The sequence below is a fragment of the Nocardia sp. NPDC003979 genome (assembly GCF_053605015.1).
This window is the reverse complement of record NZ_JBSGIJ010000012.1, coordinates 112,867-169,899: the sequence shown is the minus strand read 5'-3', so window position 1 is coordinate 169,899 and position 57,033 is coordinate 112,867. Positions and strand designations below refer to the sequence as shown.

The 57,033-nt window shown below is 68.5% G+C and carries 51 protein-coding genes, 1 tRNA gene and 1 pseudogene (2 of these 53 cut by a window edge); 32 read left to right on the top strand and 21 right to left on the bottom strand.

The features are described 5' to 3' along the window. Positions 1-243, top strand: the end of a protein-coding gene (locus tag ACWEVR_RS24030) for an SDR family NAD(P)-dependent oxidoreductase (protein ID WP_452468811.1). Its footprint begins 606 nt before the window's first position; the window shows 243 of its 849 coding nt (coding positions 607-849); the start codon falls outside the window, past its left edge; the stop codon is at positions 241-243. 9 nt (positions 244-252) lie between these two features. Here the strand turns inward: ACWEVR_RS24030 and ACWEVR_RS24025 are convergent, their stop codons facing one another. Further along, the gene (locus ACWEVR_RS24025; protein ID WP_452468810.1) at positions 253-729 is read right to left on the bottom strand and encodes a GtrA family protein; all 477 of its coding nucleotides are present in this window, start codon (positions 727-729) and stop codon (positions 253-255) included. Positions 730-859: 130 nt separating this feature from the next. On the opposite strand from ACWEVR_RS24025, the gene ACWEVR_RS24020 reads away from it, so the two are divergent. After that, complete coding sequence (locus tag ACWEVR_RS24020; protein WP_452468809.1) at positions 860-1,816, top strand: ATP-binding cassette domain-containing protein; 957 nt, start codon at positions 860-862, stop codon at positions 1,814-1,816. Continuing rightward, on the top strand, positions 1,813-2,589 hold the full coding sequence (locus tag ACWEVR_RS24015; RefSeq protein ID WP_452468808.1) for an ABC transporter permease: 777 nt from the start codon (positions 1,813-1,815) through the stop codon (positions 2,587-2,589). The genes ACWEVR_RS24020 and ACWEVR_RS24015 overlap by 4 nt, the downstream gene beginning before the upstream one ends. Here the strand turns inward: ACWEVR_RS24015 and ACWEVR_RS24010 are convergent. Beyond that, positions 2,573-5,716 (bottom strand): BTAD domain-containing putative transcriptional regulator, encoded by a 3,144-nt coding sequence (locus ACWEVR_RS24010; RefSeq protein WP_452468807.1) that lies wholly within the window; start codon positions 5,714-5,716, stop codon positions 2,573-2,575. The genes ACWEVR_RS24015 and ACWEVR_RS24010 overlap by 17 nt on opposite strands. A 150-nt stretch (positions 5,717-5,866) precedes the next feature. Between ACWEVR_RS24010 and ACWEVR_RS24005 the strand changes: the two genes are divergently transcribed. Then, positions 5,867-6,496 (top strand): hypothetical protein, encoded by a 630-nt coding sequence (locus tag ACWEVR_RS24005; protein WP_439266808.1) that lies wholly within the window; start codon positions 5,867-5,869, stop codon positions 6,494-6,496. 60 nt (positions 6,497-6,556) lie between these two features. Here ACWEVR_RS24005 and ACWEVR_RS24000 read toward each other — a convergent pair whose 3' ends face one another. Further along, entirely contained in the window at positions 6,557-8,047 is a 1,491-nt protein-coding gene (locus ACWEVR_RS24000) for an MDR family MFS transporter (RefSeq protein ID WP_452468806.1), read from the bottom strand. Between the two features lie 291 nt (positions 8,048-8,338). Between ACWEVR_RS24000 and ACWEVR_RS23995 the strand changes: the two genes are divergently transcribed. Next, entirely contained in the window at positions 8,339-9,265 is a 927-nt protein-coding gene (locus ACWEVR_RS23995) for an alpha/beta hydrolase (RefSeq protein WP_452468805.1), read from the top strand. Here the strand turns inward: ACWEVR_RS23995 and ACWEVR_RS23990 are convergent. After that, positions 9,258-11,435 (bottom strand): hypothetical protein, encoded by a 2,178-nt coding sequence (locus ACWEVR_RS23990; protein ID WP_452468804.1) that lies wholly within the window; start codon positions 11,433-11,435, stop codon positions 9,258-9,260. The two genes, ACWEVR_RS23995 and ACWEVR_RS23990, sit on opposite strands and share 8 nt — an antisense overlap. Positions 11,436-11,617: 182 nt before the next feature. Between ACWEVR_RS23990 and ACWEVR_RS23985 the strand changes: the two genes are divergently transcribed. From ACWEVR_RS23985 to ACWEVR_RS23960, 6 genes are all read left to right on the top strand, one after another. Then, on the top strand, positions 11,618-12,061 hold the full coding sequence (locus ACWEVR_RS23985) for a GyrI-like domain-containing protein (RefSeq protein ID WP_067485472.1): 444 nt from the start codon (positions 11,618-11,620) through the stop codon (positions 12,059-12,061). Further along, positions 12,058-12,498, top strand: a complete 441-nt coding sequence (locus ACWEVR_RS23980; RefSeq protein WP_067485474.1) for an AraC family transcriptional regulator — start codon at positions 12,058-12,060, stop codon at positions 12,496-12,498. The genes ACWEVR_RS23985 and ACWEVR_RS23980 overlap by 4 nt, the downstream gene beginning before the upstream one ends. Positions 12,499-12,807: 309 nt before the next feature. Beyond that, entirely contained in the window at positions 12,808-14,955 is a 2,148-nt protein-coding gene (locus ACWEVR_RS23975) for an Rv1355c family protein (protein ID WP_452468803.1), read from the top strand. A 68-nt stretch (positions 14,956-15,023) separates the two neighbouring features. After that, entirely contained in the window at positions 15,024-16,841 is a 1,818-nt protein-coding gene (locus ACWEVR_RS23970) for a putative bifunctional diguanylate cyclase/phosphodiesterase (RefSeq protein ID WP_067485939.1), read from the top strand. Continuing rightward, a complete protein-coding gene (locus ACWEVR_RS23965; RefSeq protein WP_452468802.1) occupies positions 16,842-17,810 on the top strand; it encodes a GAF domain-containing protein in 969 nt (322 codons plus the stop codon). A gap of 78 nt (positions 17,811-17,888) precedes the next feature. Continuing rightward, on the top strand, positions 17,889-19,016 hold the full coding sequence (locus ACWEVR_RS23960; protein ID WP_452468801.1) for a glycosyltransferase: 1,128 nt from the start codon (positions 17,889-17,891) through the stop codon (positions 19,014-19,016). Positions 19,017-19,031: 15 nt separating this feature from the next. On the opposite strand, the gene ACWEVR_RS23955 is transcribed toward ACWEVR_RS23960, so the two are convergent. Next, complete coding sequence (locus ACWEVR_RS23955) at positions 19,032-19,784, bottom strand: isocitrate lyase/PEP mutase family protein (RefSeq protein ID WP_452468800.1); 753 nt, start codon at positions 19,782-19,784, stop codon at positions 19,032-19,034. 32 nt (positions 19,785-19,816) lie between these two features. Beyond that, positions 19,817-20,302 (bottom strand): redox-sensitive transcriptional activator SoxR, encoded by a 486-nt coding sequence (gene soxR, locus ACWEVR_RS23950; RefSeq protein WP_067485487.1) that lies wholly within the window; start codon positions 20,300-20,302, stop codon positions 19,817-19,819. Positions 20,303-20,423: 121 nt separating this feature from the next. On the opposite strand from soxR, the gene arcA reads away from it, so the two are divergent. After that, positions 20,424-21,659, top strand: coding sequence for an arginine deiminase (gene arcA / locus ACWEVR_RS23945; protein ID WP_452468799.1), 1,236 nt, complete (start codon positions 20,424-20,426; stop codon positions 21,657-21,659). After that, entirely contained in the window at positions 21,659-22,015 is a 357-nt protein-coding gene (locus ACWEVR_RS23940; RefSeq protein WP_452468798.1) for a GntR family transcriptional regulator, read from the top strand. Before arcA ends, ACWEVR_RS23940 begins: the two co-directional genes overlap by 1 nt. A gap of 4 nt (positions 22,016-22,019) precedes the next feature. Here ACWEVR_RS23940 and ACWEVR_RS23935 read toward each other — a convergent pair whose 3' ends face one another. Continuing rightward, positions 22,020-23,570 carry a dolichyl-phosphate-mannose--protein mannosyltransferase gene (locus ACWEVR_RS23935; RefSeq protein WP_452468823.1) on the bottom strand — a complete coding sequence of 517 codons (1,551 nt, stop codon included), beginning with the start codon at positions 23,568-23,570 and terminating at the stop codon, positions 22,020-22,022. Between the two features lie 195 nt (positions 23,571-23,765). On the opposite strand from ACWEVR_RS23935, the gene rsmI reads away from it, so the two are divergent. Then, complete coding sequence (rsmI, locus tag ACWEVR_RS23930; protein ID WP_452468797.1) at positions 23,766-24,593, top strand: 16S rRNA (cytidine(1402)-2'-O)-methyltransferase; 828 nt, start codon at positions 23,766-23,768, stop codon at positions 24,591-24,593. Positions 24,594-24,644: 51 nt separating this feature from the next. Here the strand turns inward: rsmI and metG are convergent, their stop codons facing one another. Next, a complete protein-coding gene (gene metG, locus ACWEVR_RS23925) occupies positions 24,645-26,210 on the bottom strand; it encodes a methionine--tRNA ligase (protein WP_452468796.1) in 1,566 nt (521 codons plus the stop codon). Between the two features lie 22 nt (positions 26,211-26,232). On the opposite strand from metG, the gene ACWEVR_RS23920 reads away from it, so the two are divergent. The 5 genes from ACWEVR_RS23920 to rsmA all read left to right on the top strand — a co-directional run bounded on the left by ACWEVR_RS23920 (position 26,233) and on the right by rsmA (position 31,726). Then, positions 26,233-27,066 (top strand): TatD family hydrolase, encoded by an 834-nt coding sequence (locus ACWEVR_RS23920; RefSeq protein WP_452468795.1) that lies wholly within the window; start codon positions 26,233-26,235, stop codon positions 27,064-27,066. 164 nt (positions 27,067-27,230) lie between these two features. Further along, a complete protein-coding gene (locus ACWEVR_RS23915; protein WP_067485499.1) occupies positions 27,231-28,358 on the top strand; it encodes a resuscitation-promoting factor in 1,128 nt (375 codons plus the stop codon). Positions 28,359-28,474: 116 nt separating this feature from the next. Beyond that, a complete protein-coding gene (locus ACWEVR_RS23910) occupies positions 28,475-29,605 on the top strand; it encodes a lipase family protein (protein ID WP_452468822.1) in 1,131 nt (376 codons plus the stop codon). 62 nt (positions 29,606-29,667) lie between these two features. Next, complete coding sequence (locus ACWEVR_RS23905) at positions 29,668-30,810, top strand: lipase family protein (protein WP_067637941.1); 1,143 nt, start codon at positions 29,668-29,670, stop codon at positions 30,808-30,810. Between the two features lie 34 nt (positions 30,811-30,844). After that, positions 30,845-31,726 carry a 16S rRNA (adenine(1518)-N(6)/adenine(1519)-N(6))-dimethyltransferase RsmA gene (gene rsmA / locus ACWEVR_RS23900; RefSeq protein WP_452468794.1) on the top strand — a complete coding sequence of 294 codons (882 nt, stop codon included), beginning with the start codon at positions 30,845-30,847 and terminating at the stop codon, positions 31,724-31,726. Positions 31,727-31,768: 42 nt separating this feature from the next. On the opposite strand, the gene ACWEVR_RS23895 is transcribed toward rsmA, so the two are convergent. After that, positions 31,769-31,975, bottom strand: coding sequence for a cation transporter (locus ACWEVR_RS23895; RefSeq protein WP_067485507.1), 207 nt, complete (start codon positions 31,973-31,975; stop codon positions 31,769-31,771). A 173-nt stretch (positions 31,976-32,148) separates the two neighbouring features. Between ACWEVR_RS23895 and ACWEVR_RS23890 the strand changes: the two genes are divergently transcribed. Together ACWEVR_RS23890 and ACWEVR_RS23885 are read left to right on the top strand one after the other, a co-directional pair. Beyond that, positions 32,149-33,075, top strand: a complete 927-nt coding sequence (locus ACWEVR_RS23890; protein WP_452468793.1) for a 4-(cytidine 5'-diphospho)-2-C-methyl-D-erythritol kinase — start codon at positions 32,149-32,151, stop codon at positions 33,073-33,075. Between the two features lie 75 nt (positions 33,076-33,150). Next, a complete protein-coding gene (locus tag ACWEVR_RS23885) occupies positions 33,151-34,941 on the top strand; it encodes an ABC-F family ATP-binding cassette domain-containing protein (protein ID WP_452468792.1) in 1,791 nt (596 codons plus the stop codon). Here the strand turns inward: ACWEVR_RS23885 and ACWEVR_RS23880 are convergent. Continuing rightward, entirely contained in the window at positions 34,938-35,774 is an 837-nt protein-coding gene (locus tag ACWEVR_RS23880; RefSeq protein WP_452468791.1) for an Abi-alpha family protein, read from the bottom strand. The two genes, ACWEVR_RS23885 and ACWEVR_RS23880, sit on opposite strands and share 4 nt — an antisense overlap. Beyond that, entirely contained in the window at positions 35,765-37,087 is a 1,323-nt protein-coding gene (locus tag ACWEVR_RS23875; protein ID WP_084456789.1) for a hypothetical protein, read from the bottom strand. Before ACWEVR_RS23875 ends, ACWEVR_RS23880 begins: the two co-directional genes overlap by 10 nt. 340 nt (positions 37,088-37,427) lie before the next feature. On the opposite strand from ACWEVR_RS23875, the gene ACWEVR_RS23870 reads away from it, so the two are divergent. Both ACWEVR_RS23870 and ACWEVR_RS23865 read left to right on the top strand, forming a co-directional pair. After that, entirely contained in the window at positions 37,428-38,300 is an 873-nt protein-coding gene (locus ACWEVR_RS23870) for an Abi-alpha family protein (protein ID WP_452468790.1), read from the top strand. 308 nt (positions 38,301-38,608) lie between these two features. Next, positions 38,609-39,091, top strand: a pseudogene (locus ACWEVR_RS23865) (nuclear transport factor 2 family protein); the annotation flags it as partial. A 20-nt stretch (positions 39,092-39,111) separates the two neighbouring features. Here ACWEVR_RS23865 and ACWEVR_RS23860 read toward each other — a convergent pair. Further along, positions 39,112-40,752, bottom strand: a complete 1,641-nt coding sequence (locus ACWEVR_RS23860; RefSeq protein WP_452468789.1) for a peptide chain release factor 3 — start codon at positions 40,750-40,752, stop codon at positions 39,112-39,114. 321 nt (positions 40,753-41,073) lie between these two features. On the opposite strand from ACWEVR_RS23860, the gene ACWEVR_RS23855 reads away from it, so the two are divergent. Both ACWEVR_RS23855 and pth read left to right on the top strand, forming a co-directional pair. Next, positions 41,074-41,691, top strand: a complete 618-nt coding sequence (locus ACWEVR_RS23855) for a 50S ribosomal protein L25/general stress protein Ctc (protein WP_452468788.1) — start codon at positions 41,074-41,076, stop codon at positions 41,689-41,691. 20 nt (positions 41,692-41,711) lie between these two features. Beyond that, on the top strand, positions 41,712-42,290 hold the full coding sequence (gene pth, locus ACWEVR_RS23850; RefSeq protein WP_067485516.1) for an aminoacyl-tRNA hydrolase: 579 nt from the start codon (positions 41,712-41,714) through the stop codon (positions 42,288-42,290). Positions 42,291-42,340: 50 nt separating this feature from the next. Here pth and ACWEVR_RS23845 read toward each other — a convergent pair whose 3' ends face one another. Together ACWEVR_RS23845 and ACWEVR_RS23840 are read right to left on the bottom strand one after the other, a co-directional pair. Continuing rightward, the gene (locus tag ACWEVR_RS23845; protein WP_452468787.1) at positions 42,341-43,984 is read right to left on the bottom strand and encodes a fatty acyl-AMP ligase; all 1,644 of its coding nucleotides are present in this window, start codon (positions 43,982-43,984) and stop codon (positions 42,341-42,343) included. A gap of 192 nt (positions 43,985-44,176) precedes the next feature. Next, positions 44,177-45,358: an aminotransferase class V-fold PLP-dependent enzyme gene (locus ACWEVR_RS23840; RefSeq protein WP_452468786.1), complete on the bottom strand. Its 1,182-nt coding sequence runs from the start codon at positions 45,356-45,358 to the stop codon at positions 44,177-44,179. A 123-nt stretch (positions 45,359-45,481) separates the two neighbouring features. Here ACWEVR_RS23840 and egtA point away from each other — a divergent pair, with 123 nt between their 5' ends. From egtA to egtD, 4 genes are all read left to right on the top strand, one after another. After that, positions 45,482-46,759 carry an ergothioneine biosynthesis glutamate--cysteine ligase EgtA gene (egtA, locus tag ACWEVR_RS23835; protein WP_452468785.1) on the top strand — a complete coding sequence of 426 codons (1,278 nt, stop codon included), beginning with the start codon at positions 45,482-45,484 and terminating at the stop codon, positions 46,757-46,759. 82 nt (positions 46,760-46,841) lie between these two features. Continuing rightward, positions 46,842-48,176 carry an ergothioneine biosynthesis protein EgtB gene (gene egtB / locus ACWEVR_RS23830; protein ID WP_452468784.1) on the top strand — a complete coding sequence of 445 codons (1,335 nt, stop codon included), beginning with the start codon at positions 46,842-46,844 and terminating at the stop codon, positions 48,174-48,176. After that, complete coding sequence (gene egtC, locus ACWEVR_RS23825; RefSeq protein ID WP_452468783.1) at positions 48,176-49,009, top strand: ergothioneine biosynthesis protein EgtC; 834 nt, start codon at positions 48,176-48,178, stop codon at positions 49,007-49,009. Before egtB ends, egtC begins: the two co-directional genes overlap by 1 nt. Next, entirely contained in the window at positions 49,006-49,977 is a 972-nt protein-coding gene (gene egtD, locus ACWEVR_RS23820) for an L-histidine N(alpha)-methyltransferase (protein WP_452468782.1), read from the top strand. Before egtC ends, egtD begins: the two co-directional genes overlap by 4 nt. Before the next feature lie 69 nt (positions 49,978-50,046). Here the strand turns inward: egtD and ACWEVR_RS23815 are convergent, their stop codons facing one another. The 6 genes from ACWEVR_RS23815 to ACWEVR_RS23790 all read right to left on the bottom strand — a co-directional run bounded on the left by ACWEVR_RS23815 (position 50,047) and on the right by ACWEVR_RS23790 (position 54,281). After that, a complete protein-coding gene (locus tag ACWEVR_RS23815) occupies positions 50,047-50,376 on the bottom strand; it encodes a hypothetical protein (RefSeq protein WP_174552173.1) in 330 nt (109 codons plus the stop codon). 54 nt (positions 50,377-50,430) lie between these two features. Next, a complete protein-coding gene (locus tag ACWEVR_RS23810) occupies positions 50,431-51,072 on the bottom strand; it encodes a DUF2461 domain-containing protein (protein WP_452468781.1) in 642 nt (213 codons plus the stop codon). A gap of 14 nt (positions 51,073-51,086) precedes the next feature. Further along, positions 51,087-51,518, bottom strand: a complete 432-nt coding sequence (locus tag ACWEVR_RS23805; RefSeq protein ID WP_452468780.1) for a hypothetical protein — start codon at positions 51,516-51,518, stop codon at positions 51,087-51,089. A 126-nt stretch (positions 51,519-51,644) separates the two neighbouring features. Then, on the bottom strand, positions 51,645-52,625 hold the full coding sequence (locus ACWEVR_RS23800; protein ID WP_357148053.1) for a ribose-phosphate diphosphokinase: 981 nt from the start codon (positions 52,623-52,625) through the stop codon (positions 51,645-51,647). Beyond that, a complete protein-coding gene (glmU, locus tag ACWEVR_RS23795; protein ID WP_452468779.1) occupies positions 52,622-54,112 on the bottom strand; it encodes a bifunctional UDP-N-acetylglucosamine diphosphorylase/glucosamine-1-phosphate N-acetyltransferase GlmU in 1,491 nt (496 codons plus the stop codon). Before glmU ends, ACWEVR_RS23800 begins: the two co-directional genes overlap by 4 nt. A 98-nt stretch (positions 54,113-54,210) precedes the next feature. Beyond that, positions 54,211-54,281: transfer RNA gene (locus tag ACWEVR_RS23790), tRNA-Gln, on the bottom strand. A 342-nt stretch (positions 54,282-54,623) separates the two neighbouring features. Here ACWEVR_RS23790 and ACWEVR_RS23785 point away from each other — a divergent pair. Beyond that, positions 54,624-55,250, top strand: a complete 627-nt coding sequence (locus ACWEVR_RS23785; protein WP_067485532.1) for a TetR/AcrR family transcriptional regulator — start codon at positions 54,624-54,626, stop codon at positions 55,248-55,250. A 169-nt stretch (positions 55,251-55,419) separates the two neighbouring features. Then, a complete protein-coding gene (locus ACWEVR_RS23780; RefSeq protein WP_067485534.1) occupies positions 55,420-56,067 on the top strand; it encodes a TetR/AcrR family transcriptional regulator in 648 nt (215 codons plus the stop codon). On the opposite strand, the gene ACWEVR_RS23775 is transcribed toward ACWEVR_RS23780, so the two are convergent. Then, on the bottom strand, positions 56,064-56,687 hold the full coding sequence (locus tag ACWEVR_RS23775; RefSeq protein WP_452468778.1) for a TIGR03085 family metal-binding protein: 624 nt from the start codon (positions 56,685-56,687) through the stop codon (positions 56,064-56,066). The genes ACWEVR_RS23780 and ACWEVR_RS23775 overlap by 4 nt on opposite strands. 117 nt (positions 56,688-56,804) lie before the next feature. On the opposite strand from ACWEVR_RS23775, the gene mfd reads away from it, so the two are divergent. Next, a protein-coding gene (gene mfd / locus ACWEVR_RS23770) for a transcription-repair coupling factor (RefSeq protein ID WP_452468777.1) crosses the window boundary here: on the top strand, positions 56,805-57,033 show its beginning. 3,380 nt of this gene lie beyond the right edge of the window; 229 of the gene's 3,609 nt are visible here — the first part of the coding sequence; the start codon lies at positions 56,805-56,807; its stop codon lies off the right edge, out of view.

Sequence of the window (57,033 nt, the reverse complement as noted above, 5' to 3'; positions counted from 1 at the left end):
CACGGCACCGGTATCAAGGTGACCACCATCGGATTCCCGCTCGTGCGCACTCCGATGATCAGTCCCACCGCCGAGTACGACAGCCAAGCGGCCCTCACCCCCGACCAGGCCGCGCAGTGGGTGCTCACCGCCGTCCGGGACCAGCCGGTCGAGCTGTATCCCGTCTACGCCGGAGTGCTGCGACTGATGTCGGCCCTTTCCCCGCGCCTCACCGATGCTGTCGTCCGAGCCGCCGGTATCTGAGCCGGGGGATCAGAAGACCAGGTAGCGGAGGCTCAGGAAGCGGGCCAGGCCGACGGTGGCCATGATCGCCAGCATGGCGCCGGCCTGGGTGAGGTCGCCGAGGGTGGGGGCGAAAGTCTCGAGGGCGGCCAAGGCGGCTGTGGTGATGCCCAGGCCGATCAGTGCGAGGCCGCCGCCCTGATATTGGGCCGTGAACCAAGGGACAGCCGTGGTGCGGAAGGTGAGGCGGCGGTGTAGTTCGTTGGCTATCACCGTGCTCACCACGGAGCCCGCGACATTGGCGGTGAGGGGGCCGAGGCCGGTGCAGGCCATGAAGAGCAGCACATACGCGATGTTGCTGACGCCACCGACCACCGCGAAGCGCAGCAGTTGGGCGACGGCGTGATCGCCGAACGCGAACCGGCGACCCCAGACGTACAGACGGGACCAGTGCGGCGCGGGGACGACGAGCGGACCGAAGACGGGGGCGATGGCGATGCTGTTCACGAGATGAACCGTCGCCCGGTGCGCTGACGCGGACCTGACGCCGCACTGACAGACATCGCACACGCATGACGCCGACGTGTGTCAGGGGAGGTGTCAGGTCGCCGTCAGCCCGGTGTCAGCCTGCCCGGCGATGGTTGCCGGCATGAACAGCACAGCAATCGCCGCCTCGGGGCTGCGGAAGTCCTACGGGGACAAGAAAGTTCTCGACGGCATCGACATCACCGTCGAAGCGGGCAGCATCTTCTCCCTGCTCGGCCCGAACGGCGCGGGCAAGACCACCACCGTCAATGTGCTCACCACGCTCCTGCAGGTCGATGCCGGAACGGCGCGGGTGGCCGGCCACGATTTGATGTCCGAGACCAAGGCGGTCCGCAAGGCCATCGGCGTCACCGGCCAGTTCGCCGCCGTCGACGACCTGCTCACCGGTGCGGAGAACCTGCGGCTGATGGCCGACCTGCACCGCCTGCGCGGTGCCGCGGGCAAACGGGTGATCGCCGACCTGCTCGAGCGTTTCGACCTGGTCGAGTCGGCGAACAAGCAGGCGGGCAGCTACTCCGGCGGTATGCGCCGCAAGCTCGATCTGGCGATGACGCTGGTGACCAAGCCGCGGATCATCTTCCTCGACGAACCGACCACCGGCCTCGACCCACGCAGCCGCCGCACCATGTGGGACATGGTGCGCGAACTGACCGACGAGGGCGTAACCATCTTCCTCACCACCCAGTACCTCGAGGAAGCCGATCAGCTGGCCGACAAGATCGCGGTACTCGACCAGGGTCGCATCGTCGCCGAAGGCACCGCGAGCGAACTCAAGCGCCGAATTCCCGGCAGCCACATCAAGTTCCGCTTCAGCGGTGCCGTCGAACTCGCTGCCGCCGCCCGTGCCCTTGCCGACTCCGTTCCCGACGAGGACTCGCTCACCCTGAGCGTCCCCGGCGACGGCGGAACGAAAAACCTTCGCGCCCTGATGGACCGGCTCACCGCCCACGACCTCGAGGCCGACGAGGTCTCCATCCACACCCCCGATCTCGACGACGTTTTCCTCGCCCTCACCGGGCGCGCAACCCAGGAGGCCGAAGCCCGATGAGCACCACCACGTCCAACCCGCTGTCCAGCGCACTGTTCGATTCGTCGGTCATGTTGCGGCGCAACTTCACCCACATCGCCCGCAGCCCGGTGACCATCTTCAATGCCGCGCTGATGCCGGTGATGATGATGCTGATCTTCGTCTACGTCTTCGGTGACGCCTTCGATGTCGGCGAGAACTACATCGACTACGCGGTGCCTGGCATGCTCATGCTCGCCATCAGCTACGGCCTGTCCGGCACGGCGGTGTCGGTGAGCTCGGACATGACCAAGGGCGTCATCAACCGGTTCAAGGTGATGGATGTGTCGCGCGGTGCCGTGCTCACCGGGCATGTCGCGGCGAGCATCGTCACCAATGTGATCGCCCTGACGGCCGTGCTCGGCGTCGGTTTCGCGCTCGGTTTCCGATCACCGGCGAGCGCGGTGCAGTGGCTCGGCGCGCTCGGTGTGCTGCTGGCGACCGCCTTCGCCGCCGCCTGGCTCACCGTCGCCCTCGGCATGGCCGCCAAGACCCCGGAGGCAGCGGGCATGTCGGTGGTTCCGCTGCTCATGCTGCCCTTCCTGAGCAGCGCGATCGTGCCCGCCGAGAAGATGGGCCCCGGTGTGCGGCAGTTCGCCGAGTACCAGCCCTTCACCCCGATCATCGAATCGGTGCGCGGTTTCCTGGCAGGCACGCCGTCGGGCGGCCACACCGTCGCCGCCTTCGCCTGGTGCGCGGGCTTCGCGGTGATCGGCTATGTGTGGTCGCGCTCGACCTTCAGCAAGCGAGTGTGAGCTCCACCAGTTCGGCGACATCCGACTCCGACCCACGAGCCACCGCCTCGGCGAAGTCCGCTTCGCCGAGGCTTCGGCGTGTCTGCTCCTCGATGCGGGCCGCGTCGGGCAGCGACAGGTCGGGCACGCCGCGGGTGACGGTGGCGGCACCGAGCAGGCGGGCGGCCTGCTCCGGTCGTTCGGCGCGCAAGGCCAGATCCGCGATCCCGACGAGGATCTGGGCCAGCAGCGCCGCGTGACCGGCGCTCGATGCGGCCTGGAAGGCCGCGCGGTGGCTGGTCCGTGCCTCGTCGAGATCGGCGGCGAGATAGCCGCGCAGATCGTGGGCCATGGCGCTCACGACCGGTTGCCCGGCCTCGTCGCCGAGCAGCTTCTGTGCCAGTTCCATCTGCTGTTGGGCGAGCACGGGTTCACCGCTCCACCTGGCCAACTCGGCGCGGACGAGCGCGACCTCGGCCAGCGAGGTCGGCCAGCCCGTGCGGTCCGCGCATTCCTGCGCGTGCGCCAGCGCCGCCTCGCCGGCCTCGGTGTCGTCGAGCAGCCAGTACAGCTGGGCCTGGCGTGCGCGCATCCGCACCACGGCCTCGAGCGTGCCGACCTCGGTGACCACCGCGATCGCCTCGTCGAAAAGCGCGCAGGCGGCATCGAATTCGCCGCGCATGGCCGTGCGGTTGGCCAGTTCGGTCAGCGCGAACGACATTCCCCAGCGCTCGCCGATGACGCGGAATTCCGCGAGCGCCTGCTCGAGCAGTTCGTCGGCCGCGCGGCCCGGATGACCGAGCACGGTACGCAGCTTGCCCAGTTGCAGCCGCGCCAGTGCGCGCACCCACGGATCGTCGTCGGCGAGCAGCGATTCGAACGCGGGCAGATAGTGCTCGGGACCGGCCAGGATGCGCTCGAGCGCACCGGTGAACCGCAGCGCGGGGTGTCCGCCCCGGCTGTCGCGGCCGTACCGGTTGGCCTTGCGGATCCACTCACCGACCTCGTGTTCACCACCGCGGCCACCGCTGAGGAAGTGCACGACCAGGGCGTACACCGTCGCGCGTGTCTCGTCGTCCACGTCGCCGGACAGGTCGGCGGCGGCAAGGACGAACTCGGTGCCCTCGCCCTTGTACCCGGCCAGCCACCAGTACCAGCCCGCCGCGGCGGCCAGGCGCATCGCGGCATCGGCGTCGTCGGCGGCGAGGGCCGTGCGCATGGCGACCGCGAGGTTGTCGTGGTCGGCCTCGAGTACGGCGAGCCAGTCGAGTTGCTCGGCACGGCGCAGGTGCGGTTCGGCGGTGGCCGCCAGGGTGATGAAGTGCGAGATGTGCGCTCGGCGTGCGGATTCGGCGTCGCCCGCCTCGTCGAGGCGTTCGGCGGCGTACTGCTTGATGGTCTCGAGCATGCGGTAGCGCGGCTGTGGATTCTCGGACACCGTGAGCAGCGACTTCTCGGTCAGCGAGGTGAGGTGTTCGAGCACCTCCCAGTCCTGCACCGTCGCACCGTCGGCGCAGACCTGTTCGGCCGCTTCCAGACTCGCACCACCGGAGAACACCGCGAGCCTGCGCAGCACGGTCTTCTCCGCGTCCGACAGCAGTTCCCAGCTCCAGTCGACCACCGCGCGCAGGGTGCGGTGCTGCGCGATCGCGGTGCGGCTGCCGCCGGTGAGCAGGCGGAACCGGTCGTCGAGGCGGTGGGCGAGCTGCTCGAGCGACATGGTGCGCAACCTCGCCGCCGCCAGCTCGATCGCGAGGGGGATGCCGTCCAGGGCGCGGCACACCCGGGCCATCGTCGCCAAAGCCGTTGCGTCCGAACCGAGGTCACCGCGCACCGCGCCCGCACGGTCGCGCAGCAGGACGACGGCGGGGGAGGACTCGATCGCCTGCGGGTCGGCGTTTTCCCTCGGTACCGTGAGCGGTGCGACCTGCCACAGCGCCTCGCCGGTGATGCCGAGCGGTTCCCGGCTCGTCGCCAGGATGCGCAGACCCGTGCACTCACCGAGGATCCGGTGGGCGAAGGTGGCGGCGGCCTCGATCACGTGCTCGCAGTTGTCGAGGATCAGCAGGGTCTCCCGGTCGCCGATGGCGGCGACGAGCCGGTCCATCGGTTCGGCGTTCGGGGTGTCGCCGATCAGGGCGTCGCGCCTGCCGAGTGCCGCGAAGGCCAGCTGAGCGAGGTCGCCGCTCGCGTCGGTGGCGGCGAGTTCCACCAGCCACGCGCCCTCGGGGAGGTCGTCGAGCATGGTGCGGGCGGTTTCCACCGCCAGCCGGGTCTTGCCCGAGCCGCCGGGGCCGGTGATCGTCGTGAGCCGGTGTGTCGCAAGGAGTTCGCGCACCACGGCGATGTCGCCGTGCTTGCCGATATAGCTGGTGAGCTCGGCGCGCAGGTTCGTCGAGCGCTGCGCGGGCCGGGCGCCGACCTCGCCGCGCAGCAGCGCGACGTGCAGCTGCGACAGCTCCGGTGACGGGTCGACGCCGAGTTCGTCGGCCAGCGCCTCGCGGGTGCGCTGGAACACCACCAGCGCCTCGGCCCCGCGACCCGCCGCGCCGAGCGCGCGCATCAACGCGGCCGCCAGCCGCTCCTGAACCGGATGCCGCGCAACGACTTCGGTGAGCTCGGCGACGACCTCCGGGCCACGACCCAGCCGCACCTCGGCCTCGTACCGGTCCTCCATCGCGGCCAGGCGCAGCCCCTGGAAACGGGTGACCACCGGGTCGAACGGGGCACTGTCGGCGACATCCTGCAGGGGCTCGCCGCGCCAGAGTTCCAGCGCCTCGCGCAGCAGTTCGGCCTGACGCAGGTCGTCGGTGCCGCGCGCTTCGTCGAGCAGCCGTTCGAAGCGCACCGCGTCGACGGCGCCGGGGTCGACGGCGAGACGGTACCCGCCCGCCTGCACCTCTAGCGAACCGTCGGGCAGCAGTCTGCGCAGCCGGGAAACCAGCGCCTGCAGGGCATTCGCGGCGTCGGCCGGAGGCTGTTCGTCCCAGATCAGGTCGACCAGGCGGGTCTTGGGGACGGCGCGGCCCGGTTCCAGCGCGAGGGCGATGAGCAATGCCCGCAGTCGGGCGCCGGGTATCGCTATCGATCCACCGTCTGCTGTCCGGATCTCCAGCGGCCCGAGCATTCCGATCTGCACGTCGCCCATTGTGCACCGGGTGACCGGGCGATGCCCACCACAGCTGGTCGCCTGTCCGGATATGGTGTCCCCGGGTGCGTCAGGGTGGTGTCAGCCTCGTGTCAGCGCCGGTCGCGACAGTATGGTCATCAACCGAACGGATCCACCGAGGAGCACCCGATGTACACCTTCGCCACCACCGCACCGGTCACCGTCAGCGTCGATGTCCTGTCGGCAGGCGTCACCGTCATCGCCTCCGACCGCACCGACGCCGTCGTCACCGTCGCGCCGTCGGATCCGGGCAAGAAGGGCGACGTGCGCGTCGCCGAACAGACCGAGGTGAACTTCGCCGACGGCAAGCTCACGGTGGTGACGCCCAAGAGCTGGCGCACCCACAGCCCGTTCGGTGGTAACCCGTCGATCGAGCTGACCATCGAGGTGCCCACCGGCTCCCACCTCACCGGAACGGCCGGGGTCGGGCAGCTGCGCGGCAACGGTGCGCTCGGCGCCTGCGACCTGACGATCTCCCTCGGCGACATCGTCCTCGAACGCCCCGCGGGGCCGGTCACCGCCAAGGTCGCCAAGGGCGACATCCGCATCGGTGAGGTGACCAGCGGCGAGATCCGGGTGGAGACCTCCATGGGCGAACTGGAGGTGGGCATCCGCCCCGGCACCGCCGTGCAACTCGAGACCGAGGCGACCGTCGGCGCGGTGCGCAACACGATCGTGCCGGTCGCCCCGAACGGTGAGTCGGTGCGCCTGCACGCGCGGAACACCGTCGGTGACATCATCATCCGTCCCGCGGCCTGACCGGCTCAGAGAACGACGAAGCCCCCGTCCACGAGGAACGGGGGCTTCGCGGGGATCAGGTCAGTTCTTGACCAGCTCCGGGGTTTCCTCCTCGGCGTCCTGCACCGCCGGGGCGGCGTGCGGGTCGGCCGCCGCACGGGCCGGGAGCAGCACCGCCATCGCGATCACGATCAGGGCCAGCACCGCCGAGACGCCGAAGGCCAGGCTCATACCGTCCAGGCCCGCCGCCGCCGGGTCAGCGCCCGACTCGATGAGCGAGGAGCTGCGGGCGGAGGCAACGGTCACCACCAGCGCGGTACCGAAGGCCGCGGCCACTTGCTGCAGGGTGCCGAGCATCGAGCTGCCGTGCGAGTACAGGTTCATCGGCAGGGCGCCGAGGCCGAGGGTGAATACCGGGGTGAACGTGGCCGCCAGCGACACCATCATCAGCGAGTACAGGCCGAGCAGCTGCCAGTACGGCATGTCCATCGAGATCTGGGTGAAGCCGACCAGCGACAAGGTGATGCCGATCGAACCGGGGATCACCAGCACGCGCCCGCCGAACTTGTCGAACAGCTTGCCGACGGTCGGGCCGAGCAGGCCCATCGCCAGGCCGCCGGGCATCATCAGCAGACCGGTTTCCAGTGCGCTCAGGCCACGCACGTTCTGCAGGTACAGCGGCAGCAGCACCATCGAGCCCATCATCGCCAGGAACGCGATCGACATCAGCACCAGTGATTTGGTGTAGGTGCCCGCCAGCAGCACGCGCAGGTCGAGCAGCGGGGTGCCGGTGCGCTGCAGCCGCAGCTGGCGGAACACGAACGCCGCGATCAGGGCGAGACCGACGGCGACGATCGCGATCGCGACCGAGTAGCTGTCACCGTGGAACTTGCTGAGCCCGTACACCAGACCGCCGAAGCCGAGCGCGGCCAGCGGCACGCTGAGCAGGTCGATGCTCCCGCCCGCGGGTTCGCCGACGTTCTCGAGCTGGCGAAGACCCAACCAGGTGACGATCGCGGTGATCGGCAGCATGAGCACGAACAGCAGGCGCCACGACTCGAGGGCGGGCACGTCCACCTGCAGCACCAGCCCGGACACCACCGGACCCATCGCCGGGGCGACCGAAATCGCCAGCGTGACGTTGCCCATCACCCGGCCGCGGTCCTTCTCGGCGACCACGGTCATCAGGGTGGTCATCAGCAGCGGCATCATCACCGCGGTGCCGCAGGCCTGGATGACCCGGCCGACGATCAGCAGCGCGAAGACGGGCGCGACGGCCGACAGCAGGGTGCCGACCATGAAGGTCGTCATCGCCGTCGCGTAGGCCGTGCGCGTCGGAACACGCTGCAGGAACCAGCCCGTGGTCGGGATGACCGCGGCCATGGTGAGCATGAACGAGGTGGAAACCCACTGCGCGTCCACTTCGGTGATGTCGAACGCCTTCATCAGCTCGGGCATGGCGTTGATCATCAGCGTTTCGTTGAGGATCACGACGAAGGTCGCGAGCACCAGCACCCGGATGACCAAGGGTGTCCGCTCCTTCGCGGCAGGTGCGGATATATCGGCTGGCATTCGGGTAAACCTCCGGGGCGGGGAACGGCGGGTGTGCGGGCACCACAAGAAAGAAGACGGGGGCCGTCGGTCCAACTCATCGGGCGCGGGCAAGTATTCCGGTCACCACCGACACAAATCATCTGGTTTTCCGGGCGCCGAGTGTTCGGCTATCGGCGGAAACAGCAGCTCACCAGCACCTCACAGGACATACGTCCAGGACGCAGTGACCCTGGTCACCATCCGGTCGCGCTGTCGGCCGAGCGCGTGTGTTTCCGTGTCGAACCCGGGGGCAGGGGGTATACCGGATCGGTGACTACATCGAGGTTGTGGCTTGCTGTGGTGTGCGCGATCGTTGCTGTTGTCGGTGGGGGCCGGGCGACAGCCGATCCGGGGGCTCATGTGACAGGGGAGGTGCCGCTGGGCGGCCGGGCCGCCCAGATCGACGTGTACTCGCCCGCGATGGGGCGGGTCGTGCAGAACAAGGTGATCAAGGCGGCAGGTGCGGGTGCGCCGACGCTGTACCTGCTCACGGGTGCGGGCGGCGGCGCCGACGGCATCTCCTGGTGGGACAACACCGATGTGCGGCACTTCTTCGCCGACAAGTTCGTCAATGTGGTGATGCCGGTCGGCGGCGCGTTCACCCTGTACACCGACTGGATCTCCGACGATCCCGCCGTCGGGCGCGTGCGGTGGGAGACCTACCTGACCGAGGAACTGCCCGGCGTCATCGACGGCGCGCTCGGCACCAATGGCCGCAACGCCATCGCAGGCGTGTCGATGAGCGCGGCGTCGGCGCTGGATCTGGCGATCCAGGGCGGCCCGAGGTTCTCCGCGGTCGCGGCGCTGAGCGGGTGCCCGTGGGCGGCCGACCCGATGGGCATCGCGATGGCGAGCGCCCAGGCCGTGCGCGGCGGCGGCAACCCGGGCAACATGTGGGGTGTGCCGGGCGGTCCGACCTGGCGCGAGCACGACGTGTTCGCCAATGCCGGTCGCCTCGCGGGCAAGTCGATCTTCCTCGCCGCCGCGACGGGCGCACCGGGCGCCGCCGACCGTGGTCTGCCGATGCCGCCGCTCGAGACCATCGCGGGCGCCTGCACGGCCGCCTTCGCCGGGCGCCTCGCCCAGCTGGGTATCCCGGCCGTGCACGTGCACCGGCCCACCGGTTCGCACACCTGGGGTCAGTTCGAGGCCGACCTGCACGAAGCCTGGCCGCACCTGGCCGCCGCGATCAGCTGACCGCGACGCGGGGGCGTTCGGCGGCCGGCTCCTCGACCGCCGGTTCGTCCTCGCGCCGGTACCACCAGTGCAGCGCCGCGATCCCCAGCACGGCGAGCAGCACCGCCGTGAGGCTGATCGACAGGCCGGGCGGTCGCCAGGTGATGGTGAGCTCGGCATTGTGCGTGCCCGGCGGAATGTCGACGGCGAGGAAGGTACCCGCCACCGCGCGGGTCGGGATCTCGCTCGGGCCGAGCGTGGCCGTGTAGCCGGGCCAGGCCAGGCGGGAGAACACGATCCGTCCGCCGGTGCCGGAGGAGACGGTCGCGCGGTTGGTGAGCCCGGCCTCCGGCATCACCGTGGCGTGGACACCGGATTCGTGCGCGATCATGTCGCCGGGGGAGGGCAGCGGGTTCACGCGTTCCAGCACCCAGATCTGGTGTTCGTGGCCGGGGTAGCGGACGAACGCCCAGCCCGGCGGTGCCGGCTTCTCGCCCGCGTCCGGGTACTGCGCGCGTTGCAGCACAACGCGATCCAGTCGCATCAGGTCGACGATCGGCGTGTCGGTCGACGGTTCAACCGCGAACACCCGGCGATAGGCGTCCGGGCAGGTGCCACCGTCCCACGCCATGCACAGCAGGCCGGCGAAGGCGGCGTGCCCGACAGGGGTGTACCCGTTCACGTACTGCAGGCCCATGTTCTTGGCATAGCTGCCGAGCGCGATCGATCCGTAAGTGCCCGCGAGCGTGCGCTCCTCGTCGCGCACCGCGATGCGGTCGGCCAATTGCAGTGTGCGCCCGCCGAAATCGGGGAAGGCGGCGAGCATCTCCGAGCGCCGTTCCGGGAACCCGTAGGACAGTGGGGTTTCCGGAGCGGCGGCGACCTGAGCGAACGCGATGGGCATGGTCGCGGCGATCATCGCTGTCGTCGCGGCGGCCACGCCACGATGACGCACGAGCCACAGCGCGCCCGCGCCCATCGCCACGACCGCGACGACGGCGAGCACATGCCGGACGAGAAGTTCCGGTGCGGCAGAGAAGGACCGGATGAACAGCAGCCCGATCAACGCGCCCGCCGCCGCGTGCCGCCGCCGCGACGACGCGAACGCCCCGTACCTGCTGAGCAGCACGCAGACGAGCACGAGCACGGCGATGGCGAGCATCGGCAGCACCCGCGCGGGCCAGCGCAGCGGCCCGATCGCACCGGGGCCCGCCGTCCACATCAGCGTCGCCACCGCGAACAGCGCGATGCCGCTCCACTCGCGCGCCGACTTCGCCGCCGCCTTCCAGTCGATGAAGGCGAGCGCCGGAATCACGAACCACGCGATGTAGACCATCGGCAGCGGTTGCACATGCCCCCACCACGCGGTGAACGCCGGAACCGTGCTCGGCAGACTGGCATTGAGCGATTCCGACCACGGCACCGTGAGGAACGGATCGTTGTGGATGGTCGAGACGTCACCGCGCCAGGTGGCCTGGGACGACAGCAGCAGCGGCAGATTCGCGATCAGCGAGGCCAGCGCGGCGAGACCGGCGGCGGTCAGCATCCGCAGCACCGGCACCCACTTGCGCTGATACAGGTACTCCCCGGCGGCCACGGCCACGATCATCAGCGCGGCTTCGACCGCCGGGAAGACGTATTGGATCGTCAGCGCCAGGTACAGGAACACGAACAGCGGGATCGGGCCGGATCGTTTGCGCGCGTAGAGCACCGCCGAGGCCCAGGCGTGCACGAGCCACGCGGTGCCCGTCTGGGAGGTGAACCAGCTCGCCTCGTCGAAGAACAGGAACCAGCCGCTGAAGGGGAACGCCACACCGGCCAGCGCCGCCCACGGCGCCCGCGCACCGTAGGCCAGGCAGATGCGGAACACGCCGAGCGCCGCGATCGCGGAGAACACGAACTTCACGGCCGTCGCGTAACCGGCCAGATCGTCGAACGAGGGCGCGAGCAGATACACCAGCAGCTGGGCCGGGTTGTAGAGCCCGGCCTCCTCGAGGCTGTAGTTGCCCGCCATCCATTCCCACGGGACCATCGCCGGGAACCGGCCGGCCCGGAGCTCGGCGCCGAGCAGCTGCCACATCGGCACGTACTGCGCCTCGGTATCGTCGGTGTAGAAATGGCGCGCGTCGCCGAGCAACACCGCGATGTACCCCGCCAGGACCGCGACAACGACAAGTCCTGCCCACCGCATCACTTGTTTTCGCGGTTCGAGCGCCGCGCGTACCCACACGAGCGCGGGAGCTTAGGGCATGGAGGTGAATCGGACAATGCCCCGCGTGGTGATGGACGTTTGACCAGCTCAGCTGTGGTTAGGTGGGGTCGACCGATGTTGATAGCATGGCGCAACCGTGCCGACCTTCGAGAGAGTCATCAATGCAGTTCGAAATCGTCGAGCGGGACGAGACCTGGGTGGCCGGTTTGCCGGTCCGCAGTCCCAAACGCGCACTCGGTAAGCTGCGCGACCACGACCTCGAAGCCGCCTGGTCGGCGGTCCTGCACCAGGATCTCGGCGGGCCACTGGCCAGCGCCTACACCGATTTCAGCGGCGAGCTGGGCACGTACAACACCCAGATCGTCGGCTATCAGTGCGATTCGCTCGACCAGGTCACCCGTGGCCATCTCGCCGCCCGGCTTCCGCGCGGCGCCTACGCCCGCTTCTCCTCGGTCGGTAACTTTCCCCAGGTGATGACGGATCTGTGGACCCAGATCGCCTACGCCGAGGAACACAACCAGATCAAACGCACCTTCACCGGCGATTTCGAGTGCTACCCGCACGCGTACAAGATCGACCTGTACCTGGCGGTCGATCCCCGATGACCTACACGATCGTGGTCCGCGGCGGGGCGCTCTACGGCGGCCTCGCCGTGCCGCGCGTGCATCCCAGCTTCAAGGTCTCCAACAGCGATCTGATCGAGTTCCTCAAGGACCGGCTGCGCGACCGTCCCGGCGGGCGCGAACCGCTGCACACCGTTTACGTGCCGGACCCGGCGGGCAACTGGAACGCCCTCGTCGCTCGCGAATTCGCCACGCCCGACGAGGTTCCCGTCGGTGACCTCATGGTCAGCGTGCCCAAGGGTATCTACGCCCGCTTCGCGCCCAACGGCGACTACCACGACCCGGTCGAGGACGTGTGGGCCCAGGTCGACGACGCCACCGCCTCCGCCGAGATCTCGCGCGCGTACCGCGAGGAGATCGAGGTCTGGCACGGGCCGACCGACGTGGAACTGTTCGTCTCGATCCAAGTCGATAACTGACGAATAGCTGCATTCGGACCGTACGGTCTGCGAAAAATAACTCAGTGCACCCTAACCGCTCCTGACCTGCGGTTATTTCAACTGGCTCAGAAGGTTTCCGGGAAATTAGCCACTTGTCTGGTGGATTCGTAACCGATGACGGATACTGCACCAGTCGGCATCTATGGGACGCCGACCCCTTGCGGGCGTGAAGCATGGAGTAGGAACCCGATGGCTGTCGATGCAGCATGCGGCGAAACGCGGTTGCGGCGGATTCACCGCCATACCACCGCGGTCGCGACGGCACGTTTTCGTGGGGTCGATCGCTAGATGAACGAACAAGCACCACAGACGGCGGACTACCGGCCACGTCTGCTCGATCCGCGCGACCCCACCGACCGGGCAACCTTGCGGCAGCTCGCCGACACCCCCGGCATCCAGACCGTCGACCTGCGCGCCGGACTGCGCGCCGAACTCGATCAGCTCACCGGCCCACCGCCGGGGCTCGACCCCGGGGAGGAACGGTGGGTGCACTACCCGTGGCGCAACGCGCTCGTCGCCGTCCTCGGGCCCGACGCCTTCGCCGCGATCCGCTCGGACCGCAACCGCAACAAGCTCACCCGCGACGAACAGCGGCGGCTGCGGGAACTGCGCGTCGGCGTCGTCGGGCAGAGCGTCGGCCATTCGGTGGCCTACACGCTGGCCCTCGAGGGCACCTGCGGGCTGCTGCGCCTGGCCGACTTCGACACCATCGAGCTGTCGAATCTCAACCGGGTCCCGGGCGGGCTGTTCGACGTCGGCGTGAACAAAGCGGTGGTCACCGCCCGCCGCATCGCCGAACTCGACCCCTACCTGCCGGTGGAGATCTGGCAGACCGGTGTGCTCACCGAGACCGCCGACGAATTCCTCGACGGGCTCTCCCTCGTCGTCGAGGAATGCGATTCGCTCGACATCAAATTCGCGGTGCGCGAAGCCGCCCGCCGCAGGCGCATCCCGTTGCTGATGGACACCAACGACCGCGGCCTGTTCGACGTCGAACGCTACGACCTCGAACCCGGCCGCGAACCCTTCCACGGTCTGCTCGGTGCGACCACCGGCGCCCAGCTCGCCGGTCTGGACACCAGGTCCAAGGCGCCACACGTGCTGCGCATCCTCGACCCGGCCCAGTTGTCCGCACGGATGGCCGCCAGCCTGGCCGAGGTCGGCGAAACCATCACCACCTGGCCGCAATTGGGTGGTGAGGTGCAGCTGGGTGCCGCGATCGTCAGTGCGGCGGTCCGCCGGATCGGGCTCGGGGTGAAGCTGTCGTCGGGACGAACACGCATCGACCTCGAAGCCGCCCTCGATTCGCTCGCCGAACCCGGCTACCTCGACGACGATGCCGACGACCACGCCACCGAACTCGACGACGAGCCACCGCCCGCCGACACCATCGGCGCGATTCTCGCCTGCGCGCAGCGCGCGCCCTCGGGTGGCAATGTGCAGCCGTGGATCCTGCGCGGCGACGACGAGTTCATCGAGATCGCCCTCGATCCGACGGACACGACGGTGATGGACGTCGACCTGCGCGGCAGCGCGGTCGCCGTCGGTGCGGCGCTGTACAACGCCACGGCGGCGGCCGCCGCTCACGGTTTGCTCAGCGACACGCAACTGCTCGTCGACGAGCCGTCGGCACCCCTGATCGCCCGCCTGCGACTGCGTCCCGGCACCGACGCCGAGCTCGCCGCCGACTATCCCCTCGCCTGCGCGCGCCACACCAACCGGCGCCTCGGTAATGCCGCCGACCTTCCGGATTCGGTGCTGCCCGCCCTCGCGCAAGCTGCGGGCAACCAGGCGATCGTGCATGCGATCACCGGGCGCGAACGCCTCGCCGAGGTTGCGGATCTGCTCGGTGCCAGCGATCGCGTCCGCTATCTCACTCCGCAGCTGCACCAGCAGCTCTATGCCGAATTGCGCTGGCCGGGCGAGGATATCCGCACCGGCATCGACGTGCGGACCCTCGACCCGGCACCGGACGAACTCGCGAAACTCCAGGTCGGCAGCCGCAGCGATGTGATGGACCGGTTGCGTGAGTGGTCGGCAGGCACCGCGCTCGGCGAATTCACGGTCGATCGGGTGCTGTCGAGTTCCGCGCTGGTCGCCGTGGGGTTCCGGAAACGCGGCGGCGGCGCACCGGATCTCGCCGACTACGCGCGGGCCGGTGCCGCCGTCGAAAAGGTCTGGTTGCGGGCGCAACTGCTGGGGCTGGCGGTGCAGCCGGTGTCTCCGGTGTTCCTGTACGCGAACCGGCCCGAGGATTTGCGCCGCGTTTCTCCCGAGTTCACAGATACACTTGCCAGCATTCAGAGGCGTTTCCTGGACGTCATGGAAATCTCTGAGGATGAGAACGTGGCATTGGTTCTTCGTCTGAGCTACGCCGCCGCTGCGAGCGTTCGCAGTCGACGGTTGCCGGTGCCTGGCAGTAGGAACGACGGATAGCGCGGATCGGAGACAGCGTGCATCGGCAATCGCTCGACTCACTGGTGACCGAGGTCGCCTCCGAGTTGATGGGTGTCGACGCCACGACCATGGTGGCGGCGAGCGAGCGGGTGCTCGCCGCACTCGTCGAACATTTCGACGTCGATTTCAGCTATCTGCGCCATACCGACCGCACCCGCCGCGCTACCGTGCTCGTCGCCGAATGGCCGCAGCGCGCGGATACTCCGGTGCCCGACCCGTTACGGGTGGTGGAGTTCGACAAGGCCGACTCGGTATTCCGCGCTCTCGAATTCGCCACCGAACCGCTGATCGTCCGGCCCGGTAACGACAGCGAGGACTACCAGGAAACGATCCGCAAATCCTCCGGCATCCCGCAGGTCGCCATGGCCTGTGTGCCGCTGGTTTCGCGGGGTGAGTCCACCGGTGTGCTCGGCTTCGTGAAGATGGGCGACCGCACCTGGACCAAGCGCGAACTCAATGTCCTCAAGGCGATCGCCGCCCTGTTCGCGCAACTGCAGGCGCGCGTGGTCGCCGAGGAGAAGCTGCGCTATATCGCCCTGCACGACGATCTCACCGGCCTGGCCAACCGGCGCGCCCTGCTCGAATACATGGAACGCAGGCTCGCGCCCGAAAACCCGGGCCCCGTCGCCACCTTCTTTCTCGATCTCGACCGGCTCAAGGCCCTCAACGATTTCCTCGGCCACAGCGCGGGCGACAATTTCATCCGTACTCTCGCCCGAAGGCTGAAACAGAACCTCGGGCCCGACGACATGATCGCCCGCCTCGGTGGCGACGAATTCGTGATCGTGCCCGCCGAACCGATGGACGCGGTCGCCGCAGAACTCGAGGCCGCGCGCATTCAGCAACTCATCGGGCGCCGGGTCTCGGTGGGCCAGGAGTCGGTGAGCCGGGGTGTGAGTGTCGGTGTGGCACTGGGTATTCCGGGCGAGACTTCGGTGTCGGACGTCCTGCGCCGAGCCGACCACGCGCTCCTGTCCGCCAAATCCGGTGGGGGCAACGGCGTCGCGGTGTTCACCGACGCCATGCGCGCGCAGTTCGAACTCCAGGACGATGTGGAGCTGAACCTGCGCAGCGCGGTCTCCGACGGGTCGCTGATCCTGCACTACCAGCCCGAGGTCGACCTGCGCACCGGCCGGATCGTCGCGCTAGAGGCGCTGGTGCGCTGGCAGCATCCCACCCGTGGCCTGTTACCACCCGGCGCTTTCGTGTCGGTGGCCGAGGCGACCAACCTGGCGGGCGAGCTCGGCCGCTGGGTGATCCGTTCGGCCTGTTCCCAATTCGCCGACTGGCGGCGGCGTGGCCTGGCGGCCAATGTCGTCATCCGGATCAATGTGTCGCCGGTGCAGCTGGTGAGCGCCGATTTCGTCGAGCGGATCGAGGACATCCTCCGCCTGTTCGAGATCGACGGCAGCTCGGTGTGCCTCGAGATCACCGAACATGTTGTCGTGCAAGACCTCGTGCGTACGCGAGTGACCCTGCGCGGGCTTAAGCGGATGGGCGTGCAGATCGCCATCGACGACTTCGGCACCGGTTACAGCTCGCTGTCACATCTGAAGGCCCTGCCGGTGGACGCGGTGAAGATCGACCGGGGTTTCGTGCAGCGCCTCGGCGACAGCAACGACGACCTCGCCATCGTGAAATCCATTATCGGTCTGGCCGGTTCGTTCGGGCTCGGCGTGGTCGGCGAGGGTGTGGAGACACCCATGGCGGCCCGGACCCTCGTCGGTCTCGGCTGCTACCGCGCCCAGGGCTTCCTGATCGCACGACCGATGCCCGCCGAGGAGGTCGAGGTTCAGCTTCGGGAGGGGCGTATTCCGCTCGATCTCGATCTCCCACGTGCCGGACGCGGCGTGGCACCCAGCTGAATGACCGCCGACGGGTGGTTACTGGTCGAGACCCTCACCGAGGATCTCGAACCGGCTCTTGTCGCCGACGACGCGCGGATCAGGGAATGGATTTCCCCACAACGCTGGTCACGCGCGATCGGCCCCGCCAAGGCGAAACTGCTGCGTGACGCGGTACACGGCCTGGAATCCGCGCGCCTGGGCGATACCGTCGTTGTCGTCGAACCCGTGCGGTGCGCACTGGGCGGGACACACGGCGTCCAGGTCTGGATCGGGCCCGCCGACGCGCCCGTGCCGCCACGCCGTCCCGTCGCGGCCTGGGATTGGGACGCCCGCACCGAACTCGCCCATCACGGGCCGGGTCTGGAGGAACTGATCTTCGCGCGCGAGCCCGGGGCCGTGCGGGTGGTGCGCACACCGCCCGAGGCGTTCGGGCGCATGGTCCGTTTCGACGGCCGGGTCGACTATTTCGCGATGGCGAGCACCCTCGAGCCAGGCGGGCGCTGGCAGGGGGTAGTCCACGTGCTCGGCGACGACGAACAGGTCCGCCGGTTCCAGATGGTGGCGCGGGCCCGGCCGGAGCTGCGCCGGGTGAGCGGATTGATGCACGCCGTCCCCGAACTCGGCGGCGAAACCGTCGACCTCGAGGTCGCGATGCTGCGCGCGGTGTCCAAGGGAGTGGATGTCGGTGCCGGGTTGATCCTGCTCGCCAGCGGCGTCATCTACGAATGGGTGGCTGATCCACCGCCGCCGCTGGATCGCTGGGCCGTCGAACGACCGACCATCGACCCCGCCGATCTGACCGCGTTGCGTGCCGCCTGTGCCGAGCTGGTGCACGCTCCGGACACGATGCGGCGCCTCACGCTGCGGGTGCGCTTCGCCGAGGGCGAGTGGATCCGCGCGCACGCCGAGCTGGCGACGGTCACCACGGCCGCCACCGGACACGGATTGCTCCGTGTCCGGCCCTCGCTCGACGGCGAAACGGGTTAAGCGGCTCTTTCACGGGTGTTCACCTGCCATTCCACGGGCAGGAGCCGCGAGTAACCCGGACGGCTGGACCATCGGCATGTGCGCATCGTGCAGCTAGCGAATTTCTACGGCCCACGATCCGGTGGGTTGCGCACCGCGCTGCACCACCTGGGGGAAGGGTATGTGGCCGCCGGACACGAGGTGGTGCTGATCGTGCCGGGTCCGCGCCGCAGCGAGGAAGTGCTGTCCACCGGGGCTTTGCGAATCACTTTGCCCGCCTTCGGCATTCCGTTCACCGGCGGGTACCGCGCGGCCGACCCGCGGGCGGTGGCCGACGTACTCGCCGGCCTGCGGCCCGATGTGCTCGAGGTGTCCGACCGGCTCACCCTGCGCGGTTTCGGACGGTGGGCCGGGCGGCGCGGCGTGACCAGCGTGATGATCTCGCACGAACGGCTCGACCGGCTGCTCGGTCAGGTACTCCCCGGGCCCGCCGCCCGGCGCTGCGCCGACGTCGCCAACCGGCGCACCGCCGACGACTACGACATGGTCGTGTGCACCACCGATTTCGCCCGCGAGGAGTTCTTGCGGATCGGTGCCCCCAATGTCGAACTCGTCCCGCTCGGTGTCGACCTCGACCTGTTCAGCCCGCGCAAGCGCGACCGGCAGCTCCGTGCCGACCTCGGCGTGAACGGTTATCCACTGCTCGTGCACTGCGGGCGGCTGTCGGTGGAGAAACGGGTGGACCGCAGCATCGAGGCGATCGGCGCCCTGCACCGCGCGGGCATGCCGACCCGCCTGGTCGTCGCGGGCGACGGCCCCCGCCGCGAATCCCTCGAACGCCGCGCCCGCACCCTGCCGCCCTTACCCGGCGGCGAACCGGCCGTGCACTTCACCGGTTTCATCAGCGACCGCGCCGAGGTGGCGACCCTGCTCGCCACCGCCGACGTCTCCCTGGCCCCCGGCCCCCACGAAACCTTCGGCCTCGCCGCCCTGGAAGCCCTGGCCGCGGGCACCCCCGTGGTGGCCAGCCGCTCCTCGGCCCTGGCCGACATCATCACCGCCGAATGCGGCGCCGTAGCCGCCGACCGCCCCCGAGCCTTCGCCCGAGCCGTCACCGACGTCCTCGCCATGCCGACCACCGACCGTCGCCAAGCCGCCCGCCACCGCGCCGAACAATTCACCTGGCCCCGGGCGGTGGCAGGCATGCTCGCGGTCCTGAACCGCTGACCTATCTCAGCCGGGCTACTTCCAGGTCTCGAGCAGACGGGTCGCTTCGGTGGCGAGCGCCGCCTGGAGGAAGGGGCCGAAGCTGATCCGGGCTACCCCGAGGTCGGCGAAATAGGACTTGGCGGGAGTTCCGGGTTGGCCGATCGCGTTGACCGGGCGCGGCAGTTCGGTGGTGAGGCGGCGAAGGGTTTCGTCGCTGTGGCGGCCGACGGGGTAGAGCACGTCGGCGCCCGCTTCGGCGGCGAGGGTGAGGCGGGCGACGGCGCGGTCGACGCGGTCGGCTTCCTCGCCGTCCTGACGCAGGAACAGGTCGGTGCGGGCATTGACGACCACGTGCACGCCGGTGGCGTCGGCGGCCTCGCGCAGGCCGCGCACCAGGTCGGCGTGCTCCTGGGCATCGCGCAGCCGCTTGCCCTCGCTGTGCACGGTGTCCTCGATATTGAGGCCGACGGCGCCCGCCCCGAGCAGGCCGTCGATGAGCTGCAACGGTTCGAGGCCGTACCCGGATTCGATGTCGACCGACACCGGCACCTCCACCGAGGCGGTCACCTGCGCGACACGCGCGAGCAGTTCGTCGAAGCTCATCCCCTCACCATCGGGGCGCCCGATCGAGTCAGCGACCGGATGACTGCCCATCGTCAGTCCCGAAAAGCCCGCACTCACAGCGGCATTCGCCGACCAGGCGTCCCACACCGTCGGCAGGACCACCGGGTCGCCGGGACGGTGCAGCGCGAGCAGGGACTTGGCGCGGGTCTCGAGTGAAGTCATACCGCGATGATGCCCCAGCCGTGCGGCAGTGGCTAGGCGCAGCCACTTTTCGGTGGGCAGTTGAGGTGTACATCGAGCACGCGCGCGCCCGGCCCCTCCGCGCCGAGGCGGTCGTGTTCGTTGACGAGCTTGCACGAACCCAGCGACAGGCAGCCGCAGCCGATGCAACCGGTGAGATTGTCGCGCAGGCGCGTGAGCTGGGTGATTCGTTCGTCGAGATCCGCACGCCAGGTGGTCGACACGGCCTCCCAATCGCGTCGGGTCGGTGTGCGGCCCTCGGGCAGCCGGTCGAGCGCGGAGCGGATATCGCTGAGCGGGATGCCGACGCGCTGGGAGATGCGGATGAACGCCACCCGCCGCAACGTCTCGCGTGCGTAGCGGCGTTGATTGCCACTGGTTCGACGACTCGTTATGAGACCTTCGCGTTCGTAGAAGTGCAACGCGGACACTGCAACTCCACTACGCTCGGAGAGCTGCCCGGGGGTCAGCTCCTTCGTTTGCCAATCGGCCGTCGTCATTTCCTGTCTCCTCCCGCTTTCACCTCAACCATACTTGAGGTACTTGTGTGGTGTACGAAAACGGGGTGACTCGGTGCGGGTCTTCCTGGCAGGCGCGCCCCGCTCGCATTACGGTTTCGGCATGGGAACGGACTCGCGCCTGGCTGTCACCTCCGAGGTCGGCACATTGCGCACGGTGCTGCTGCACCGGCCCGGCGATGAGCTGCGCAGGCTCACCCCGAGCAACAACGATCAGCTGCTCTTCGACGGCATCCCCTGGGTGGAACGCGCCCAGGAGGAACACGACGCCTTCGCCGCCGTCCTGCGCGGGCGTGGCGTGGAGGTGCTGCTGCTCGCCGACCTGCTCACCGAAACCCTCGCGACCAGCGGCGCCGCCCGTATCCAGGGCATCTCCGCCGCCGTCGACGCGCGCAGGCTCGGCCACGATCTCGCCGACCAGCTCGCCGCCGAACTCCGCAAGGTCGAGGCCCCCGAACTGGCCGACATACTCACGGCCGGAATGACTTTCGACGAACTGCCGTTCGGTCCCGACTCCACATCGCTGGTTCGGCGGATGCATCACGGTGCCGATTTCGTCATCGACCCGCTGCCCAACCTGCTGTTCACCCGCGACTCGTCGTTCTGGGTCGGTCCCAAGGTGGCGATCACCTCGCTCGCCCTGCCCGCGCGCAGTCGCGAAACCTCCATCACCGACCTCGTCTACGCCTTCCACCCCCGTTTCCTCGGCGTGCGCCGGGCCTACGAATCGCACACGGCCCCCATCGAAGGCGGTGATGTGCTGTTGCTCGCTCCCGGTGTCGTCGCGGTGGGCGTTGGCGAGCGAACCACCCCCGCCGGTGCGGAAGCGTTGGCGCGCAGTCTTTTCGACGACGACCTCGCGCACACCGTGCTGGTGGTGCCGATCGCCCAGAACCGTGCGACCATGCACCTGGACACCGTGTGCACCATGGTCGACACCGATGCGGTGGTGATGTACCCCGGTGTCCGGGAAACCCTGCAGGCCTTTACGATTCGCCGCGAGGACGGCTTCGCCGGACGTGGCGACACCGAACGCATCAGCATCAGCGGTCCCGAACCGTTCCTGCCCGCCGCTGCCGCCGCGATGGGTATCCCGACCCTGCGGGTGATCGACACCGGTCGCGACGGGCCCGCCGCCGAACGCGAGCAGTGGGACGACGGCAACAACACCCTCGCGCTCGCCCCCGGCGTCGTGGTGGCCTACGAACGCAACGAGATGACCAACTCCCGCCTGACCGACGCGGGGATCGAGGTGCTCACCATCCAGGGTTCGGAGCTGGGGTCCGGGCGCGGCGGCCCCCGATGCATGTCCTGCCCGCTGTCCCGAGACGAGGTGTGATGTTCCACGTCGAGCTGTCCGCCGATTCCACCCAGCCGCCCTACGAACAGTTGCGCATGGCGGTGATCGAACAGGTCCGCGCGGGCACGCTCACGGCGGGCACCAAGATCCCCACCGTGCGGGCGCTGGCCGCCGATCTCGGTATCGCACCGAACACCGTCGCCCGCGCCTACCGCGAACTCGAGGCCGACGGTGTCCTCGAAACCCGTGGCCGCCAGGGCTCTTTCATCGCGTCGTCGGGCGATCCGACCCGCGATATCGCCGGCCGCGCCGCCGTCGACTACGTGACGACCATCCGCAGGCTCGGCCTCACCGACGGCGACGCCATCGACTTCGTCCACCGTGCGCTCGGCTGAGGTGTCAGCGCCAGCTCGGTAACCAGAGGTGGTCCTGCCAGGTGGCGGGGCTGATCGGCATCCCGGTGAGAATGGGCCACAGCCAGACGAAATTCGCGATCACCAGGCCCAGGTAGATGGAGACGATCAGCAGCCCGAGGGCGTAGCGCTCGTCGACCGGGGCGGGCAGGTAGGTGCCCGTAGGGCTGCGCGGTATCCCCACCGGCCGCGACGAACCGAGGATGTCGCCGAGGACCAGCGCGATACCCATCACGAGGAACGGTGCGAGCACGACGGCGTAGAAGAAGTACATCTGCCGGTCGAGGGTGAGGAACCAGGGCAGCAGACCGGCGCCGTAGCCGACGAGCACCGCCGCGTACCGCCAGTCCCGCCGGGTGACGCTGCGCCAGATCATCCAGCCCAGCGCAGGCAGCGCGAGCCACCACAGTGCCGGGGTGCCGATGGCCATCACGGCCTTCACGCACTGCGCCTCGCCGCATCCGGTGACGGTGCCGTCGGCGTAGTAGTAGAGCATCGGGCGCAGACCCATCGGCCAGGTCCACGGCTTGGATTCCCACGGGTGGTGATTGCCCGCCGAATTGGTGAGAGTCGAATGGAAGTCCAGGGTTTCGCCCTGGTAGTACCAGAGCGAGCGCAGGGCGTCGGGCAGGAACGCGAATGCCCCACCGGTGCCGATCTGATTGCCGACCGCGTGCCGGTAGGTCCCGGTCTCGCTGGCGAACCACGCCCAATACGACGACAGGTACACCACGAGCGGAATGACGACGAGGGCGTACAGCGCTGGCCCCACATCGCGCACCAGCGCGCCGACCCACGGCTTGCGCACCCCGTACGCGCGCCGGGCGCTCACGTCGAACGCCACGCTCATCAGCCCGAAGAACATGATGAAGTAGATGCCCGACCATTTGGTTCCACAGGCCAGACCGAGCAGCACGCCGGCGCCGAAACGCCACCAGCGCACCCCTAGCCGGGGCCCCCAATCGGTGAGCCCGACGCGACCGGCCAGGTCGGCGGCGGCCATTCGCTCACGCACCTCGTCGCGATCGACGATCAGGCAGCCGAACGCGGCGGTGACCAGCAATGCCATGAAGATGTCGAGCATGCCGATGCGTGAGGACACGAAGGTCAGGCCGTCGGCGATGAGCAGGATGCCCGCGAACGCGCCGATCAAGGTGGAGCGCGACATCCGGCGCACGATCCGGATCACCAGCAGCACCAGCACGGTGCCCGCCAGGGCGGCGGTGCCGCGCCAGCCCCAGGCGTTGTAGCCGAACAGGGCCTCGCTGAGGGCGATGAACTGTTTGCCGACCGGGGGGTGCACGACCAGGCCGTAGGCGGGGTTGTCCTCGACGCCGCCGCCGGTGACCATCTGCCAGGCCTGCGGGGCGTAGTGCTTCTCGTCGAAAACCGGTGTGCGCGCGTCGGTAGGATAGTTCAGGTTCAGGAAGCGGGTGACGCCCGCGATCACCGTGAGCACCAGGGTGACCGCCCAGCCCCGCGCGGTGTCGAGCGGCCCGAAATCGGGGGCCGGTCGCAGCGGCACCGGGCTCACCACGGCCGACACCGGGCGCGTCGAACGGGCTTCGGTCACCGGGATCACGCCCCGATCGTAGGCGGTGCCACCGACTCGGGCCGAGCCGACACCGGTCGGGACCGGGTCACCTGACAGAATGGACGTCGCGCCATCCACTGGCACCGCGCGCCGCACGCACCGCCTGCGGCCGAACTCCCGGAGAGGCGGAACCCCACCGTGTTGGTCCTAGCGGCAACCCCGATGGGCGATATCGGCGATGCGTCGCAGCGTCTGCGCGACGCGCTCGGCACGGCCGACGTGGTCGCCGCCGAGGACACCCGCCGCACCAGATCGCTCGCCAAGGCTCTCGGTGTGGAGATCACCGGCCGCGTCGTCAGCTTCTACGACCATGTCGAGACCGCCCGCATTCCCGCCCTTCTCGACGACATCGCGAGCGGACTCACCGTGCTCCTGGTGACCGACGCGGGCATGCCGTCGGTGAGCGACCCCGGTTATCGGCTGGTGGCCGCCGCCGTGGAACGCGACCTGCCCGTCACCTGCCTGCCCGGCCCGTCGGCCGTCACCACCGCGCTCGCCCTGTCGGGCCTGCCGGTCGAACGGTTCTGCTTCGACGGTTTCGCACCGCGCAAAGGCGGCCAGCGCCGGGAGTGGTTGCGCACCTTGGCTTCCGAACAACGCGCCTGCGTCTTCTTCGAAGCACCCCACCGCCTGGCCGACTGCCTCGCCGACGCCGTCACCGTCCTCGGCCCGGACCGCCGCGCCGCCGTCTGCCGCGAACTCACCAAAACCTACGAAGAAGTCGTCCGCGGCACCCTCGGCGAACTCGCCGAATGGGCGGTCGACGGCGCGCGCGGCGAAATCACCGTGGTTCTCGCAGGCGCCCAACCGGTTACGGCCGAACCGGCCCAACTCGTCGACGAAGTCGAAACCCTCGTCGCGAGCGGTATGCGCCTCAAAGACGCCTGCGCGGAAGTATCGGCAGGCCGAGGCGCCTCCCGCCGCGAACTCTACGACGCCGTACTCGCCGCCCGCTCCGCCGAGTGAAGACGACACTGCGGCGCATCCGAGATCGGGTGCACCGCAGTTGTTCCGGATCTACTCCTTCGGCTCCACGTACCGGGGGAACACCGGTTCCGGGGCCGGGAGGTCGGTGCCGGGGACGAGGGGGGTGGGGATGTCGGCGAAGGTGCGGGCCTCCTGGCCGAGGAGGTCGAGGATCTTCGCGGCGGAGCCGGGCATCACCGGCTGGACCAGGATCGCGACGATGCGGACCACCTCGAGGGTGACATAGAGGACCGTCGCCATGCGGGCCAGGTCTTCCTCGGTGCCCGACTTGCGCAGGGCCCAGGGGGCATTGGCGGAGAAGTAGCGGTTGGTCTCGCCGAGGGTGAGCCAGACGGCTTCCAGGGCCAGGTGCATCTGCTGGGCGTCGAATTCGGTGCGGCACTTGTCGAGCAGGCCCGCCGCGCGGTCGAGCAGGGCGCGGTCATCGGCGGTGAGTTCGCCCGGCGTGGGGACCTTGGCGTCGCAGTTCTTGTTGACCATGGTCAGGCTGCGCTGCACCAGGTTGCCGAACTCGTTGGCCAGGTCGCTGTTGATGCGGCCCGCGATGGCCTCGTTGCTGTAGCTGCCGTCCTGGCCGTAGGAGATCTCACGCAGCAGGAAGAAGCGCACCTGGTCGAGACCGTAGGTGGAGACCAGTTCGAGCGGGTCGACGATATTGCCCGTCGACTTCGACATCTTCTCGCCCTTGTTGTACAGGAACCCGTGCACGAACACGCGCTCCGGCAGTTCGATACCCGCCGACATCAGGAACGCGGGCCAGTACACCGTGTGGAAGCGAGTGATGTCCTTTCCGATGATGTGCACGTTCGCCGGCCAGAACTTGCGGAACCGCTCGGAGTCGGTATCCGGGAAGCCCACGCCGGTCAGGTAATTGGTGAGCGCGTCGACCCACACGTACATCACGTGATCGGGATGACCGGGCACCGGAACACCCCAGTCGAAGGTGGTGCGCGAGATCGACAGATCCTTCAGCCCGGCCTTGACGTAGCTCACGATCTCGTTGCGCCGGGTGGCCGGGGCGATGAATTCGGGGTGCGTCTCGTAGAGCTCGAGCAGTTTGTCCTGGTACTGCGAGAGCTTGAAGAAGTAGTTCGACTCCTCGGTCCAGGTGACCGGGGTCTGCGTCTCGGTGGACACGCGGGTGCCGTCGTCGAGGAGGGTGGTCTCCTCCTCGGTGTAGAACGCCTCGTCGCGCACCGAGTACCACCCGGAGTAGTTGTCGAGGTAGATGTCGCCGTTGGCGAGCATGCGCTCCCAGATGGCGACGCTCGCGGCCTTGTGGTCCTCGTCGGTGGTGCGGATGAAGCGGTCGAAGGAGACGTCGAGGGCCTTGTCCATGGCCTCGAACACGTCGGAGTTGCGTGCGGCGAGTTCCTGTACCGGAACGCCTTCGGCGGCCGCGGTCTGCTGCATCTTCTGGCCGTGCACGTCGGTGCCGGTCATGAAGAACACGTCGTAGCCGTCGAGACGCTTGAAGCGGGCAAGCGCGTCGGTGGAGATGTACTCGTACGCGTGCCCCATATGCGGTGCACCGTTCGGGTAGGCGATGGCCGTGGTGATGTAGAAGGCCGGCTGCTGCTCGCTTCGCTCGCTCATGATGGCAACTACTGTAATCCGCGTGGCAAACCAGAATCGTCCGGCTCCGCCTCCTCCCGCACCGCTCGCGCCGCTGATCGACGCGCACACCCACCTCGACGCCTGCGGTGCGACCGATGCCGCCTCGACCACCGCGATCGTCGACCGGGCCGCCGCCGTCGGTGTGGGCCATGTGGTGACGGTCGCCGACGACCTCGCCGCCGCGCAGTGGGCGGTCCGGGCCGCGAACTGGGACCCGCGCGTGTACGCGGCTGTCGCGCTGCACCCCACCCGCGCCAACGCCCTCGACGACAAGGCCATGGCCGAACTGGAGAACCTCGCCACCGACCCCCGCGTCGTCGCGATCGGTGAGACCGGCCTGGACTACTACTGGCCGGGCAAACTCGACGGTTGCGCCGACATCGAGACCCAGATCGAGGGTTTCCGCTGGCACATCGACCTGGCCAAGCGGGTGCGCAAGCCGCTGATGATCCACAACCGCGAGGCCGACCACGACCTGCTCGCGGTGCTGCTCGACGAGGGCGCCCCCGACACGGTGATCTTGCACTGCTTCTCCTCGGACGCGAACATGGCGCAGGCATGTGTGGCCGAGGGATACGTGCTCAGTTTTTCCGGAACGGTGAGTTTCAAGAACGCGCACGAATTGCGTGAGGCGGCGAAACTGGTGCCCGGCGATCAGATCTTGGTGGAAACCGATGCGCCGTATCTCACGCCGCATCCGTATCGAGGCGCGCCGAACGAGTCGTATTGCCTGCCGTACACGGTGCGTGCACTGGCCGAGGTCCGGGAGCAGGATCCGGCGGAACTGGCGGAGATCACCACGGCGAACGCGCGACGGCTCTATCGCATCCGATAAGTCCGTTTTTCAGGGGCCTGAACAATAAACGTGTTCCGCGTCACAATCTCGTGTCGAAGCTGTTATCTACCTGCGGCGTCTATATCGGATCGTAATGTGTAGTCCCGCTGATCGGGTGGCACCCTGTTGTCCGCAGTCGACCTTGTCGTTATCGTTCCGTAACCATGTCGGCTTTCGCACGGATCAACTCGTCCCGCTCGCCGCTGCTGTACGCGGCGGCGGCGGCCCTGTTGCTGGTGTTGCTCGTCGGCGCCTCGATGGCCATCGTCAACCACAAGACCGTGGCGATCGTGGTCGACGGGGAACGCGTCGAGCTCACCACGATGTCGCGCGATGTGCGCGCGATCCTCGACGACGCGGGCTACGAACTCACCGAACACGACGACGTCCGCCCGGCGGCCGGCACGAAGGTGTCCGACGGCGCGACCATCACCCTCAACCGTGGCCGCGAGATCACGGTGATCGTCGACGGCGCCGAACGCAAGGTGTGGACCACCGGCATCACCGCCGGTGAGGCGCTCGCGCAGATGCAGATCCCGGCCGACACCCACGTGGTGCCCACCCGCACCGAGAAGCTGCCGCTGGCCGGTGCCGCGCTGAGCGTGTACACCCCGCGCACCGTCACCGTCGTCGACGGTGGTGGCGAACCGGTCGACGTGCGACTGGCCGCCCCGACCGTCGGCGATTTCCTCACCGCCGCGGGCATCCCGCTCAAAGACCAGGACTTCGCCGAGCCCGCCGCGAGCACCCCGCTCACCGGCGATATGAAGGTCACCGTCACCCGTCAGCGCGTCGAGGAGCGCACCGAGACCCTGCCGCTGGAACCCACCGAGCAGGTGATCGAGGACGTCACCATGAACATGAGCCGCACCGTCGTGGAGAACCCCGGTGCGCCCGGCCTGCACGAGGCGACTTTCGCGGTGACCATGATCAACGGTGTGGAAGCCCATCGCGTGCAGACCAATTCGAAGGTCATCACTCCCGCCCAGCCCAAGACGATCCGCAAGGGCGCCAAGCCGGGCACCGAGGTGCCGCCGGTCCGCGACGGCGACATCTGGGACGCGCTGGCCAAGTGCGAGTCGACCGGCAACTGGTCGATCAACACCGGCAACGGCTACTACGGCGGCATCCAGTTCGACCAGAGCACCTGGGAACGCCAGGGCGGCCTCAAATACGCCCCCCGCGCCGACCTGGCCACCCGCGAGGAACAGATCGCCATCGCCGAAGTGACCCGCGCCCGCCAGGGCTGGGGCGCCTGGCCCGCCTGCACCGGCCGCCTGGGCCTGAGCTGATCAGGTAAGTCGCTGGCACGGCGGGGGATTGCCGTGCGGTAGCGTGCACTCGTTTCGCCGGGTCTGCTGTGCTCGTGCGGTGGGGTCGGCTTCGGACGAGTCGACGGGTGGTTGAGATGCGCGGTGTTTCGGCGTTGCGATGCGCGGCTGCGGCGGTGGCTGTTTCGGTGGGACTCGGAATCGGTGCGCCGGGTGCGCGCGCGGAGTCGCCCGGGGAGGTGCTCGCCGTGATGCCCGCGGTACTGCGCGGACTGAATGCCGAGATCATCGACTACTCGACCAGGGGAGTCGGCGGGGCGACCCAGCCGGCCAGTGGCGTGCTGTATCTGCCCGACGGCCCCGCGCCCGAGGGCGGGTGGCCGATCGTCGCCTACGACCACGGCACCACCGGGCTCGGTTCCGGTTGCGGTGGGCAATCGGATCCGGCGGGGGCGCCGTGGCCGGAATCGCAAGTGGGGCAAGACGAATTCATCCGACACGTGGTGGCAGGTGGGTTCGCGGTGGTTGCCCCGGATTATCTGGGGCTCGGTCGGTTCGACACCGGGCCGCATCCGTACCTCGACATCGATACCGAGGCGACCGCCACGCTCGATCTGCTGCGCGCGGCCCGGTCGATGCATCCGGAGCTTTCGCCGGTGTGGTTGGCATCGGGGATGTCGCAGGGTGGGCATGCCGCGCTCGCCACCGCGCACCGGCAGGCGAGCTACGCGCCGGAGCTGGATTTCCGTGGCACCATCGCCGTCGATCCGGCCTCGGATGTGGAGAAGGTCGCCCCGCTGCTCGGTCCGGGCAACCCGGACCGCGTGAGCGGCGGCACCCTCGGCTTCTCGGCGAGCATTCTCGCCGGCTTGCGTGCAGCCCGGCCGGAGGCGCAGGTCGACAGCTACCTCAGCCCGCTCGGTCGGCAGGTGCTCGACGAGATCGGCACGCTGTGCCAGGACGCCATCGACGACCGCGTCGCCGACCTCTCTCTCGGCGACCTGCTGTCGCGCTCGCTCGGCGAGGAACCGCTGCGCTCGGTGATGACCGACTACATGGCCGTGCCGACCAGCGGTTACGACGCACCGATCCTGCTGCTGGTGAACGCCACCGACCGGACGGTGCCGTCCCCGCTGCACGCGGCGCTCGCGGCGCAGTTCGCCGCGGGCGGCGTGGCATTCGAGACGGTGGTCGGCACGGGGAGTCACACCCAGCTGAGCCCGGCGATGTGGGTGGCTATCGATCAATTCCTGGCTCGAGCACGCTGATCCCGACCACCTATCTGTACACTCGTCCAAGTTCATGATCCCCCTGGTGGAGAGACGAGTCCATGTCTGACAAGCCGATCAGAGCGGCCGTTGTCGCGGCCCTGACCTCCGCCGCGCTGCTCGCCGGTCTGGCTCCCGCGTCCGCCGAAACGCCCGGCTCGCTCATCTCGGCCCAGGCCGAGGCGGCGGGCTGGCACGGCCTGGATCGTGGCTCCTCCATCGAGTACTGGATGACCGACTCCGCCGGCGTCGCCCGCCCGGCCAGCGGTGCGCTGTTCCTGCCGAGCGGTGACGCACCCGCCACCGGCTGGCCGATCATCGCCTACGACCACGGCAGTTCCGGCTCCGGCCGGGGCTGCGGCGGTCAGGCCGACCCGGAAACCGCGCCGTTCCCGGCGCAGCGCGCGGCCGAGGACCGGCTCATCAAACGCTTCGTCGAGCAGGGCTTCGCCGTCGTCACGCCCGACTACCTTGGCCTGGGCCGCTTCGACACCGGTCCGCATCCGTATCTCGAGGTGCGCAGCGAGGCGACCGCGACCATCGATCTGGTCCGCGCGGCTCGCGCCGCCGAACCCGGTCTGTCGCGCACGTGGAGCGTGGTCGGTACCTCACAGGGTGGGCACGCGGCGCTGAGCTCGGCACACGTCCAGTCCTCCTACGCTCCCGAACTCGATTTCCGGGGCACGGTCGCCATCGATGCTGCCTCCGATGTCGAGAAGGTCCTGCCGTTCATGGGACCGGACGTGCCCGGCCCGCCGGGGAGCACGATCTTCCTCGTCAGCATCCTCGCGGGTCTGCGCGCCACCCACCCCGAACTCGACGTGGACTCCTACCTCACGCCGCGTGGCAAGGCCGTCATCGACGCGGCCGCGGGCCAGTGCCTCGACACGATCGTCGCCGAGACCAAGGGGATGACCTCGCGCGATATGTTCGTCCGTCCGATCGAACCGCTGCGCGGCGCCCTCGCGGCCTACATGGCCCTGCCGACCAGCGGCTACGACGCGCCGATCCTGCTGACCATGAATGTCACCGACACGATCGTCCCGTCCCCGCTGCACGCGGCGCTGGTCGCTCAGTTCGCCGTGAACGGAGTGGACCACCAGGTGCTGCCCGGCACCGGCACACACGGCTCGGTGACACCGGCCCAGCTCGATGCCATCGATGCCTTCCTCGCCCGGGTCAACGCCGCCCCGCCACAGCGCTGAGCTGCCCGATCGGCGAGGTTGGTAAGTTCTAGCAGTGTCCGAACCCGATAATTCCGCTCGTGGTCCCGCCGCGCTGCTCGGTCCCGCCGAGGTGCGTACGCTGGCCGAACGCTTCGGCGTGCGACCGACCAAACAGCTCGGGCAGAACTTCGTCCACGACGCGAACACGGTGCGGCGCATCGTGTCCGCGGCGGGTGTCGGTCGCGGCGACACGGTGCTCGAGGTCGGCCCCGGTCTCGGCTCGCTGACGCTGGCCCTGCTCGATGTGGTCGATCAGGTGGTCGCCGTGGAGATCGACCCGGTGCTCGCGAACTACCTGCCCGAAACCGTCGCCGATCGCGCTCCCGACCTGGTCGGGAATCTGCGGGTGGTCGAGGCCGACGCGCTCCGTGTGCGCGCCGATCAGCTGCCCGCCGAACCGACCGCGCTGGTGGCGAACCTGCCGTACAACGTGGCCGTGCCGGTGCTGCTGCACCTGCTCGCCGAGTTGCCGAGCATCAAGGTCTCGCTGGTGATGGTGCAGGCCGAGGTGGCCGACCGGCTAGCCGCCGAACCGGGCAACCGGGTGTATGGGGTGCCGAGCGTCAAGGCAGGTTTCTTCGGGAAGGTCAGGCGCGCGGGTCATGTGGGTACACAGGTGTTCTGGCCGGTGCCGCGGGTGGAATCGGGCCTGGTCCGCATCGATCGGTATGCCGAACCGCCGTGGCCGATGGACGACGCGCATCGCAGGCGGGTGTTCGAGGTGATCGACTCGGCCTTCGCCCAGCGGCGAAAGACCTTGCGGGCTGCGCTGTCCGGTTGGGCGGGTTCGCCCGCCGAGGCCGAGCGCAGGCTGGTCGCCGCGGGTATCGATCCGACGGCGCGTGGTGAGACTCTCGAGACCGCCGCGTTCGTGAAACTGGCTGCTCAGGGCTGAACCCTTGTGGCCCGCACCCCGTCGGTGCGGGCCACAGCAGGATCAGCGGGCGAGTTCGTAACCCGCCTCGTCGACGGCGGCGGCCACCTCGGCCTCGGACACCTCGTTCGCGCTGTCGACGCGCACGAGTCCGCTGGCCAGGTCGACGTCGACGCTGGTGACGCCGTCGATCTTGCCGATCTCCTGCTTGACCGAGCTCACGCAGTGTCCGCAGGTCATCCCCGTGACGGTGTAAGTGGTGGTGGCCATGGCCGACTCCTTCGCTCGAATATACGGTCCCTGGGTATGCCCCCGACACGAATGAACATACCCCCCGTGGGTACTGAGCGCAAGCCCTCGGTTCGTCCATCGCGGATACCCACCGACCGGTCGGCCGTTTCTGCGCCCATACTCGTCGGTACTACCGGTTACGCTTGGTGATCGTGCTGTCAGTTGTGCCCAGCCCGGTCGTCGTGCGCGCTCCTTCGAAGGTGAATCTGCATCTCGGAGTCGGTGATCTGCGCGCCGACGGGTACCACGACCTGACCACGGTCTTCCAGGCATTATCCCTGTCCGACGACCTACGATTGGCCCCCGCCGCTTCGCTCACCGTCCGGGTGACAGGCGAGGGCGCGGCGCAGGTCCCCACCGACCGGACCAACCTCGTCTGGCAGGCCGCCGTCGCGCTCGCCCACCTGGCCGGGCGTGCGCCACTGGTGGAGATCGCCATCGCCAAGGGCATCCCGGTGGCCGGTGGCATGGCGGGCGGCAGCGCCGACGCGGCCGCCGCGCTCGTCGGGCTCAACGAGCTGTGGGACCTCGGCCTCGGCCGCGACGAACTGACCTCGGTCGCCGCCGAACTCGGCAGCGACGTGCCGTTCGCCCTGCACGGCGGCACCGCACTCGGCACCGGTCGTGGTGAACAGCTGCTGCCGGTGCTGTCGCGCAACACTTTTCACTGGGTACTCGCCCTCGCCAAGGACGGGCTGTCCACCCCGTCGGTCTTCCGTGAACTCGACCGCCTGCGCGAGGAAGGCGACCCGCCGCGCCTCGGCGACCCGCAGAAACTCCTGCAGGCCTTGGCCGCAGGCGACCCGCACGCCCTCGCCCCGCTGCTCGGCAACGACCTGCAGGCAGCCGCCCTCTCCCTGAAACCGGAACTGCGCCGCACCTTGCGCGCCGGGGTCGGAGCCGGTGCGCTGGCCGGGCTGGTGTCGGGGTCCGGCCCGACCTGTGCGTTCCTGTGTGAGACGGAGGAGGCGGCCATCGCGGTGGCCGCCGAACTGGCCGGAGCGGGCGTGTGCCGCAGCGTGCGCACGGCGAGTGGCCCGGTACCCGGCGCGCGAGTGCTCGACCACGAAGCGCACTGAACGCGGCGGGCCATGAGTGGGTGAGTAGGCTCGGCCCAGCCGGATAGTCACGCGGAAGGCGGGCGAAGAACACCTATGTCGAACCTGATCAACCTCGAACAAGTCTCCAAGAGCTTCGGCATCAAGCCGCTCTTGGACGACGTCTCCCTCGGTATCCACGCCGGGGAACGAATCGGGGTGGTCGGTCTCAACGGTGGCGGAAAGACCACGCTGCTCGAGGTGCTGACGGGTCTCGAACCGCCCGACAGCGGTCGGGTGAGCCGGGTCGGTGGGCTGCGGATGGCCGTAGTGACCCAGCGCGGTGTGCTGCCCGAGGGGGCGACGGTCGGGTCGGTGGTGCTCGCGGGACTGTCCGACGATCTGTCGACCGTCGACATCGCCGAACACGAGTGGGCCGCCGACGCGCGCATCCGCACGGTGCTCGAGGGCATCGGCATCGCCGACCTCGGCCTCGACACCCCGGTCACCAATTTGTCCGGTGGGGAACGCCGCCGCGTCGCGCTGGCCGCCGCGCTCGTGCGCGACCTCGACCTGCTGGTGCTCGACGAGCCGACCAACCACCTCGACATCGAGGGTGTGCAGTGGCTGGCCCAGCACCTGATCGCCCGTCGTACCGCGCTGGTGGTCGTCACCCACGATCGCTGGTTCCTCGACACCGTCGCCACCCGCACCTGGGAGGTCGTCGGCGGCAAGGTGGAGACCTACGAGGGCGGCTACGGCGACTGGATCTACGCCCGCGCCGAACGCGCCCGCCAGGCCGATGCCTCCGAGGCGCGCCGCGCCAACCTGGCCCGCAAGGAACTGGCCTGGCTGCGCCGGGGCGCCAAGGCCCGCACCTCCAAGCCGCGCTACCGCGTCGAGGCCGCCGAGGCACTGATCGCCGATGTGCCGCCGCCGCGCGACTCCGTCTCGCTGGCCGCCTTCGCCCGCAAACGCCTCGGCCGCGTGGTGATCGAGCTCGAAGACGCCACCCTCACCACCCCCGACGGTCGCGAGCTGGTCAGCGACCTCACCTGGCGGCTCGCGCCCGGCGAACGGGTCGGTCTCGTCGGCGTGAACGGTTCGGGCAAGACGACGCTGCTGCGCGCCCTGGCCGGCGACGCGGAACCGGCCGCGGGCAAGCGGATCCAGGGTCAGACCGTACAGATCGGTTGGCTGCGTCAGGAACTCGACGACCTGCCCACCGATATGCGTGTGCTGGAGGCCGTGCAGCAGATCGCACAGCGAATCATGCTGGGCGACAAGGAGATCTCGGCCGGGCAGCTCGCCGAGCGGCTCGGGTTCACCCCCGCCCGTCAGCGCACCCCGGTCGGTGACCTCTCCGGTGGTGAACGCCGCCGCCTGCAGCTCACCCGTATCCTGATGGCCGAACCGAACGTGCTGCTGCTCGACGAGCCGACCAACGACCTCGATATCGACACCTTGCAGCAGCTCGAGGACCTTCTCGACAACTGGGCGGGCACCCTCGTGGTCATCAGTCACGACCGCTACCTGGTCGAACGCATCTGTGACTCCACCTGGGCCCTGTTCGGCGACGGCAAGCTCACCAACCTGCCCGGCGGGATCGACCAGTACCTCACCCGCCGCGCCGCGCAGACCGACGCCGCCAAGCCGATCAACACCAAGTCGACCGCCACGTCGACGGATTCGGCCGACCGCCGTGCCGCGCGCAAGGAACTCTCGCGCCTGGAACGTTCCATCGCCAAGCTCGACGAGCGCGAGCAGAAGCTCCACACCGCCCTCGCCGACGCCGCCACCGACCCGGACAAACTCGTCAAGCTCAACACCGAGCTCAAAGAGGTCGTCGCGGAAAAGGAAGCGGCTGAGGAGCGCTGGATGGAACTCGCCGAATCGGCCGAGAGTTAGGTCGCGGCTTCGCGGCCGTCGTTGATCACGACCGGTAAACAGGTCTGGACGAAGTCGGCGCCGAACTCGGTGAGCACGATGCTGCGGTAGCTCACCTTGGTGCCGAAACTGGCGCGCTTCATCGCCTCCCGCACCTGTTCCTGCGCCTCGATGAGCTGGTAGCGGCTCGGGTTGCCCACCGGCTCCCGGGTGGCCTCGATGAGCCCGAGCCTGCGCAGGTTCGGCAGGTACTGGGGCACCCGGTTCGGAAAACGCAGGCCCGCATGCTCACCGAGCATGGTGAGCCCGCTGATGAGGCGTTCGCCGCCGAACGCCCGCTGACGTCCGGTGCGCACGTCGATCGACGGCTGCGGCCCGTCCACGTGCAGAAACCGCAGGATGCGCGCCTCGTCGGGGGTGATCTCGGCGAGGATGCCCGGGTAGGCCGGATGCGAATCCGGTGCCACCGCATGGGTACTCGCCGACAGTCGGAGCAGTTCGGCGCCCTGCTCGCGCAGCGTCGGCATGCCGGGACCACCGTGCTGTTCCCCGCTCGAGGGGAGGCCGAGGGCGTTGCGCAGCCGGTCGCGTACTTCGGTCTGCGCGTCGGCGAGTACCTCGGCGGGCGGTGTCCCCGCGATACTGCCGCGCAGCACCGTGACCGTGACACCGAGGGCGGCGTCGAGGGTCCACATCGTCATCCCCGACGCGGCGGTGATCGCCACGCGCGCGACACCGGTCGCCGCACGGGCGGTGCGCACCGGTGATACCGGGAGCACACCGCGGCGGGCATCGGGCGACGGCACCGACCGTCGCACCAGTTCGGTGGACGGAGGTCCGTCGTCTACATCCATGTCGTCGCTACTCCTGTTCCGAAGACCAGGATGTGAGCGTATCCGGCAATGAGCCCGAGCGCGCCGCCATGGACGAAAAGCAACCATTCGTCCTGTTTGATCGCTGAACGCAGCATGTCCACGAAGTCGTGCGGCGAAAGCGCGGACATTTGCCGGGCGATGAATTCGTTGACCTGGCGGCCCTGCTGGACATTGAACTCGGGGTCGGCGAAGGCCATCGGCGCGATCGTCATGGCCTCGGCGGTGAGGGTGGACTGCAGCGAGTCGTATTCGCGGCTACCGAGCATGAACTTCACCGCGGGCCTGGCCGGGCCGAGGGCGCGGTCGGCGGCCGGGCGCAGCGTGTCCTCTAGCATCTGCAGCGTGCGGTCCGAGCGCGGGCCGTTGAGCAGTTCGTCACCGATGTTGGCGACGGTGAGCACCTCGGTCGACACCAAAGCCGCGTAGCCGGAAGTGATTTCGGGCTGGCGCTTGATGAGCAGACCCTGCCGCCACGGGCACCACCACTTGGGTTCGGCGGGCGCGAAGATCATGTTCAGACCCACCCAGTTCACCACCCAGCCGATCACGATGCCGCCGAGCGGCAGCACGATCAGGGGCGAGAGCGAAGTGGTGTGCAGTGCCAGTACCAGCAGCAGACCGCAGGGCGCGCCGAAATAGAAACCGAAATTCTGCATGAACCGGAGTTCTTTGGCGCCGAGCACCTGGAACAACTGGTTGAGCAATTGCGGGCGTGCCTGGAAATAACGGATCACCATCTGCTTCACATCGAGCAGCTGATCGATATTGGTGCCGAGTTCCATGGTGAGTTCGCGCAGGATCTCGGGCAGTTGCGAGCGCACCCGCTGGTGGATCATCTCCCTCACCTGGGTGGGCAGGTTGTACCAGAGCTGCGGATGCTCACGGCGCAGGATCACCTCGACGATGTCGCGAATCTGCGCGTCGGCCACCTGGGCCAGGTGCTCGGCGAGTTTGTCGGGTTCGAGTTCGCGGTAGAAGTCGGAGACGCTGCCCAGTTTCGACAGACCCTTGTCGACCGCGATGCTCGCCATTTTGTCGGCACGGGAGGGGACGATGCCCTGCCAGCCGATACGGCCGTCGTAACTGAGCAGCGGCAGCACCTGAATTCGCTTGGGCAGGTAGGGAAACACCGTGCGCAGACCGGGCAGCTTGACGCCGTGGAACTCGAGCGGCCGGAACAGCATGAGAATGCCGGTCCAGTTGGTGATGTAACCGATGACGCCTGTGAACAACGGGATGGTCAGAATTTCGAGCAGGAGCGTCGGATGTATACCGAACACACTTTCCAGCACTTACGACACCCTCCTGCCGATACCCGGTGACCACCGCCTTCACCGGCGTTCAAAAAACTAGCACCCCCGCAGCGAGGTGACCCTACTGTGAGGTACGGAACCGGGTCCATTCGCCGTGTTCCAGGCCACAGGGTAGTGTCTGAGACATCAGTCACAGAACCTGTCGCGGATGCCGCACTCGGCCCACCGAGTCGGAACAATGACCATCACCACATTTCGTGACAGGCCACAATCGAGGGCGCGGACAGGGGCGCGCGGTAGATCGCACTGTGCCTGGAGCGTGGTCGGGCAATAATCTGGTGGGCGATCGTTGTCCACGGCGAGACTTCGGAGTAGGACGTTGACAGACGACAGGACCGGACAGGACCTGGCCCGTGCCGGTACCCGCGCCGTCGAGCGCAGCTCGGATGTCGAGCAGCGACAGATCAGTAACGAAGCCCGCCTGATCCGCGGGGTGTTCCGGGCGGCCGGACTGGCCGCGGGCACCGCTGTGCGCGGCAGCCAGTGGGCCGTCGGCACCACCTACGAGGTCACCAAGGAGCTGGCGCAGGCCGCGCTCGACGGTGAGTCGTCCGCCGATATCGCCGAGCGCACCGGCAACGCGCTGCGCTCGATCGCCCGCAGTGCCCTCGGCGTCACCGAGGGCTCGGTGCGCGAGATCGTCAGCTATGTGCCGACCACCAACGGTTCGGGCCAGCAGTCCCTCGCGGTCGGCCCCTATCTGCGGTCCTCCACCACCGAGGAACTGCGCCGCCGCGGCGATGCGCTGCTGGCCCGCTCGGCCGACGTGTACTTCACCGAGGACGTGCACCCCGCCTACGACCGCATCCTCGACGAGATCGCCCCCGACGAGGCCCGCATCCTGCGGTTCATGGCCCTCAACGGACCCCAGCCGGCCGTCGACGTGCGGACCAACCGCCCGCTCGGCATCGGCTCGGAACTGGTGCAGGGCGACCTCACCTCGGTGCCCGAACAGGCAGGCGTGCGCTATCCCGACCGGGCCCGCTCCTACCTCATCAACCTCAACCGCCTCGGTCTCACCCTCACCTCCGACGACCCGGTGGTGCTGAGCCGCTACATGGTGCTCGAGGTGCAGCCGGTCGTCGAGGAGGCGCTCAAGAAGGCCGGGCGCGCGCCGAAGATCGTGCGCAAGAGCCTTCGCCTCTCGGAATTCGGCGAGGACTTCTGCCGCACCTGCTTCACCATCGGCTAGCCCAGACAGTCCGGGGCCCGCGCGGTCGCAGGTCACACTCCGGTTTCGACAGGGGTAGCGATCGGGTACAGATCCGCCTCGCGTGGGCGATCCGGTGGGATCGTGGAGGCATGGAGCAAGGGCCCGGGTCTGTGAACGCGCGCGTCGAGGAGGTCGATGTGCGTCGTGAACGCTCGGGGCCGCTGTTACCCGGGGCGGAGGAGCCGTTGGTCGCCGGGCACGGGATGGACAGTGTGATCACCGACGACGAACAGCCCGCCGCCGCGCCGCCCGAGCCGAAGCCGCGCCCACCCGAGCATCCCGACGACGTCACCGCGATCAGCAGACTCAAATTCCGCTACCTGCGCACGCTGGACACCAAGTCCTGGGACGAGTTCGCCGACACCCTCGTGCCCGAGGCCACGGCGACCTACAGCGAATACCTGCAGTTCGAGTCGCGCGAGGCCTTCCTCGCCTTCCTGCGCAACACCCTCGGCCCGCACGTCGTCACCGAGCACCGGTGCGACCACCCCGAGATCGATGTCGACGGCGACACCGCCACCGGCACCTGGTATCTCGCCGACACCGTGCTCATCCCCGAACACAACATGTGCCTGCACGGCGCCGCGTTCTACACCGACCGCTACGTGCGCTGCGACGACGGTTACTGGCGCATCGCGCACACCGGCTACGAACGCACCTACGAGGTGGTCCTCTCGCTCAGCGACCTGCCGAGCCTGCGGCTCACCGCGAGCCGCTGGGGCATGATCTCCCAGGACGTCTCCCGGGTGGAACGCGAACCGGAGGAGTAGACCGCTCCCGGCCCAGACAGCTAGTCGGCCGTGGCCACCAGCGGCTCGAGGGTGAGATCCGGGTGTTCCTTCTCGATGTACTGCAGCCGCCACTTGTCGCTGAACAGGGCGAGGATCGCGCCGTCGGTGCGGGTGAACACCTCGACTCCGCGCTGGCGGTCCAGCTCCGGCGCCGACTCGGCATCGGTGCGCCTGGCCAGGGTGTAGGCGAGGAAGTCGAGCTGGGTCTCGACATTGAATTCGGCCTGCATACGGGCGGTGACCACCTCGAACTGCATGGGCCCGACGGCGGCGAGCACGGGCGAGGCGTCACCGCGCGCGTCGTTGCGTAGCACCTGGACCACGCCCTCGGAATCGAGCTGGTCGATGGCCTTGCGGAACTGCTTGTACTTGCCCGCGCTCTGGGCGCGCAGCGTCGCGAAGTGCTCGGGCGCGAAGCTCGGGATCGGCGGGAACTCGACCTTCTTGTCCACGAACAGGGTGTGCCCCGGTGCCAGCGCGGTCGCGTTCACCAGGCCGACCACGTCGCCGGGGTAGGCGGTGTCGACGGTGGTGCGTTCGCGGCCGAACACCGTGAGCGCGTACTTCGTCGCGAAGGGGCGACCGGTCTGGGCGTGCGTCACGACCATGCCGCGTTCGAACTCACCCGAGACGATGCGCATGAAGGCCAACCGGTCGCGGTGGGCGGTGTCCATGCCGGCCTGGACCTTGAACACCACCGCGCTGAACGGGTCACCGGTCACGCGGGCTCTGCCGTTCACGTCGGCGCGCGGCCCGGGTGCAGGCGCCAGTGCGACAAGGGTCTCGAGCAGTTGGCGCACTCCGAAATTCAGCATCGCGGAGGCGTAGATGACCGGCGAGGTCTGCCCGGCGAGGAACAGTTCCTGATCGTGGTCCTGCCCGGTGGCCGAGAGCAGCTCGCTCTCCTCGGCGGCGGTGGTCCACGCCTCGCCTTCGCGGGCCTCCGCCTCGGCGGGTGTCAGCGATTCCTCAGGGGCGATCGTCGCGCCACCGGCGGTGCGGGTGAAGTGGATGTACTCGGTCGCCTCGCCCTCGGGGCCGCGGCGCAGCAGGCCGCGGAAGTCGCCCGCGATACCGACCGGGAGGAACAGGGGAGTCGGGGTGAGGCCGATGCGCTCGCTGATCTCGTCGAGCAGTTCCAGCGGCGCCTGGCCCGGGCGGTCCCATTTGTTGATCACCGTGATCACCGGGATGCCACGGTGCCGACACACCTGGAACAGCTTGAGCGTCTGCGGCTCGAGGCCCTTGGCGGCGTCGATCAGCATCACCGCGGCGTCGACGGCGGTGAGCACCCGATAGGTGTCCTCGGAGAAATCGGAGTGACCGGGCGTATCGACGAGATTGATGACATTGTCGACATCCGAACCGGCCGCGCGGTAATTGAACTGCAGCGCGGTCGAACTCACGGAGATACCGCGCGCCTTCTCCATTTCCATCCAGTCCGACACGGTCGACTTGCGACCGGCCTTGCCGTGGATGGCGCCCGCCTCGGAAATCATCTTCGCGTGCAGTGCCAGCGCCTCGGTGAGCGTCGACTTACCCGCGTCGGGGTGCGAGATCACGGCGAACGTGCGGCGACGGGCCACCTCGGCGGGCAATCCGCGCGGAGTGGGGACGGCGCTCTCTCCGGACTCGGTCAACACAGAACCTCTCGCAGTGGTCGGCAACCAATCGAGTTTATTGGAGCGCCGGCGCGCTCGAGGTCGCGGCCCCTCCTCGAGGTCGGGGCGTGGGGGCGGGGAGTTCGAAGCTGGAGCGGTTTCAGGTCGGCCGATCGGGTGCGGTATGGTGGTCGGGTTGTCTCGGCGAGGGTGAGTCGCACCCCGTGTGCTCACCGTGATCGACGCGGCTCGGCCTTCCCGGTCGTCCTCGTTCGTTCTTCGTCCGACGAGCAGACCACCCGACCCCGGTAGATGGGTCGCCCTTGACCAGCCCGGAAGAGCCGTAGGAGCGCATCAGTCATGTCCGACGTGAACCAGATCGAAGCCGCCGTCCGTACCGAATTCGGTAAGGGCGCCGCTCGCCGTACCCGTCGCGACGGCAACGTGCCCGCCGTGCTGTACGGCCACCAGTCCGAGCCGCAGCACCTGTCGCTGGACGCCAAGGCCTTCGCCGCCATCCTGCGTGAGCACGGCACCAACGCCATCCTGAACCTGGTCGTCGACGGCAAGCAGCAGCTGGCCATGACCAAGTCGGTAGTCGTCCACCCGATCCGCCGCTACATCGAGCACGCCGACCTGCTGATCGTCAAGCGCGGCGAGCGCGTCGTCACCGACGTCCCCGTCGTCGTCACCGGCGATGCCGCTGCGGGCACCCTGGTCACCCAGGAAGCCAACACCATCTCCATCGAGGCCGACGCGCTGAAGCTGCCCGAGACCATCGAGGTCTCCGTCGAGGGCGTCGAGGCGGGCACCCAGATCCTGGCCGGTGGCATCGAGCTGCCCGCCGGCGTGACCCTGGCCGGTGACGCCGAAGCGCTCGTCATCAACGTGATCGCCGCCCCGTCGGCCGCTCAGCTCGACGAAGAGGGTGAAGGCGCGGCCGAGGCGGGCGACACCCCCGCTGAAGAGACCGAGTAAGACGCTCAACGGTTCGGCCGATGACCGAATCCTCCGGGCCCGCACTCGTGGTGGGGCTGGGTAACCCCGGCCCCGAATACGAGCGCACCCGCCACAATGTGGGCTTCCTGGTCGCCGACGTGCTCGCCGAGCGCGTCGGCGGCCGTTTTGCCGTGCACAAGAAGTCCGGCGCCGATCTGCTGCAGGCCCGTCTCGACGGCCGCCAGGTCCTCATCGCCAAACCGCGCACCTATATGAATCTGTCCGGGCGCCCGGTGGCGGCGCTGGCGAAGTTCTTCTCGGTGCCCGTCGATCAGGTGATCGTGGTGCACGACGAATTGGATCTGCCGTTCGGGACGATCCGGCTCAAGCAGGGCGGTGGGGAAGGCGGCCACAACGGCCTGCGATCCATTTCCCAGGCCCTCACCACCAAGGACTACCTGCGCACCCGGATCGGCATCAGCCGCCCGCCCGGTCGTCAGGATCCGGCTGATTATGTGCTCAAGCCGTTCTCGGCCCCCGAGCGCAAAGAGGTGCCGGTGATCGTCGAGCAGGCCGCCGATGCGGTGGAGCTGTTGCTGAAGGCCGGTTTGGAAACCGCCCAGAACCAGCTGCACTAGCGAACTTTCGACAACGAGCCCTCCCCGGTTTCGGGGAGGGCTCGTTGTCGTCAGCGGAGGTGGGCCGCCGTGGCTGTGCGGCGGAGCTTTCCCGAAGAGGTCTTCGGGAGGGCGCCGGGGCCCAGAATGGCCACGGTGCGGGGGCGCGCGCCTACCTCGGCGAAGACCTCGTGGACGATCTCACGTTCGATGCGTTTCACCTCGTCGGGGACCTGGTAGTCGTTGGATTCGACTACCACGGCGAAGCTTTCGCGCTTCTCGCCCGCGTCGAGGCGCACAGCCACGGCATTGCCGGGACGAACTCCCTGCACGCGCAGGGCGGCACGTTCGATGTCGGTGGGGTAGATGTTGCGGCCGCCCATGATGATGACGTCCTTCATACGGCCGCACACCACGATGAGGCCGTCGTCGGTGAAGTAGCCGATGTCGCCGGTGTCGAGCCAGCCGTCGGCGTCCTGGGCGGGACGGAACCCGTCGACGGTGACGTAGCCCGAAGTGACGGCCGGGCCACGCAATTCGATGACGCCCACCGAGCGAACCGGCAGCGGCTGACGCTCGTCGTCGACCACCCGGCCCTCGAGATCGTCGACCAGGTAGCCGAGGGTCGGCAGTTTGCGCGGTGTGCCGTGATGGCCGTCCTCGGCGACGGGCACCGCCTTGCCGACGGCCTCGAGCAGATCCGCGTCGACGATATCGAGCACCATGCCGTGACCGGGATCGGGAATCGACACGGCGAGGGTGGTTTCGGCCATGCCGTAGACGGGAGTGAGGGCGGACGGGTTGAGGCCGAACTGTTTTCCGGCCTCGGCCAGGGCCGTCATGGTGTCGGGGTCGACCGGTTCGGCGCCGTTCCACATGTAGCGCACGCTCGACAGGTCCATGCTGCCCGGTTCGGCCTGCCGCAGCCGGCGCGCCAGCAGCGAATACGCGAAGTTCGGTGCGGCCGTGACGGTCCCGCGATACTTGGCGATGAGTTCGGCCCACAGCAGCGGCCTGGCCAGGAAGTCGAGCGGCGTCACGCACACCACTTCGGCGCCGAACTGCATGGGCACACTGAGGAATCCGACCATGCCCATGTCGTGGAACAGCGGCAGCCAGCTGATCATCACGTCGTCGTCGGTCTGGAACTTGACGCGATTGAACATCGCGTAGGCGTTGACGTAGAAGTTGCCGTGGGTGATGCGCACGGCCTTCGGCGAGCCCGTCGACCCGGAGGTGAGCTGCTGCAGGGCGATATCGGCCTCGGTGGTCGGCACCGGATCGGAGTCGGCGCCCTCGGCCAGGTCCGCCACCCGGACCACGGTGATCCCGCGCTCTCGCAGCACCGGTTCGGCGGCGGCGAACGGCTCGCCGAGCACGACGGCCTTCGCCTCGATCATGTTCAGGACGGTCTCGGTGTCGCGTACCCAGACCGCGAGGTCGGTGCGTGGCGTCGGCTGGTGCAGCATCGTGATCGAGGCGCCGCGCATCCAGATCCCTTGGCACACAGGGGCGATGTCGACCGGCAACCCGGCGAGCACACCCACGGCATCGCCGTGCCCGATCCCGGCGGCCGCGAGACCGCCCGCCATCCGCCGCGCCTGGCGATGGATTTCCCCCCAGGTCTGCCGAAGCGGTGCCTCGGGTTCTCCGGTGACCAGCCCACGCGGGCTGGACAGCGCTGTGGCAAACATTTCGTCGGTGAACCTGCTCAACGTCGGACTCCCTTTACGCCAACGATCGGTTACGGCCGTGCTCCCAACAAGATCCCGCCCCGTGATTCCGGTGTTAACCCCAATTGCCCCCGGCACCCCTGTGTGAACACGATAGCCGCTGCCTCCGACTGCTCTGGCCACACCGGGGCAATTGCCTGCCGGAGGCAGCGGGTCGAACCTGTGATCCGCCGGTCAGCGCTGTGTCAGGCTTGCCAAGGTCGCGACGAAACGGTCGAGATCGGAGCGGCTGACGAAGTAGTGCGGTGAGGCGCGCAGGACGGCGGGCAGCGCGCGCTCGGTCATGTCGAGCAGCGCCGAGGTGGCGCGGCTGACGGTGACGGTGACGGCGTGCTCGGCGAGCCGGTCACGCAGCTGGTCCGGGTCGTGGCCGTCGACGGTGAACGAGACGATGCCGCTGTGCTCGGTCCCCAGATCGCGCACAGTGACGCCGGGCAGGTCGGCCATGGCTTCGCGCAGGTATTCCGCGCCCGCGGCCACCGCCGCGTAGGCCTCGTCGGGACCGAGTTCGAGCAGGTAGTCCACGGCGGCGCCGAGGCCGAGGCGGGCGGCCACATCGCACTCCCAGAACTCGAAGCGCTGGGCGCCGTCGGCGAGGCGGTAGTCGGCGGGGCCGGTCCAGGTGGCGCTGTGCAGGTCGAGGCGGGCGGGTTCCATCGTGTGCGCCAGTTCGTTACGCACGTAAAGGAATCCGGTGCCGCGCGGGCCACGCAACCACTTGCGCCCGGTGGCGGACAGGGCGTCGACACCGAGTTCGATCACATCGATCGGCAGTTGGCCGATGGATTGGCAGGCATCGAGCAGAACGATCGCACCGGCTTGTTTCGCGATGCGGGTCGCCTCGGCGACCGGGTTCACCAGGCCGCCGTTGGTCGGCGCGTGCTGCAGCGAGACCAGGCGGACGCGCTCGTCGAGCATGTTCGCCAGGGCGACGGTGTCGAGTCGACCGGTGTCGTCGCTGGGAATGTGCTCGACCACCGCGCCGGTGGCGGCGGCGCGCTGCAGTGCGGCAATGGCATTGCTCGCGTAGTCGGCGCCGGAGATCAGCACGCGGTCGCCGGGCCGCAGGGGCACCGAGTAGGCGAAATCGGCCCAGGACCTGGTGGCACTGTCGCTGAGCGCGATGGTGTCGGGCGTGGCGCCGATCAGTGTGGCGATGGAGGTCTTCACGGCGGCGAGGTCGTCGAGTCGTTCGTTTGCCGCACGGTAGCCACCGATGTCGGCTTCGCGACGGAGATGGGCGATCACGGTGTCGGTGACGATGCGCGGCGGTAGGGACGAGCCCGCGCTGTCGAGGAAGACCTTGCCGTCGGCGAGGCCCGGCGTGGCGGCGGTAATGGCGGCGAAATCCAGCATGGCGACGACCCTAACGCCGATCGGTGTTCGGCTTCTCGACACTTTTTCTGTCGGTGGTCCTCGCTACCCTGGAATGAACGACATGCGCCGAGCCCCGGCGGCGCTCACCACGTGGAGGTTGGCATGGCGGTCACCCTGGAACGTTCCTCCTGGCCGGATTCCGCCTGCGACCAGGGCGAATTGTCGTCGCGGGCGGCGGCTGAGGCCTATGTGGGCGGGGTGTGTTTCAAGCTCGGGCCACCCACGCTGATCGGTGCCGAACTCGAATGGCTCACCGCCGGACCCACCGGCGCCCGACCCTCGCTCGACCAGCTCTCCTCGGCCCTCGGGCCACATGCTCCGACCTCTCTCGCCCCTGCCTCACCCGCGCTTCCCCTGCCCGGTGGCAGCGCGGTGACCATCGAACCCGGTGGTCAGATCGAACTCTCCAGCGCACCTTTCGCCGATCCGGCGGAGCTCACGCGGAATCTGCGGGCAGATGCGGCCCGTTTGCGGGACTTGCTCGCCACCAGGGAAATCACCGTCACCGCCGCGTCCGCCGACGCACACCGCCCGGCTGAGCGGCTCCTTCGCTTGCCCCGATACGCGGCCATGGAACGCGCGTTCGCCGGCATCGGCCCCTTCGGCGGCCTGATGATGTGCAATACCGCCGCCACCCAGGTCAGCGTCGACGCGGGCGCCGACCCGGCCGAGGTGCGCGCCCGCTGGACAGCGCTCTACGTGCTCGGGCCCGCACTGATCGCGGCGTTCGCCTGCTCGCCCGCCTTGCACGGAATACCGTGCGGGGATTGGGTTTCCCAGCGCATGCGTACCTGGTTGCGCCTCGACCCGGCCCGCACCAGGCCACCGGTATCCGACTGGGCCGACCCGATCACCGCCTACGCGCGCTGGGCGCTCGACGTTCCACTGCTGTGCGTGCGCTGCACCGAACCCGACGCCGACTGGTCGCCCCCACCGGGCGCGACCTTCGCCGACTGGCTCTCGGGCGCGCTCGACGACGAGGTCGGCCGCCGCCCCACCCGCGCGGACCTCGACTATCACCTCACCACCCTGTTTCCGCCGGTCCGGGCCTCGGGACACCTCGAGGTGCGCTATCTCGACACCCAGCCGGGCGATACGTGGACCACCCCGATCCACCTGTTCGACGCCCTGCTCTCGACATCCGAGGTGGTCGCCGAGGCAACGGCTCTCGCGGCCCCGGTCGCGGGGGAGTGGACCACAGCGGCGCGCCACGGGCTGCTCGACCCGCAGGTGCGCCAGGTGGCGGTGGACGTGCTCGACCTGGCGGCACAGCATGCCAGAACACCCGCCGCCGCACAGGAATTGGCCGACGCGGCGCGTCGATGTCGCTCGGCACTCAGCCCCTCGGACCAGCTGGAGAGCTCGGAGGGTTCGCGATGAATCGACGTCGCGCGCCCGATGGCCCGACCCTGCCTGCCGCTGTGAAGATCCCTGTCGCCCAGCCTCACTCGGAGATCCGCTCGTGACACTTTCCGCACCCGCCGACCATGCCGACCGCGAACGCACGCGAGCCAGGATCGCCGAGGTGCTCGCTCGTGCCCGCCGCCGCACCGCCGTGCTCACCGACAGCGTCGACGAGGCCGACCTCGTCGCGCAGCATTCACCGCTGATGTCGCCCCTGGTCTGGGATCTGGCCCATATCGGCAACCAGGAGGAACTCTGGTTGGTGCGCGATGTCGGCGGCCGGGAACCGGTGCGCAGCGATATCGACGAACTGTACGACGCCTTCAAGCACGCCAGGGCGAACCGGCCCGCGCTGCCGCTGCTGAATCCGGAGCAGGCGCGTGGCTATGTGGGCACCGTCCGCGAGAAGGTCCTCGACGTACTCGAATCCAGTCCGCTGCTGGGAAATCCGCTGGTGGACAATGGTTTCGCGTTCGGGATGATCGCACAGCACGAACAGCAACACGACGAAACCATGCTGGCCACCCACCAGTTGCGCCTGGGCGCACCGGTACTGTCGGCGCCGCCCACGCCGTCCGCGCAGATTCCGATCGGCGGTGAAGTAGTTGTTCCCGCAGGCGAGTTCGTGATGGGTACGTCAGCCGATCCGTGGGCGCTGGACAATGAACGGCCCGCGCATCCGGTGTATGTCGAGGGTTTCGCGATCGATGTCGCCCCGGTGACCAACGAGCAGTACCTGGCGTTCATCGACGACGGCGGCTACGAGCGCCGTGAGCTGTGGTCGGAGCGCGGGTGGGCGCACCGGCAGGAGGCGGGGCTGGTCGCGCCGCAGTTCTGGGAGCGCGAGGGGAATGAGTGGTACCGAAGGGTTTTCGGGGTGCGTACCGCGTTACGGCCACGTCAGCCGGTGGTGCACGTGTGCTGGTTCGAGGCGCAGGCCTATGCGCGGTGGGCGGGTAAGCGGTTGCCCACCGAGGCCGAGTGGGAGAAGGCGGCGCGGTTCGACCCGGCCACCGGAGCGTCGCGGCGCTATCCGTGGGGCGAGGACGAGCCGAGCGAGCGCACCGCCAACCTGGGCCAGCGCCATCTGGAACCGGCCGAGGTCGGCGCGTATCCGGCCGGTGCGTCGGCAACCGGAGTGCACCAGTTGATCGGTGACGTCTGGGAGTGGTGTTCCTCCGGTTTCGAGGCCTACCCAGGGTTCCGTGCGTTCCCGTACCGCGAGTACTCGGAGGTCTTCTTCGGTGGGGACTACCGGATCCTGCGCGGCGGTTCGTTCGGCACCGACGAGGTGGCCTGCCGCGGCACCTTCCGCAACTGGGACCATCCCATCCGCAGGCAGATCTTCGCCGGGTTCCGGCTGGCCCGCGACCTGCGCGAGGACGAACACTGATGTGCAGACACCTCGGCTATGTCGGCCCACCGGTCGCGGTCGGTGAATTGATCTTGCGCGGCTCGCACTCGCTCTACGCCCAGTCCTGGGCGCCGCTCGACATGCGTGCCGGTGGCACCGTCAACGCCGACGGTTTCGGCGTCGCCTGGTGGCGCCGCGCCGAGGTCGGCATGGAGGGTGCCCGCGACGCGGTGACCCGCTACCGCAATCCCGCCCCCATCTGGACCGATCCGGCTGTCGCCGAGGTCCTCGGGCAGCTCGAGTCCCGAGCGGTGCTCGCGGCCGTCCGCTCGGCCACCGTCGGCATGCCGATCGAACGCTCCGCCTGCGCCCCCTTCACCGACGACCACTGGGCCTTCAGCCACAACGGTGTCGTGCAGGAGTGGCGAACCACCCTGCCCGCCGTCCTCACCGACTTGGCGCCCCTTCTCGACCCGTCCGCCACGGCCTCGATGTTCCTGCACGCCGAGGCACTCACCGACGCGGCAGCGCTGTGGGTCGTGCTGCGTGCCCTGCTCGCCGCCATCGACCCCGACGGTCCGGTCACGTCGCCGGCCGACGCGCTGCGACTACTGGTGACCACCGTGCTGCGTCATCAACCCAACGCCCGCGTGAATCTGTTGCTCGGCAACGGTTCCGAACTCTGGGCCACCACCTGCTGGCATGCCTTGTCGGTGCTGGTCACCGACGACTACGCCGTGCTGTCCTCGGAACCGTACGACGACGATCCACGATGGCGACCGATCGCGGATCGTCAGCTGGTGACCGCCTCGCCCGGCCACTGCACCATCACCGCTCTGGAATTCCCCGCCACCGAAAGGGTCCGTTCATGACCGCGCCGCTGCTGGACATCCACCTCACCGACGCCGATCTCACCGAGGCCCTGCGCGCCGACGCCCGCGCCGGACTCACCGCCGATCCGAAGTCGCTGCCGCCCAAGTGGTTCTACGACGCCCGTGGCAGCGAATTGTTCGAGGCGATCACCGAGCTACCCGAGTACTACCCCACTCGCACCGAGCGGGCGCTGCTGCGCGATGTGGTGGACGAGATCGCGGCCGCCGCTCGTGCCGACGTACTGGTGGAACTCGGCGCGGGCTCGGCGGCCAAGACCCGGCTACTCCTCGACGCGCTCACGGCCGTGGGTTCGCTGAAAACCTATGTGCCACAGGATGTTTCCGCGTCAGCCCTCCGTGGTGCTGCAACCGAATTGGCGGCCGAGTACCCGAACCTGTCCGTGCACGGTGTGGTCAGCGATTTCACCGACACCCTGCACAACCTGCCGAGGGGTGGGCGCCGGATGATCGCCTTCCTCGGCGGAACCATCGGTAACCTGGTGCCCGCCGAACGCGCCGAATTCCTGGCCGGCATCAACGAGGTTCTCGAACCCGGGGAACTGCTGCTGCTCGGCGCGGGCCTCGTGGTGGCCCCCGAAATCGTCGTTCCCGCCTACGACGACGCCGCGGGTGTCACCGCCGAGTTCAACCGCAATGTCCTGCACGTCCTCAACAACCGGCTGTCCGCCGATTTCGAACCGGACAAGTTCGAGCACATCGCGCTGTGGGATCCCACGAACGAGTGGATCGAAATGCGCCTGCGCGCCACCGAAGCCATGACCGCGACCGTCGCCGATCTGGGCCTCACCGTCGACTTCGCCGCGGGCGAGGAGATGCGCACCGAGATCTCGGCCAAGTTCCGTCCCGAAGCGCTCGGTGCCGAACTCGACGACGCGGGCTTCACCCCCACCCACACCTGGACCGACCCCGAGAACCGCTTCACCCTCGTCCTGGCCGAGCGTCGTTGACCGCGGCTACGGCGGAACTGCCTCGGTCGGCAAGATGTCGACCGAGCCGGTCGTCAGGGCGTTGCGGCTCTAGAGGTCGAGCTCGTCGGCGACCCCTTCACCGCTGATCAGGTTCTCGTCCCCGTCGAGGTCGGCGTTGTCGAGGGAGTCCTCGTCGAAAGCGCGGACGGCGACCTCTTCGGCGGGGCGCTCGTCTTCTTCCATCTCCTCGTGGCGCTCGCCGCTCTCGGTCCACTCCTCCGACAGTTCCTCGCCGATACCGAGGAAGCCGTCGGCGTCGGCCTCGCGGTTGCGGATCACGTAGTCCGCGGGCGGGTCTTCGATATTGCGTTCGTATTCGATGATGTCGTCGGCCTGATCGTCGTCGCCCATGTCCATGTCCAGCGGTTCACGGCTCATGGTGCCAGTATCGGCCTGTGCGCCGACCCGTGCCAGGAAGGCACGCCCGCCGGATCAGTCGACGCCTTCGAGGACGGCGGCCAGCCATTCGATGAGCGGACGTAGCTCGTTCCATGCTCGCCGGACCTCGGTGACGCCTGCGGGGGTCTCGAGCCAGTCAGGTGCGCCGTAGTCGCGGCGAACGATCAGCGACTTGTGGCGGAGCAGTCCGATGCGCGGATGGTCGGCGGGGTAGCCCTTGGGGCGGGTCTTGAGCTGTTCGCCGCCGAGGTCGTAACCGGCGGCCGTGATCGCGGCCAGGATGCCTTCCAGTTCGCGGCCGCGCACGTCGTCGTCGATGGTGGCGCGCAGGACGGTCAGGGCGCTCGGCGCGGGCCGGAAACAGCCGCCGCCGACGGCCAGCCCGGCCGCGCTGATCTGCACGTACCAGCCGACGCCAGGGGAGAGGTGAAACACCGCGCCCTGATGAGTCTTGTAGGGCGTCTTGTCGGCCGAGAATCGCACGTCACGGTACGGCCGGAAAACCCTGGCGTCCCCGAATTCGGCCGCGAGTTCGGCGGTGAGCGCGACCATCGGCGCCCGTACCGCCTCGTCGTAGGTGTGCTTGTGTGCGGTCCAGAAGGCCTTGGAGTTGTCGGCCTCGAGATCCTCGTAGAAGTCCAGGCCGGCCAGGGGGAAACCGGTGAAAGCGTTCATCGTGCGTGCGGTTCTCAGTTCTGTGACGGGATGATGTCGGCGTCGAAGAAGAACACCCGGATCGCCAGCCCCGCGAGCAACGCGAACAGCGCCGCCACGGCCGACCAGTTGCCGAGCGGTTCACCCTTCTTGCTCCCGTACAGCCCCGCCGCGATCCCGAGCACACCGAAGATGATCGGGAAGAACAGCAGGGCGATGACGGCGAACACGAACGCCACTGTCGACCAGGTCTTACCCGCGGACGCCTCGACATCACCATCGGAGTCGTCGACGGGCAACCCACCGTAGGACACCTCGGGCCTGCCGGGATATTTGGCCTCGTGCGCGCCATGCGATGGCTCGACCGGCTCGTCCGACAGCGAATACGACACCTCGGGTCGCTCCGGCTTGGCATGCCGAGGCCGATACTCGCCCTCGCCGGATCCGGATTCCTGCGGTGTGCTCATCGAGACCTCCCAGGTCGGGCTATCGCGGGGCTACCGTCTCCAGTATCGCCCCACGGACCCTCGGCACCACGCTGCCGACACACGAACGGCCCCCGGCGCGATGCCGAGGGCCGTCAGTCAGCAAAGTCAGGCGTTGCCGTTGAACAGACCCGTCACCGAGCCGTTTTCGAAGACCTCGCGGATGGTGCGGGCCAGCAGCGGCGCGATCGACAGCACCGTCAGCGTGGGGAACTTCTTCTCCTCGCTGATCGGCAGGGTGTTGGTGATGACCACTTCCTTGGCACCGCACGAGGCGAGGCGCTCGGCGGCCGGGTCGCTGAGCACACCATGGGTGGCCGCGATGATGACATCGCCCGCGCCGGCTTCCTTGAGCACCTTCACCGCGCCGGCGATGGTGCCACCGGTGTCGATCATGTCGTCGATCAGCACGCAGGTGCGGCCCTCGACGTCACCGACGACGCGGTTGGACTTCACCTGGTTGGGAACCAGCGGGTCGCGGGTCTTGTGGATGAACGACAGCGGGGTGCCACCGAGCGCGTCGGCCCACTTCTCGGCGACCTTCACGCGACCGGCGTCGGGGGAGACCACGGCCAGGTTGTCGGTGGAGTAGTTGGTGCGGATGTAGTCCGACAGCTGCACCAGCGCGTGCATGTGATCGACGGGGCCGTCGAAGAAGCCCTGGATCTGGTCGGTGTGCAGGTCGACGCTGATGATGCGGTCCGCACCGGCGGTCTTGAGCAGGTCGGCGACCAGGCGAGCCGAGATGGGCTCACGGCCGCGGTGCTTCTTGTCCTGGCGGGCGTAGGGGTAGAACGGCAGCACGGCGGTGATCCGCTTGGCCGAACCGCGCTTGAGCGCGTCGATCATGATGAGCTGTTCCATCAGCCACTGGTTCAGCGGGGCCGGGAAGCTCTGCAGCACGAAGGCGTCGGAACCGCGCACCGACTCCTCGAACCGCACGAAGATCTCACCGTTGGCGAACTCACGCGCGGTCTGCGGGGTGATGTCGACATCGAGTTCCTTGGCGACCTGCTCGGCAAGCTCAGGATGTGACCGGCCGGCGAAGAGCATCAAGTTCTTCTGATTGTCGATCGAGAACGCGGTCACTGCTGGTTGCCATCCTTTTGCTCGATTGCCTTGTTCGACGTCTCGTCTGCCGCGATGGCTTCCGCCGCCGCGCGTGCCGCAGCGGTTCCGGGACGGTAACGCTGCACCCAGTTCTCAATGGTGCGCTGTGGTCCACCCGACACGGCAAGTGCCCCGGGCGGAACGCTCCTGCGCAGTACAGTACCCGCACCCGTATAGGCGCCGTCACCCACGGTTATCGGAGCGATGAACATGGTGTCGCTGCCGGTCCGCACATGGGAACCGACCACAGTGTGGTGCTTGTTCACCCCGTCGTAGTTCACGAAAACACTGGACGCGCCGATGTTGCTGTACTCGCCGATCGTCGCGTCACCGACGTAGGTGAGGTGCGGAACCTTGGAGTGCGCGCCGACCGTCGCGTTCTTGGTCTCGACGAACGCGCCGAGCTTGCCGTGCTCGCCGAGCACGGTGCCGGGACGCAGGTAACTGAACGGTCCGACGTTGGCGTTCTCGCCGATCTCGGCCTGCTCGCCGTGGGTGCGCACCACCTTGGCGCCCGCGCCGACGATCACATCGGTGAGCGTGGTGTCGGGCCCGATCTCGGCGTCCTCCCCGATGTGGGTCTCGCCGAACAGCTGGGTTCCGGGGCGCAGGACCGCGTCGCGCCCGATCCGCACACTCGCGTCGACCCAGGTGGTGGCCGGATCGATGACGGTGACGCCCGCGCGCATGTGCCGCTCGAGGATGTACCGGTTGAGCGTGGCACCGGCCTGCGACAACTGCACCCGGTCGTTGACCCCGGTGACCTTGTTCGAGTCGACCAGTCGCGCGCCGTGCACGGGATGCCCGGCCTCGCGGGCGAGACGCAGCACGTCGGTGAGGTAGAGCTCGTGCTGGGCATTGGCCGTGGACAGCCGCCCGATCATGGTGCGCAACACGGCGGCGTCGAAGGCGTAGACGCCGGAATTGACCTCTTTGATCTTGGCCTGGGCCGGGGTCGCGTCGGCGTGCTCGACGATCTCGGCGACCTGACCGTCGTCGTCGCGCACGATCCGGCCGTAGCCGTTGGGATCGTCGGGGACGAAGGTGAGCACGGTGACGGCCGGTCGCTCGGCGTAGCTGCGGTGCTCGTCGAGCAGGGCGCCGAGGGTGTGCCCGTCGAGCAGCGGCACATCGGCGGAGGTGACCAGCAGGTCACCGGTGAAATCGGCGGGCACGGCCTCGAGCGCGCACTGCACGGCGTGGCCGGTGCCGAGCTGCTGTTCCTGTACCGCACAGACGATTTCGCGTCCGAGTTCCTTGCCGACCTCGGCGACGGCGGCGCCGACCTTGTCGCGGTCGTGCCCGACGACGGTGATCAGATGGGTGGGGTCGATCTCCGCCGCGGCGTGCAGCGCGTGCGAGAGCATCGAGCGTCCCGCGAGCGGATGCAGCACTTTCGGAGTCTTCGACCGCATTCGCGTCCCAGCCCCGGCTGCGAGAACGACGACGGCGGTCTGCGGTGGCATGGATCTCCCTCGGCTGCCGGTCAGCGAGTGTGCTGTGGCGGGTTCGGTCGGTCGGTGATGGGGTGCGGGCCGACGATACGTCACTGTGCCCGTGTGTGCTCCGCCGCCAGGACTCGAACCTGAACTATCTGAACCAAAATCAGAGGTGCTGCCATTACACTACGGCGGATCGCCACACCAGTGGGCTGTCAGAGCCCACCACTGTGCTACGGCACGGCCATGATCCTCGCATAGCAGTCCGCCTCTCCGCGAATTTTGGCTTGCCCGCCACTCCGCGAATTTTGGCCGGACTCAGGTGCGGGGAGAGTCGGAAACGCGGCAAGCGTGCGGAAGTGGCCTGGTCAGCCGGTACCCGATGAGTTACCCATGTGCTCGCGAGATCAGTCGTCGGCAGGGTGGGGATGTGATGGCGTCGTGCGGTCTGAGACAGTTGGGGGTGGTGGGTCCGGCAGGTGGTGGAGAGGCAGGGAAGTTGTCTTCTAGTGATCCGGCGCGTGTTTCCAGACCGAGGATGACCGGTACGCAGCGGCGCCAGCAGTTGATCGAGATCGGTCGCGCGTTGTTCGCGGAGCGGGGCTACGACGCCACATCGATCGAGGAGATCGCGCAGCGTGCGCAGGTGTCCAAGCCGGTGGTCTACGAGCATTTCGGGGGTAAGGAAGGGCTCTACGCGGTGGTCGTCGACCGCGAGATGTCGATGCTGCTCGACATGGTCACCTCCTCGCTCACCCAGAACCGGTCGCGGTTGCGGCTCGAGCAGGTGGCGCTGGCGCTGCTCACCTACATCGAGGAACGCACCGACGGGTTCCGCATCCTGGTGCGCGACCAGCCGGCGCCCAATGCCGACGGCCGGTACTCGAGCCTGCTCAACGAGGCCGTCAACCAGGTCGCGCACATCCTGGCGGGCGACTTCGGCCGCCGTGATCTCGACACCAGTCTGGCGCCGCTCTACGCCCAGGCGCTCGTCGGCATGGTGTCCACGGCGGCCACCTGGTGGCTCGACGAGCGCACCCCGCCGAAGGAAGTGGTCGCGGCGCATCTGGTGAACCTGTGCTGGAACGGTTTGAGCCACTTGGAAGCCGAACCGGGTCTCAGCTCCGAATGGAATACGAACATCGCGGGGCCCAAGCCGGGGTAACCGGTCGATAGCGCCCGTGCCGGAAGCGAATCCAGGATTCGGGTGCCCCCGAAGGGTCTGGTGGTACGGTTCACCCATCCTTTTGGGTGCTGCCGGGCGGTATGTCGATCAACTTCGGGATGTCGGTCTACTTCAGGATGGCTGGATTATTGGATGACAGGCGGATCTGATGGCTAGGCAAGCGCGCGCGGAGATCACCCGCGACTCCGTCCTTGCTGGCGCTGCCGATGTCTTTCTCCGTTTGGGCTACGCCAACGCGAGCCTCAGCGAAATCATCGCGCAGTCCAATGTGACCAAGGGCGCCTTGTACTTTCACTTCGGCTCCAAGGAGGAGCTGGCACGGGCGGTGGTCGATCAGGGCAACGAACGGCTCATCGGGTCGTGTCAGGGTTTCTTCGATTCCCGGGTGCCCGCGCTCGAGGCATGCATCGGCATCACCTATGTGGTCGCCGATCTGTCGATGAACGATCCGATGGTCGGTGCGATGCTCAAACTCACCCACCAGATCGGTGACTATCGCGGCGCCCAGGGCGACAACATCGCCAAGACCTGGGGTGAGACGTACCGGGTGCTGTCGGAGCGCGCGATCTCCCAGGGCGACCTGCTCGCCGATCTCGACGCCGAGGTGGTCGGGCTGTTGCTGCAGGAACTCACCGCGGGCGTGCACATCGTCGCGGTGGGCACCGAGTCGATGGACCAGATGGCCACCCGGATGGAACGGGCCTGGTATTTCCTGCTGCCCTCGATCGTTCCGCCCGAGAAGCTGTCGTATTTCCGGGAGTTCGCGGCGCGCCGGTTGCGCCGCTACGTGGTCTAGACGCTGCGGTCGGTGGCGAGCACGGCCCGCACGTCGGCGTCGGGTCCGCTCGCCTCGATCCGCACCTCGTCGCGACCGAAGGCGTGCAGCAGCAGTTCCGACGGCGGGCCGGTGAGCACCACCGCGTCGCCGGTGCCCGCGTGCGCGGTGATCCGTTCACCGCCCGGGGTGGCCAGCACCAGTGGCGCGGGTGACTTGCGGTAGTTCGCCCGGGCGATCGCCCGCAGCGCCCGCCACAGCCGCTGCTCGTCGGCATCGTCCAATTTCCTTGGCTCCCAACCTGGTTCGCCGCGGCGGATGTCTTCGTGGTGGATGAACATCTCGGTCAGGTTCACCGCCGCGTCGACCGGGCGCAGCGGTGACCACAGCGGTGGCCCGGTGCGGATCTGCTCGGCGAGCACCGGGAACGGGCGCTGCCGGATCTTGGCCTGTTGTCTGTCGAGGTAGCCCGCCATCGGCTTCAGGAGGATGCCGAGCGCGGCGTCGGGCCTGCGCTCGCGCACCACCAGATGGGCGGCGAGGTCGTAGACGGTCCAGGTGCCACACAGCGTCGGCGCTTCGGCACCCGCCGCGAGTGCCGACCGAACAAGGGCGTGGCGTTCACGTTGAGCCAGACTCACGCCTGCGACCCTAGCCGCGTGGCCGGTGCCTCGCCCAGCTCGGGGTGATGTCGGACCCGGTGACTAGACTTTGCTACGTCCTCCTCGACCATCCCGTCTGCGCATTCAGGAGCGTTCATGTCCTCCCTTCGTCCCCCGCTCGCCGGTCTGGCCGAGGCGGCTGGGGGTGATGCCGCGCTGCGGACGGTGGCCGATCTGGTCGGCAAGTCCGGGGTGGAACTGGTCGCCCCCTCGGCGGTGCGCGCGTTCGTCGCGAGCACCGTGGCCGCCCAGCGCCCGCTGGTCGTTGTCACGGCCACCGGCCGCGAGGCCGACGACCTGACCGTCGAGCTGGCCGAGATGCTCG

What these genes read in the sequence shown, in the direction of transcription:
- ACWEVR_RS24020 (WP_452468809.1), top strand. Translation starts at nt 860, where the DNA reads ATGGTTGCCGGCATGAACAGCACAGCAATCGCCGCCTCGGGGCTGCGG.
- ACWEVR_RS24015 (WP_452468808.1), top strand. Translation starts at nt 1,813, where the DNA reads ATGAGCACCACCACGTCCAACCCGCTGTCCAGCGCACTGTTCGATTCG.
- ACWEVR_RS24010 (WP_452468807.1), bottom strand. Translation starts at nt 5,716, where the DNA reads ATGGGCGACGTGCAGATCGGAATGCTCGGGCCGCTGGAGATCCGGACA.
- ACWEVR_RS24005 (WP_439266808.1), top strand. Translation starts at nt 5,867, where the DNA reads ATGTACACCTTCGCCACCACCGCACCGGTCACCGTCAGCGTCGATGTC.
- ACWEVR_RS24000 (WP_452468806.1), bottom strand. Translation starts at nt 8,047, where the DNA reads ATGCCAGCCGATATATCCGCACCTGCCGCGAAGGAGCGGACACCCTTG.
- ACWEVR_RS23990 (WP_452468804.1), bottom strand. Translation starts at nt 11,435, where the DNA reads ATGCGGTGGGCAGGACTTGTCGTTGTCGCGGTCCTGGCGGGGTACATC.
- ACWEVR_RS23985 (WP_067485472.1), top strand. Translation starts at nt 11,618, where the DNA reads ATGCAGTTCGAAATCGTCGAGCGGGACGAGACCTGGGTGGCCGGTTTG.
- ACWEVR_RS23980 (WP_067485474.1), top strand. Translation starts at nt 12,058, where the DNA reads ATGACCTACACGATCGTGGTCCGCGGCGGGGCGCTCTACGGCGGCCTC.
- ACWEVR_RS23975 (WP_452468803.1), top strand. Translation starts at nt 12,808, where the DNA reads ATGAACGAACAAGCACCACAGACGGCGGACTACCGGCCACGTCTGCTC.
- ACWEVR_RS23970 (WP_067485939.1), top strand. Translation starts at nt 15,024, where the DNA reads ATGGGTGTCGACGCCACGACCATGGTGGCGGCGAGCGAGCGGGTGCTC.
- ACWEVR_RS23965 (WP_452468802.1), top strand. Translation starts at nt 16,842, where the DNA reads ATGACCGCCGACGGGTGGTTACTGGTCGAGACCCTCACCGAGGATCTC.
- ACWEVR_RS23955 (WP_452468800.1), bottom strand. Translation starts at nt 19,784, where the DNA reads ATGACTTCACTCGAGACCCGCGCCAAGTCCCTGCTCGCGCTGCACCGT.
- soxR (WP_067485487.1), bottom strand. Translation starts at nt 20,302, where the DNA reads ATGACGACGGCCGATTGGCAAACGAAGGAGCTGACCCCCGGGCAGCTC.
- arcA (WP_452468799.1), top strand. Translation starts at nt 20,424, where the DNA reads ATGGGAACGGACTCGCGCCTGGCTGTCACCTCCGAGGTCGGCACATTG.
- ACWEVR_RS23940 (WP_452468798.1), top strand. Translation starts at nt 21,659, where the DNA reads ATGTTCCACGTCGAGCTGTCCGCCGATTCCACCCAGCCGCCCTACGAA.
- metG (WP_452468796.1), bottom strand. Translation starts at nt 26,210, where the DNA reads ATGAGCGAGCGAAGCGAGCAGCAGCCGGCCTTCTACATCACCACGGCC.
- ACWEVR_RS23915 (WP_067485499.1), top strand. Translation starts at nt 27,231, where the DNA reads ATGTCGGCTTTCGCACGGATCAACTCGTCCCGCTCGCCGCTGCTGTAC.
- ACWEVR_RS23910 (WP_452468822.1), top strand. Translation starts at nt 28,475, where the DNA reads ATGCGCGGTGTTTCGGCGTTGCGATGCGCGGCTGCGGCGGTGGCTGTT.
- ACWEVR_RS23905 (WP_067637941.1), top strand. Translation starts at nt 29,668, where the DNA reads ATGTCTGACAAGCCGATCAGAGCGGCCGTTGTCGCGGCCCTGACCTCC.
- ACWEVR_RS23895 (WP_067485507.1), bottom strand. Translation starts at nt 31,975, where the DNA reads ATGGCCACCACCACTTACACCGTCACGGGGATGACCTGCGGACACTGC.
- ACWEVR_RS23885 (WP_452468792.1), top strand. Translation starts at nt 33,151, where the DNA reads ATGTCGAACCTGATCAACCTCGAACAAGTCTCCAAGAGCTTCGGCATC.
- ACWEVR_RS23880 (WP_452468791.1), bottom strand. Translation starts at nt 35,774, where the DNA reads ATGGATGTAGACGACGGACCTCCGTCCACCGAACTGGTGCGACGGTCG.
- ACWEVR_RS23855 (WP_452468788.1), top strand. Translation starts at nt 41,074, where the DNA reads ATGTCCGACGTGAACCAGATCGAAGCCGCCGTCCGTACCGAATTCGGT.
- pth (WP_067485516.1), top strand. Translation starts at nt 41,712, where the DNA reads ATGACCGAATCCTCCGGGCCCGCACTCGTGGTGGGGCTGGGTAACCCC.
- ACWEVR_RS23840 (WP_452468786.1), bottom strand. Translation starts at nt 45,358, where the DNA reads ATGCTGGATTTCGCCGCCATTACCGCCGCCACGCCGGGCCTCGCCGAC.
- egtA (WP_452468785.1), top strand. Translation starts at nt 45,482, where the DNA reads ATGGCGGTCACCCTGGAACGTTCCTCCTGGCCGGATTCCGCCTGCGAC.
- egtC (WP_452468783.1), top strand. Translation starts at nt 48,176, where the DNA reads ATGTGCAGACACCTCGGCTATGTCGGCCCACCGGTCGCGGTCGGTGAA.
- egtD (WP_452468782.1), top strand. Translation starts at nt 49,006, where the DNA reads ATGACCGCGCCGCTGCTGGACATCCACCTCACCGACGCCGATCTCACC.
- ACWEVR_RS23815 (WP_174552173.1), bottom strand. Translation starts at nt 50,376, where the DNA reads ATGAGCCGTGAACCGCTGGACATGGACATGGGCGACGACGATCAGGCC.
- ACWEVR_RS23810 (WP_452468781.1), bottom strand. Translation starts at nt 51,072, where the DNA reads ATGAACGCTTTCACCGGTTTCCCCCTGGCCGGCCTGGACTTCTACGAG.
- ACWEVR_RS23805 (WP_452468780.1), bottom strand. Translation starts at nt 51,518, where the DNA reads ATGAGCACACCGCAGGAATCCGGATCCGGCGAGGGCGAGTATCGGCCT.
- glmU (WP_452468779.1), bottom strand. Translation starts at nt 54,112, where the DNA reads ATGCCACCGCAGACCGCCGTCGTCGTTCTCGCAGCCGGGGCTGGGACG.
- ACWEVR_RS23785 (WP_067485532.1), top strand. Translation starts at nt 54,624, where the DNA reads ATGACCGGTACGCAGCGGCGCCAGCAGTTGATCGAGATCGGTCGCGCG.
- ACWEVR_RS23780 (WP_067485534.1), top strand. Translation starts at nt 55,420, where the DNA reads ATGGCTAGGCAAGCGCGCGCGGAGATCACCCGCGACTCCGTCCTTGCT.